Source organism: Leptospira sarikeiensis, assembly GCF_004769615.1.
Classification (GTDB): Bacteria; Spirochaetota; Leptospiria; order Leptospirales; family Leptospiraceae; genus Leptospira_B; species Leptospira_B sarikeiensis.
Genome location: NZ_RQGF01000005.1, coordinates 1 through 57,671 on the forward strand (window position 1 = coordinate 1; position 57,671 = coordinate 57,671).

General features: G+C 40.7%; 53 protein-coding genes (1 of these 53 running past the window's edge). 30 read left to right on the top strand and 23 right to left on the bottom strand.

The genetic code is table 11. The features are described 5' to 3' along the window. Nucleotides 1-180: 180 nt before the first annotated feature. Both EHQ64_RS00590 and EHQ64_RS00595 read right to left on the bottom strand, forming a co-directional pair. Entirely contained in the window at nucleotides 181-951 is a 771-nt protein-coding gene (locus EHQ64_RS00590) for an SDR family NAD(P)-dependent oxidoreductase (protein ID WP_135647546.1), read from the bottom strand. Beyond that, nucleotides 935-1,639, bottom strand: coding sequence for a histidine kinase (locus EHQ64_RS00595; RefSeq protein WP_135647548.1), 705 nt, complete (start codon nucleotides 1,637-1,639; stop codon nucleotides 935-937). The genes EHQ64_RS00590 and EHQ64_RS00595 overlap by 17 nt, the downstream gene beginning before the upstream one ends. A gap of 993 nt (nucleotides 1,640-2,632) precedes the next feature. Between EHQ64_RS00595 and recN the strand changes: the two genes are divergently transcribed. The 8 genes from recN (at nucleotide 2,633) to EHQ64_RS00635 (ending at nucleotide 13,261) form a co-directional block, all read left to right on the top strand. Further along, entirely contained in the window at nucleotides 2,633-4,339 is a 1,707-nt protein-coding gene (gene recN, locus EHQ64_RS00600; RefSeq protein ID WP_135647550.1) for a DNA repair protein RecN, read from the top strand. Between the two features lie 131 nt (nucleotides 4,340-4,470). Beyond that, nucleotides 4,471-5,076, top strand: coding sequence for a MotA/TolQ/ExbB proton channel family protein (locus EHQ64_RS00605; protein WP_135647552.1), 606 nt, complete (start codon nucleotides 4,471-4,473; stop codon nucleotides 5,074-5,076). Further along, nucleotides 5,077-5,541, top strand: a complete 465-nt coding sequence (locus EHQ64_RS00610) for an ExbD/TolR family protein (protein WP_135647554.1) — start codon at nucleotides 5,077-5,079, stop codon at nucleotides 5,539-5,541. A gap of 95 nt (nucleotides 5,542-5,636) precedes the next feature. Further along, complete coding sequence (locus EHQ64_RS00615) at nucleotides 5,637-8,534, top strand: BamA/OMP85 family outer membrane protein (protein ID WP_135647556.1); 2,898 nt, start codon at nucleotides 5,637-5,639, stop codon at nucleotides 8,532-8,534. Between the two features lie 12 nt (nucleotides 8,535-8,546). Further along, entirely contained in the window at nucleotides 8,547-10,748 is a 2,202-nt protein-coding gene (locus tag EHQ64_RS00620) for an ATP-dependent helicase (RefSeq protein WP_135647558.1), read from the top strand. A 60-nt stretch (nucleotides 10,749-10,808) separates the two neighbouring features. Then, nucleotides 10,809-11,246, top strand: a complete 438-nt coding sequence (locus tag EHQ64_RS00625; protein WP_135647560.1) for an LIC11625 family surface-exposed protein — start codon at nucleotides 10,809-10,811, stop codon at nucleotides 11,244-11,246. 10 nt (nucleotides 11,247-11,256) lie between these two features. Further along, entirely contained in the window at nucleotides 11,257-12,108 is an 852-nt protein-coding gene (locus EHQ64_RS00630) for a 3'(2'),5'-bisphosphate nucleotidase CysQ family protein (RefSeq protein ID WP_135647562.1), read from the top strand. Nucleotides 12,109-12,136: 28 nt separating this feature from the next. Then, nucleotides 12,137-13,261 carry a glycosyltransferase family 4 protein gene (locus EHQ64_RS00635; protein WP_135647564.1) on the top strand — a complete coding sequence of 375 codons (1,125 nt, stop codon included), beginning with the start codon at nucleotides 12,137-12,139 and terminating at the stop codon, nucleotides 13,259-13,261. Here the strand turns inward: EHQ64_RS00635 and EHQ64_RS00640 are convergent. Next, on the bottom strand, nucleotides 13,254-13,664 hold the full coding sequence (locus EHQ64_RS00640) for a hypothetical protein (protein ID WP_135647633.1): 411 nt from the start codon (nucleotides 13,662-13,664) through the stop codon (nucleotides 13,254-13,256). The two genes, EHQ64_RS00635 and EHQ64_RS00640, sit on opposite strands and share 8 nt — an antisense overlap. 119 nt (nucleotides 13,665-13,783) lie before the next feature. Here EHQ64_RS00640 and EHQ64_RS00645 point away from each other — a divergent pair, with 119 nt between their 5' ends. The 4 genes from EHQ64_RS00645 (at nucleotide 13,784) to EHQ64_RS00660 (ending at nucleotide 18,075) form a co-directional block, all read left to right on the top strand. Beyond that, entirely contained in the window at nucleotides 13,784-14,293 is a 510-nt protein-coding gene (locus EHQ64_RS00645) for a TlpA family protein disulfide reductase (RefSeq protein ID WP_135647566.1), read from the top strand. 169 nt (nucleotides 14,294-14,462) lie between these two features. Then, entirely contained in the window at nucleotides 14,463-16,505 is a 2,043-nt protein-coding gene (locus tag EHQ64_RS00650) for an AMP-dependent synthetase/ligase (protein ID WP_135647568.1), read from the top strand. 113 nt (nucleotides 16,506-16,618) lie between these two features. Beyond that, on the top strand, nucleotides 16,619-17,299 hold the full coding sequence (locus tag EHQ64_RS00655; protein WP_135647570.1) for an LIC11631 family protein: 681 nt from the start codon (nucleotides 16,619-16,621) through the stop codon (nucleotides 17,297-17,299). Between the two features lie 29 nt (nucleotides 17,300-17,328). Then, nucleotides 17,329-18,075, top strand: a complete 747-nt coding sequence (locus tag EHQ64_RS00660) for a helix-turn-helix domain-containing protein (protein ID WP_135647572.1) — start codon at nucleotides 17,329-17,331, stop codon at nucleotides 18,073-18,075. Here EHQ64_RS00660 and EHQ64_RS00665 read toward each other — a convergent pair. From EHQ64_RS00665 to EHQ64_RS00685, 5 genes are all read right to left on the bottom strand, one after another. Continuing rightward, nucleotides 18,067-18,570 (bottom strand): hypothetical protein, encoded by a 504-nt coding sequence (locus EHQ64_RS00665; RefSeq protein WP_135647573.1) that lies wholly within the window; start codon nucleotides 18,568-18,570, stop codon nucleotides 18,067-18,069. The two genes, EHQ64_RS00660 and EHQ64_RS00665, sit on opposite strands and share 9 nt — an antisense overlap. After that, nucleotides 18,567-19,622: a questin oxidase family protein gene (locus EHQ64_RS00670; protein WP_135647575.1), complete on the bottom strand. Its 1,056-nt coding sequence runs from the start codon at nucleotides 19,620-19,622 to the stop codon at nucleotides 18,567-18,569. Before EHQ64_RS00670 ends, EHQ64_RS00665 begins: the two co-directional genes overlap by 4 nt. A gap of 73 nt (nucleotides 19,623-19,695) precedes the next feature. Continuing rightward, on the bottom strand, nucleotides 19,696-21,435 hold the full coding sequence (ptsP, locus tag EHQ64_RS00675; RefSeq protein WP_135647577.1) for a phosphoenolpyruvate--protein phosphotransferase: 1,740 nt from the start codon (nucleotides 21,433-21,435) through the stop codon (nucleotides 19,696-19,698). A gap of 103 nt (nucleotides 21,436-21,538) precedes the next feature. Continuing rightward, nucleotides 21,539-22,444, bottom strand: coding sequence for a UDP-3-O-acyl-N-acetylglucosamine deacetylase (gene lpxC / locus EHQ64_RS00680; RefSeq protein ID WP_135647634.1), 906 nt, complete (start codon nucleotides 22,442-22,444; stop codon nucleotides 21,539-21,541). A gap of 263 nt (nucleotides 22,445-22,707) precedes the next feature. Then, entirely contained in the window at nucleotides 22,708-23,367 is a 660-nt protein-coding gene (locus EHQ64_RS00685; protein ID WP_135647579.1) for an SDR family oxidoreductase, read from the bottom strand. Between the two features lie 99 nt (nucleotides 23,368-23,466). Here EHQ64_RS00685 and EHQ64_RS00690 point away from each other — a divergent pair, with 99 nt between their 5' ends. From EHQ64_RS00690 to EHQ64_RS00700, 3 genes are read left to right on the top strand one after another with little or no spacing between them, the layout of a single operon-like run. Further along, the gene (locus EHQ64_RS00690; RefSeq protein ID WP_167882328.1) at nucleotides 23,467-24,132 is read left to right on the top strand and encodes a TIGR00266 family protein; all 666 of its coding nucleotides are present in this window, start codon (nucleotides 23,467-23,469) and stop codon (nucleotides 24,130-24,132) included. A gap of 23 nt (nucleotides 24,133-24,155) precedes the next feature. Beyond that, nucleotides 24,156-24,827 (top strand): TIGR00266 family protein, encoded by a 672-nt coding sequence (locus EHQ64_RS00695; RefSeq protein ID WP_135647583.1) that lies wholly within the window; start codon nucleotides 24,156-24,158, stop codon nucleotides 24,825-24,827. Between the two features lie 7 nt (nucleotides 24,828-24,834). Beyond that, the gene (locus tag EHQ64_RS00700) at nucleotides 24,835-25,518 is read left to right on the top strand and encodes a TIGR00266 family protein (RefSeq protein WP_135647585.1); all 684 of its coding nucleotides are present in this window, start codon (nucleotides 24,835-24,837) and stop codon (nucleotides 25,516-25,518) included. On the opposite strand, the gene EHQ64_RS00705 is transcribed toward EHQ64_RS00700, so the two are convergent. Beyond that, entirely contained in the window at nucleotides 25,515-26,846 is a 1,332-nt protein-coding gene (locus EHQ64_RS00705) for a radical SAM protein (protein ID WP_135647586.1), read from the bottom strand. The two genes, EHQ64_RS00700 and EHQ64_RS00705, sit on opposite strands and share 4 nt — an antisense overlap. Before the next feature lie 97 nt (nucleotides 26,847-26,943). Between EHQ64_RS00705 and EHQ64_RS00710 the strand changes: the two genes are divergently transcribed. Both EHQ64_RS00710 and EHQ64_RS00715 read left to right on the top strand, forming a co-directional pair. Next, nucleotides 26,944-28,143, top strand: coding sequence for a PQQ-dependent sugar dehydrogenase (locus tag EHQ64_RS00710; protein ID WP_135647588.1), 1,200 nt, complete (start codon nucleotides 26,944-26,946; stop codon nucleotides 28,141-28,143). A 99-nt stretch (nucleotides 28,144-28,242) separates the two neighbouring features. Next, entirely contained in the window at nucleotides 28,243-29,424 is a 1,182-nt protein-coding gene (locus EHQ64_RS00715) for a lipoprotein LipL45 (protein ID WP_135647590.1), read from the top strand. Between the two features lie 250 nt (nucleotides 29,425-29,674). On the opposite strand, the gene EHQ64_RS00720 is transcribed toward EHQ64_RS00715, so the two are convergent. Beyond that, the gene (locus EHQ64_RS00720) at nucleotides 29,675-30,010 is read right to left on the bottom strand and encodes a hypothetical protein (RefSeq protein ID WP_135647591.1); all 336 of its coding nucleotides are present in this window, start codon (nucleotides 30,008-30,010) and stop codon (nucleotides 29,675-29,677) included. Next, a complete protein-coding gene (lipA, locus tag EHQ64_RS00725) occupies nucleotides 29,995-30,900 on the bottom strand; it encodes a lipoyl synthase (protein ID WP_135647593.1) in 906 nt (301 codons plus the stop codon). Before lipA ends, EHQ64_RS00720 begins: the two co-directional genes overlap by 16 nt. 103 nt (nucleotides 30,901-31,003) lie before the next feature. On the opposite strand from lipA, the gene EHQ64_RS00730 reads away from it, so the two are divergent. The 3 genes from EHQ64_RS00730 to EHQ64_RS00740 are packed head-to-tail and all read left to right on the top strand — an operon-like array spanning nucleotide 31,004 to nucleotide 34,204. Beyond that, the gene (locus EHQ64_RS00730; protein ID WP_135647595.1) at nucleotides 31,004-31,759 is read left to right on the top strand and encodes a pseudouridine synthase; all 756 of its coding nucleotides are present in this window, start codon (nucleotides 31,004-31,006) and stop codon (nucleotides 31,757-31,759) included. After that, nucleotides 31,756-33,165 (top strand): MBOAT family O-acyltransferase, encoded by a 1,410-nt coding sequence (locus EHQ64_RS00735; protein WP_135647596.1) that lies wholly within the window; start codon nucleotides 31,756-31,758, stop codon nucleotides 33,163-33,165. Before EHQ64_RS00730 ends, EHQ64_RS00735 begins: the two co-directional genes overlap by 4 nt. 4 nt (nucleotides 33,166-33,169) lie before the next feature. Next, nucleotides 33,170-34,204, top strand: coding sequence for a DUF1574 family protein (locus EHQ64_RS00740; protein ID WP_135647597.1), 1,035 nt, complete (start codon nucleotides 33,170-33,172; stop codon nucleotides 34,202-34,204). A 94-nt stretch (nucleotides 34,205-34,298) separates the two neighbouring features. Here the strand turns inward: EHQ64_RS00740 and fsa are convergent, their stop codons facing one another. The 5 genes from fsa to purN all read right to left on the bottom strand — a co-directional run bounded on the left by fsa (nucleotide 34,299) and on the right by purN (nucleotide 38,638). Beyond that, nucleotides 34,299-34,943: a fructose-6-phosphate aldolase gene (gene fsa, locus EHQ64_RS00745; RefSeq protein ID WP_135647598.1), complete on the bottom strand. Its 645-nt coding sequence runs from the start codon at nucleotides 34,941-34,943 to the stop codon at nucleotides 34,299-34,301. 147 nt (nucleotides 34,944-35,090) lie between these two features. Further along, a complete protein-coding gene (locus tag EHQ64_RS00750) occupies nucleotides 35,091-35,801 on the bottom strand; it encodes a hypothetical protein (protein WP_135647599.1) in 711 nt (236 codons plus the stop codon). Between the two features lie 33 nt (nucleotides 35,802-35,834). Further along, entirely contained in the window at nucleotides 35,835-36,467 is a 633-nt protein-coding gene (locus tag EHQ64_RS00755; protein WP_135647600.1) for a hypothetical protein, read from the bottom strand. Nucleotide 36,468: 1 nt separating this feature from the next. Then, the gene (gene purH / locus EHQ64_RS00760; protein ID WP_135647601.1) at nucleotides 36,469-38,010 is read right to left on the bottom strand and encodes a bifunctional phosphoribosylaminoimidazolecarboxamide formyltransferase/IMP cyclohydrolase; all 1,542 of its coding nucleotides are present in this window, start codon (nucleotides 38,008-38,010) and stop codon (nucleotides 36,469-36,471) included. 1 nt (nucleotide 38,011) lies between these two features. Then, entirely contained in the window at nucleotides 38,012-38,638 is a 627-nt protein-coding gene (gene purN / locus EHQ64_RS00765; protein WP_135647602.1) for a phosphoribosylglycinamide formyltransferase, read from the bottom strand. An 86-nt stretch (nucleotides 38,639-38,724) separates the two neighbouring features. Here purN and fliS point away from each other — a divergent pair, with 86 nt between their 5' ends. From fliS to EHQ64_RS00780, 3 genes are read left to right on the top strand one after another with little or no spacing between them, the layout of a single operon-like run. Then, a complete protein-coding gene (gene fliS, locus EHQ64_RS00770; protein WP_135647603.1) occupies nucleotides 38,725-39,177 on the top strand; it encodes a flagellar export chaperone FliS in 453 nt (150 codons plus the stop codon). Between the two features lie 15 nt (nucleotides 39,178-39,192). Then, nucleotides 39,193-39,627: a hypothetical protein gene (locus tag EHQ64_RS00775; RefSeq protein ID WP_135647604.1), complete on the top strand. Its 435-nt coding sequence runs from the start codon at nucleotides 39,193-39,195 to the stop codon at nucleotides 39,625-39,627. Further along, nucleotides 39,606-40,088, top strand: a complete 483-nt coding sequence (locus EHQ64_RS00780; RefSeq protein ID WP_135647605.1) for a molecular chaperone DnaJ — start codon at nucleotides 39,606-39,608, stop codon at nucleotides 40,086-40,088. Before EHQ64_RS00775 ends, EHQ64_RS00780 begins: the two co-directional genes overlap by 22 nt. Here EHQ64_RS00780 and EHQ64_RS00785 read toward each other — a convergent pair. From EHQ64_RS00785 to EHQ64_RS00795, 3 genes are read right to left on the bottom strand one after another with little or no spacing between them, the layout of a single operon-like run. After that, a complete protein-coding gene (locus tag EHQ64_RS00785; RefSeq protein WP_135647606.1) occupies nucleotides 40,085-40,600 on the bottom strand; it encodes an LIC11661 family lipoprotein in 516 nt (171 codons plus the stop codon). The two genes, EHQ64_RS00780 and EHQ64_RS00785, sit on opposite strands and share 4 nt — an antisense overlap. Further along, the gene (locus EHQ64_RS00790) at nucleotides 40,601-41,152 is read right to left on the bottom strand and encodes an HNH endonuclease (RefSeq protein ID WP_135647607.1); all 552 of its coding nucleotides are present in this window, start codon (nucleotides 41,150-41,152) and stop codon (nucleotides 40,601-40,603) included. 47 nt (nucleotides 41,153-41,199) lie between these two features. Next, nucleotides 41,200-41,829 carry a DedA family protein gene (locus tag EHQ64_RS00795; RefSeq protein WP_135647608.1) on the bottom strand — a complete coding sequence of 210 codons (630 nt, stop codon included), beginning with the start codon at nucleotides 41,827-41,829 and terminating at the stop codon, nucleotides 41,200-41,202. Between the two features lie 124 nt (nucleotides 41,830-41,953). Between EHQ64_RS00795 and EHQ64_RS00800 the strand changes: the two genes are divergently transcribed. Next, nucleotides 41,954-43,102: a deoxyguanosinetriphosphate triphosphohydrolase gene (locus EHQ64_RS00800; protein ID WP_135647609.1), complete on the top strand. Its 1,149-nt coding sequence runs from the start codon at nucleotides 41,954-41,956 to the stop codon at nucleotides 43,100-43,102. A gap of 2 nt (nucleotides 43,103-43,104) precedes the next feature. Here EHQ64_RS00800 and EHQ64_RS00805 read toward each other — a convergent pair whose 3' ends face one another. Together EHQ64_RS00805 and EHQ64_RS00810 are read right to left on the bottom strand one after the other, a co-directional pair. Beyond that, nucleotides 43,105-44,217 (bottom strand): cysteine desulfurase family protein, encoded by a 1,113-nt coding sequence (locus EHQ64_RS00805; protein ID WP_135647610.1) that lies wholly within the window; start codon nucleotides 44,215-44,217, stop codon nucleotides 43,105-43,107. Continuing rightward, nucleotides 44,204-45,652 carry a hypothetical protein gene (locus EHQ64_RS00810; RefSeq protein WP_135647611.1) on the bottom strand — a complete coding sequence of 483 codons (1,449 nt, stop codon included), beginning with the start codon at nucleotides 45,650-45,652 and terminating at the stop codon, nucleotides 44,204-44,206. The genes EHQ64_RS00805 and EHQ64_RS00810 overlap by 14 nt, the downstream gene beginning before the upstream one ends. A 115-nt stretch (nucleotides 45,653-45,767) precedes the next feature. Here EHQ64_RS00810 and EHQ64_RS00815 point away from each other — a divergent pair, with 115 nt between their 5' ends. The 3 genes from EHQ64_RS00815 to EHQ64_RS00825 are packed head-to-tail and all read left to right on the top strand — an operon-like array spanning nucleotide 45,768 to nucleotide 49,393. Beyond that, complete coding sequence (locus tag EHQ64_RS00815) at nucleotides 45,768-47,783, top strand: tetratricopeptide repeat protein (RefSeq protein WP_135647612.1); 2,016 nt, start codon at nucleotides 45,768-45,770, stop codon at nucleotides 47,781-47,783. Nucleotides 47,784-47,803: 20 nt separating this feature from the next. Beyond that, on the top strand, nucleotides 47,804-48,613 hold the full coding sequence (locus EHQ64_RS00820) for a hypothetical protein (RefSeq protein WP_135647613.1): 810 nt from the start codon (nucleotides 47,804-47,806) through the stop codon (nucleotides 48,611-48,613). A gap of 15 nt (nucleotides 48,614-48,628) precedes the next feature. Then, nucleotides 48,629-49,393, top strand: coding sequence for an enoyl-CoA hydratase/isomerase family protein (locus EHQ64_RS00825; protein ID WP_135647614.1), 765 nt, complete (start codon nucleotides 48,629-48,631; stop codon nucleotides 49,391-49,393). 2 nt (nucleotides 49,394-49,395) lie between these two features. Here EHQ64_RS00825 and EHQ64_RS00830 read toward each other — a convergent pair whose 3' ends face one another. After that, the gene (locus tag EHQ64_RS00830) at nucleotides 49,396-51,090 is read right to left on the bottom strand and encodes an FAD-binding oxidoreductase (RefSeq protein ID WP_135647615.1); all 1,695 of its coding nucleotides are present in this window, start codon (nucleotides 51,088-51,090) and stop codon (nucleotides 49,396-49,398) included. An 84-nt stretch (nucleotides 51,091-51,174) separates the two neighbouring features. Continuing rightward, a complete protein-coding gene (locus tag EHQ64_RS00835; protein WP_135647616.1) occupies nucleotides 51,175-53,184 on the bottom strand; it encodes a SpoIIE family protein phosphatase in 2,010 nt (669 codons plus the stop codon). Between the two features lie 154 nt (nucleotides 53,185-53,338). On the opposite strand from EHQ64_RS00835, the gene EHQ64_RS00840 reads away from it, so the two are divergent. From EHQ64_RS00840 to EHQ64_RS00850, 3 genes are all read left to right on the top strand, one after another. Beyond that, complete coding sequence (locus tag EHQ64_RS00840) at nucleotides 53,339-54,973, top strand: glycerol-3-phosphate dehydrogenase/oxidase (protein ID WP_135647617.1); 1,635 nt, start codon at nucleotides 53,339-53,341, stop codon at nucleotides 54,971-54,973. A gap of 48 nt (nucleotides 54,974-55,021) precedes the next feature. Then, nucleotides 55,022-56,134 (top strand): AraC family transcriptional regulator, encoded by a 1,113-nt coding sequence (locus EHQ64_RS00845; protein ID WP_135647618.1) that lies wholly within the window; start codon nucleotides 55,022-55,024, stop codon nucleotides 56,132-56,134. An 80-nt stretch (nucleotides 56,135-56,214) separates the two neighbouring features. Then, on the top strand, nucleotides 56,215-57,671 hold the 5' portion of the coding sequence (locus EHQ64_RS00850) for an AMP-dependent synthetase/ligase (protein ID WP_135647619.1). The gene runs 457 nt beyond the window's last position; only the first 1,457 of its 1,914 coding nucleotides appear in the window; its start codon is at nucleotides 56,215-56,217; the stop codon falls past the right edge of the window.

Below are 57,671 nucleotides of genomic sequence, written 5' to 3' on the forward strand. Positions count from 1 at the left end.
AACTAATTCCGTACTATTATAAACTTCGAATTTGCCGGAATTCTAATTCAGAAAAATATGTAAGAGCTACTTAAGAGTTTCGTGTTATAGGATTTTGCCAAAATAGAATAATCAAGGCAAAAGTGTGGAAGAATTAGGGAAAACTAATGGAAGTATATTAACAAAGATATAAAAAAGGGGTCAAATCTTGACCCCTCCTGAAATTTCCAAAACGACTCCGTCTACCAGATCGTTTTGAGCGATGAACACCGCAGTGCTTGCGATCTCATCAGGTCTTCCTAATCTTCCGATTGGGATTAACGCCTCCCATTTTTTTAAGGCTTCCGGATTCATGTCTTTCATTACCATTTCCGTAGCGATGAATCCAGGTGCGATACCCGCAACTCGGATGCCATAACGACTGAGTTCCTTGGCCCAAAGCCTGGTCATAGCTGCGACGCCTGCCTTAGCTGCGGAATAATTTGTTTGTCCTGGGTTTCCGTGCATAGAAACGGAAGCGATCGGAATAATGACTCCTTTGGTTCCGTTGTTTACCATTTGAACTGCCGCTTCTCTACCGGTTAAAAAAACTCCAGTTAAGTTTACATCGATCACTGCCTGCCATTCCGCCAGGGAAAGTTTGGAAGCGACCTTGCCGGTTTGTTTATCAGCTTTTACTAAAAGTCCGTCTCTTAGGATCCCAGCGTTTAGAACTGCAATGTCCACGGATCCGAATGCGGAAACCGCTTGTTCCATCAATTGTTCCGCGTCTTTTTCTTTGGACACGTCTGTCGGAACTGCGATAACTTTAGCTCCGATCGCTTCGATCTCTTTCTTCGCTTCCGCAAGTTTTTCTGCGGAGATATCCGACAGAACGATATTAGCGCCCAATTTTGCAAAATGGATCGCCATTTCTTTGCCTAAGCCTCCGGCAGAACCGGTGACTACGGCAGTCTTATTTGTGATTTCCAACTTGGTTGATTTCCTTACTTCTAATGGTTACGTATTTATCAGTGAAGGGGATTTCTACTCTGGCGACTGTTTCGGAAGCATCTGTTTGGATCCTAAACAAATTCGGATCAATATTCTCACTCTTGAGAAGGATCATGATAAGAGCGATCCCGAGTCCCGCTCCTTCCGTATTGTCCATATTATCCATGTAGAATTCGGCGATATCATTGTATTCCATCGCCTTTCTCATCTTTTCCCTCATACGGGATTCTTCGATCTCGATTACCGGTGTATTATTTACTACTTCTACTACTAATCCTTCCGTAGTATAAGTAACCGTAATTTTGACAAAAACGCCTCGGGCAAGACAACGCTTCCCATATTCGTCGGCCATTTTTTCGGAGAAGTTCTGCTTAAACTGGGCTAGCCCCTGGTCATAATGCTCTGGATTTCGAATATCTAGACCTAAATCTTCGAAAAATACCCGCTTTTGGTTGGCCTTCACTCCGTTGATCGCCATTTCTTTGGTAATGGTGTACAACATTTCGATGTATCTAGTCTGTCCTAATTTTTCTAGAACCTCGGTCAAAATACGTAAAACGTATTTTTCCAATTTAGAATTCATTCTGGAAGATTGAACGGAGATGCGGGAGCGATTGAGGATGTAATCGGAGAGCTGGGCGTCTAATTCTTTGAAACTTTTTGCCATGCTCGTTTAGTCCTCTGTAGGGATAAAATCGATACCCAGTCTTTCCCCTTGGATGATTCATGCAATCAAAAATCAGCACTTCTCAGATCTCAAAAAGGATACAAACGAGTGTTGGCCGCGTCCGATCCGGTGTTAGACCGGCTCGGCCCAAGCTCTCACTTCCAGTCAAAAAATCGCAGTACGATTTTTTGACCCCAGTTCGATCTTTCGCGGGGAAAGAAGATACCTTCCTTTCTTTGCGGCTCCGCGTAAAATGAACCGAATAAAATTAAATCACGCGAAGGCGCAAAGATACGAGAAGGATTTGTTTTGTAAATATATTGGGATAAATTTAGAACTGAGTCAAAATACTCCTACTACGCAGGCCAATCAAAGAGTTCACTGAAGATATCTTCTTTTCTTCGCGGCTTCGCGTGGAAACATTATAGTAAAAATTGAATCACGCAAAGGCGCAAAGGTTTGAGAAGGAAGGGTTGCTAATCGTGGAATTACTGCTGCTTAAATACTCGTTAGCGAGATTTTAGCTTTTCTTATATTTATAATCTGAAAAATCACTTCTATATATTTTATGCATAAACGGATCTTAATAGTCATTCTATCTTTATTTTTTGTATTCTCCGTTTGTCAAAGGCCGGTAGACAAAAATGAACAATGTCTTTTGTCCACTTTACTTCTCCAGGAATTAGGATCCGGAGAAAAAGAGGATCTAAGCAAATTTGTATTTTTGTGTTTGGCGGATCCAGGTCCAGAGTGATCCATTTTAAATTTTTCTAATTCATAGATTTTATAAATGGCTGTATCTCAGGAGATAGATGTTCGAATGATTTGTTTGTTCCGATTTTCCGGTTCCGGGGTTCGGAGAAGTACATTTCCCGGCGAGGGGGAGACGTCCCCCTATGGTATGTTCTGAATTTTTTAAAATACTATACAAAAAAATAGTTTACAAAAGTATATAAATATACGAATAGTATGGTGTTACCAAGAGGTAAAATCATGCTTCAAACAATTACAATTCGAGACTTTGCATTAATTGAATCTGCCCAAATCGATCTGAGTAAGGGGCTAACCGCGATCACTGGAGAGACCGGTTCGGGAAAATCATTATTACTAGACGCCTTATCGTCTCTACTTGGAGGCAAGAGTAGTACAATGGATATACGAACCGGCTCGGATAAGTATTGTTTAGAAGCTGTGTTCGATATTTCCGGAAATACTCCAGCGAAACTTTGGATGCAGGAACATGGTTTTCCTCTAGATGGATCTACGATTGTGATCCGAAAGGAATTCACTCGAGACGGAAAAACAAAGATCCAGATCAATCATTCTCTTTCTTCTGCCCAGGTGCTTAGAGGTTTAGGAGAGATCTTATCAGAAGTCCATAATCAAAATGATCAGATCTTACTCTTAGACAAAGCTCAACAACTGGATATCCTGGATACATTTGCAGGATTGAACTCTCTTAGAGGAGAGGTAAAAGAAGGATTTTTGACTTATAAAAGCCTGAAAAAAAGATTAGAGGAATTGGAGTTATCTCATGCGGACAAAACTCGTAAAAAAGAGATCCTACAATACCAGATCGACGAGATCCATTCTGCAAACCTAAAGAATGGAGAAGAAGAGGAACTCAGTAAGGAAGAAAACTTACTGGTTCATGGGGAAAAATTGGCGGAAAATCTGGATATCATCACAGGATATCTGCATGAAAGTGAAACTTCCGTTTTAGGAGTTTTTCCCAAGGTGCTTGCCGCTTCCGATAAGATCAAGTCTTTGAGCCAATCGTTAAACGAAATGGATTCTTCTTTAAAAGAAGTGTATGTAACGATCCGAGAGATCAATACAAATGCACAGGACCAAAAGGAAGAGGTATTTTTTTCTCCTGAAAGATTGTCTCATGTGCAATCAAGGTTAGATCTGATCCAAAAATTGAAAAAGAAATATGGAAATTCTATCCCGGAAATTTTAGAAACAAAGAAGAAGTCGGAAGACGAGCTTGCCGCCTTAGAACAAAACTTGGACTCTAAAGTGTCCTTAGAAAAAGAAAAGAAAAAGGCAGCAGATAAGCTGACCCAAAGTTGTTTGCAATTATCGAAGGCAAGACGAGAAGTTCTGAACCGATTCGAAACAAAACTCAAATCAGAGTTGGAAGTTTTAGGAATGAAGGGTGCCGGATTACAAGTGGTACTTCGTTGGGAAACAAGTCCTGAAGGAGAAGTGGAAGCCCAAGGAAAATCGTATTTGGTAAACGAATTCGGTTTGGACCAGGCAGAATTCTATTTTAGTCCGAATCCGGGAGAGAAACCTAGGCCTTTACGTAAAATCGCTTCTGGAGGTGAAATTTCCAGAGTGATGTTGGCCATCAAGAGCGTACTTGGTTCCAATTTTGATGGAAAAGTTTTAGTTTTTGATGAGATTGACTCTGGTCTGGGTGGAGAAATCGCTTTGGATGTTGCGAAAAAACTCAGGACTCTTTCTAAAACTCATCAAATCATTTTAGTGACCCATTTACAGCAGATCGCCGCAGCAGCAGATCATCATCTACTTGTGAGTAAGAGAGTCATAGAAGGAAGGACCCTGTCGGAGACGGAATTCTTAGGAATGGAAGAGAGGACAATGGAACTTGCGAGAATGATTGCGGGTCAAAATATCTCCAAAGGCGCTCTCCACCACGCGAAGGAATTACTCAAAAAGAAGGCAGTGTAAATTCTCTGCAGTTCTCATCCTCTTTGCCGGATCCAATTTCGGTCCGGTAAAAAGGAGGCATTCCTTTTAAAAATCGTTTGGCAGGGACAGCCGAGTTGGAAACTCTACTCCTTGGAGAACCTCAAGCCGACATGATTCTTGCCAAAACAGATTCTTTGGTTTCCATTATCCCTCCGGAAACCGTACCAATTTTAATTCTTCTAGTATCTATAGTGGGATTTACAATAATCATTGAAAGGCTGATCTTTTTCTCTCGTTGGAAGTCCATTAGTCCAGACGATTGGAGAAGAGTAAAAGATCTGTTAAGAGAAAAGAACTTTGATTCGGCATCCGATCTGATGAAAAGTTTAAGCCAAGGACCGGTCTCTCAAGTTCTTCAAGCTGGGATCTCTCAGTTTAAAAAAAGTGCATCTTCTGTAGATGATGAGATCGTAACCCAAGGATTAAATCAGATCCAGAGAATGGAAAAGTTCCTTTCTCCTTTAGCCACGATCGCAACCATTTCTCCTTTATTAGGAGTTCTTGGAACGGTTCTAGGTATCATTCGTTCATTTGCGGAAGGCTCCGGAACAAGGGGAGCAGAAGTAGGGATCAGTGAGGCATTGATCACTACTGCTATGGGACTCTTCGTAGCGATCCCGGCATATATATTCCATAACTACTTCCAAAAGAAAAAGGAAGACGCGATTTCTGAAATGGAAACCCTTTCCGAGCAGGCTCTTAGGTTTTTAAAGTAAATGAAATTTAGAAAATGGAGTCGGGGAGAAAGCGGAAGTTTTAGGGCGGGCCAGATCGAGCTCGCTCCTATGATCGACGTTATCTGTTTTATCGTAATTTACTTTTTGATGAATGCAACTTTGGAAAAATCCACAGTTGTAAAGATAGAACTTCCCAGATCTTCCAGTACCGCTCAGGAAAAGAAAAAAGACGAACTCGTAATTACGGTTAATAAAGACGGTAAAATTTTTCTAGATAAGGATACGGAACCTGTTCCCTTGGAAAAATTAACCGAAAAGATCAAATTGTTCAATGGCCAAAATCAGGACGATAAGGACAAAAAAGAACAAAGTAAAAATCGTGTGATCATTAGAGGGGACGGCGGCGCGAATTATCAAACCATCGTAAAAGTGATCGATAAAGTGAACGAGGCGGGAGTGACAAGATTTAATCTTGCTATGGTCCGTCAACCGGGAGGTCAGTGATTCATTTAGGTGGATCTGAAGACTTTTATCGAGTGGGAGAAGTCCGTCTCGATTTTAAATTTTGCCCAAAGCCTTAAGGCCTATTTCCGAAACTATTGAAACGAAAAGTATCCATATATAAATCGCTCGCCCTTATTTTCGTAAGCGGATTCTTTTTTTACTCCGGCGAGATCTCTCAACTTTTCTCTAAAAAGAGCGATTACTTCGGCAAAATCGTTCGAGAGATAAAATTCAGCGGGAACAAAAACACCTCTGACTCCGATATCAGCTCCTTATTGGAATTGAGAACAGGAAGGATCCTTACCAAAGCAGGGATCGACAGAGACTTAAAGGCATTATTTGCTTCCGGATTTTTCTATTTTATAGATATTAAAGCGGAAGAAGTAGAAGGTGGAGTTCGGGTTACTTTCGAATTAAAAGAAAGACCAAGAGTAAAAGATATCGAATTTATCGGTGCTGATGAGGTGTTTCCGGCAGACCTTCGGGATAAAATGCCTTTAAAGGATAACGAGGTAATTACACCTCAGAAAGTTTCCAAATCCAGAGATATTATATTACAAAAATATAAAGATGAAGGCTTTTTCCTTGCTTATGTTAAAGTGGAATTAGGAAAACCTGACCCTAAAACCAACTTAGTCAAGGTACGTTTCATCATAGATGAGGGAGAAGAGATCCCTGTCGCAAAGATCAATATTTACGGGAACGAGACGATAGAAACTTCTGAGATCCTAGGATTAATGGAGTTGAAGGAAGAAGGTCTTTTCGAGGGCGGAAACTTCAAAGAGAGTTCATTCGAAAAAGATAAAGAAATGATCCAAGCCTACCTTAGAAGTAAGGGATATTTGGATTCTGAATTGATCCGAGAAGGGACCAACTGGGAGATCCATTGGGAAAACTCTGAGAAAAAAAATCGCAGGGTTATCATCGTAAATATCAAATTATACGAGGGCCAGGTATATTATTTTAACGGTTATACAGTATCCCATGATATGACCACCGACGGGGACGGAAGACCTATTTTTTTGAATAAGGAAAATAACCCTCCGGAGACCCCAAAAGATAAATTAAAACCTCTATTCACTATTTCGGAAATCGAAAAGTCTTTGGACTATAGTTCTAAAGACGCAGGTGAAATATTCGACGAAACTGTTTTCTCTCGGGACAGGGCGACGGTAAACGAACTTTACGGTTCCAAAGGACATATCTTCGCTCAGGTAATTCCTAGAAGAAAGATAGTCTCCTTAGATTCTGAAAGTTTGGAATATTATGAAAACTGCGCCGGCAGAAAGTCCGAAGTAGAAAAGAAAGCTTGTGACGAAGAATATAAACAATTAAATATCCGTAAATTAAGAGAAATTTATAGAGATAGTCCGGATCTAAGAGGGCGTAAATTCGTTCACGTTGATTTTACGATACGGGAAAATAATTTAGCTCAGATAGAGAACGTAATTATTAAGGGTAATAAAAAGACCCAAGACAAGGTAATCCGAAGAGAACTATTATTCAAACCTGGAGATCTATTCGATTCGGGACTCGTGAATCGTTCTAGGGAGAGGATCTTTAACTTAGGTTATTTTAAAGAAGTAAACTTTAATATGCGACCTGGTTCTGATGACACTAAGATGAACCTTGTCATCGAAGTTTTGGAACAACCTACCGGAACGGTTTCTATGGGTGGTGGTTACGGAACGATTACCGGTTTTACCATCTTTACGGAGATCGGAGAGAATAACCTGAACGGTACCGGACAGAAAGTTTCCGGCCGTTTGGAATTCGGACCTTATAGAAGGTCCTTCCAGATCTCTTGGACAGAACCTTGGATGTACGATACTCCTTGGTCTTTGTCTCTTTCCATGTTCTATTTCTCTCGGACCATTTTCTTAGGTTCCACTTCTACAATTGCAATTTCGGATAGTACTACTGCTCCGACTGTTGAAAATGCTACTTATGATAACAACGGTCTGGGAGTCACTATGGGGGTTGCTCATAGACTTGGAACAAACTGGACCCATTTCCATAGATATACTCCGGCGTTTTATTCTTATTCGAATCCGACTGCTCTTGTTTCGGATGCGGTTCTTGCAAACGTAAGAAGAGGTTGGCAGTTCAGATCTCAGGTCACAAACGGGCTCGCATATGATATTCGAGATAACGTCTTTGCTCCTACAAGAGGATATGATCTTCTATTCCAAGTAGATAACGTAGGACAGTATTTAGGTGGAAGTTCACACTTCGACCAATACAGGATCTTAGCGGAATACTATCATACCTGGTTCGACTTCACCTTCGGAGGTTTGATCCGAAACAATGCGCTTCGTAGATGGAGAGTCGTACAGGAATTTCGAACTTCGGATACTTTCATTTTCCAAAGAGCTCCAATGGGAGGTTCTCATAACCAAGATCCTGTGCAAGACCCTTATATCCGTCCTCAGGATTTATTGATCATAGGTGGTTATGAATCCTTAAGAGGTTGGTATTATAACGACTCCAAATATCCAGTGGAATGGAGAGATGGTGCCCAGCATAGGATCCTATTCGATACAGAGATCCGGATCCCGATCGAGCCAAGCTTATTGTGGTTGGTAGTGTTCCTAGACGGAGGAGCTCTTTATGAAGAGGTCAACCGCGCTACGGGTACTAAAAAAGATTATTTCGAATCTTACGATAAGAATAAAGCGGATCAGATCGCTGCAAATCCTCTCAACTGGTATCTTACGAATAATTTCAACTTGCAGAACGGGCGTAAGGCCGACGTAACTTACGACGAATTGAATAACCCTGGCCGTTTGATCCTATCTGCGGATAACGTAGCTATGGATAGAATGAGATATTCTTGGGGTGTGGGCTTAAGGGTACAAATTCCTGTTCTTCCTTTGCGTATCTATTTTGCTCAAAAATTAAGACCTACCGGAAATTTCTGGGCTCCTTTCGAAAAATACGAGTCGGATAACGCATTCCAATTCGTATTCGGTATCGGCGATTACCGATTCTAAGGGATTTTTGTTTTGTCTGTCGATCTTGTAGAAGGACTAAACGAGCCTCAAAAGGCTGCAGTAGAAAAATTAGAAGGCCCTGTGCTGATCCTCGCGGGGGCCGGCTCCGGAAAAACCAGGGTCATCACGCATAGGATCGCTAATCTTATTCTGAACAAGAGAACCGATTCTATCTGTGCATTAACATTTACGAATAAGGCTGCGGCCGAAATGTTAGAGAGGGTAGGGAAACTTGTAACTTCCATTCCTTGGAATGTTCAGATCAAAACATTTCACTCTCTCTGCTTATATATTCTAAGAAGGGAAACTTCTTCCCTTGGAATGCCCTCGGGATTTACTGTTTACGATTCTGTATTACAGGAATCCTTAATTAAACAAGTAATCAAAGATCTTCATGAAGATCCTAAACAATACAAACCTTCTTCCTTAGTAAGCATATTTTCCTCTTGGAAAGACGGACTTTCCGATTCGGATGCTTATATCAGAAAAGAAAATTTTTCCCATCGTTCTCAGATGATCTCTACAATTTACGAGGAATATGAGAAAAGAAAGAAGAAGAACCAGGCTTTCGATTTCGGGGATCTGATCCAAAAGACAGTCCAACTATTCCAACAAAACCCGCTTGTACTACGAAATTACCAAGATCGTTGGAATTATATCATGGTGGACGAGTATCAGGATACGAATAAGGCGCAATATACATTGGTCCGGCTTTTATCCGGTGAAAGAGGGAATCTTTGTGTGGTCGGTGACGACGATCAGTCCATTTATTCTTGGAGAGGAGCAGACATTTCGAATATTCTGAATTTCGAAAGTGATTTTCCGAATGCGTTTGTCGTTAAGTTGGAAGAAAATTACAGATCTACTTCCAGGATCATCCGTGCTGCTTCCAAGGTGATCTCGAATAATACCGGTAGAAAAGAGAAAGAGTTATTCACAAATAACGAGCAAGGAGATCCGATCTCGGCTTCTCAGTTCGAGAATGAAAATGAAGAAGCATACGATATCGTAAAGAAGATCAGAGCCGGTTCCGCCCGAGGAGCCGAATACAAGGATTTTGCAGTCTTCTATAGAACAAATGCTCAATCTAGATATTTCGAAGAAGGTTTAAGATCTTCCGGCATTCCATACAAAATTTTCGGTGGTTTTAGATTCTTTGATCGAGCAGAGATCAAAGACATGATCGCTTACTTGAACGTAGTCGCAAACCCGATGGATTCCAACTCTTTACTCAGGATTGTAAATACTCCGCCCAGAGGGATCGGGGACGCGAGTATAGAAAAGATCAGAACATTCTCTCTGGACCAAGGGATTTCTTTTTTGGAAGCGATCGGTCGTCCGGATCTTCCGCTAAAAAAAGCGAGTTTAGGAAAAGCGAAAGAACTCTATCATTTATTCGACGACTTGATCGATCGAAAAGAAAAAGGAGAACTTCCATCTAAGATTGCCTTAGAGATCGTGGAACGATCGGGCTGGGTGGAATATATGGAAAGAAATTCTCACGACGAGGAAGCGGTCTCTCGTGTTGAGAACGTACGAGAATTCGTAAACTCGATCGAAGAATATGAGTCCAGAGAAGATTCTCCCAACTTAGAAGAATACCTGAACCAGATCAGCCTTCTTACCTCGGAAGAGGATACTGCGCAGTTAACTGATTACGTACATTTAATGACGGTTCACAATGCTAAGGGGTTGGAATTTCCAACAGTTTTCATCACAGGGTTGGAAGAAGGTACCTTTCCTCATTCCATGAGTTTAGAAGAACCGAACGGAGAGGAAGAAGAGAGAAGGCTTTTTTACGTAGCATTGACCAGAGCCAGGGAGAAATTGTACTTAAGTTATTCCAGAACATCTCGGAAATTTGGTAAGGTAGAAGATCGGATCCCGTCTAGATTTTTACCTGAAATTCCGAGCGAATGTTTTGGGGAAGAAGGGGTCCTTGCCCAAAGAGGAGTTCGTCGCCCTCAAGGGCCACCTGTAGCTTCTTCCGGGGCGTATAAAACTCCGGAAATCCCAAGGGAAATCGTTCCAAGCGGAACTCCGCTTGGGGAAGATTCAGATATTCGGGAAGGAGACCGGGTCTCTCATGCCCAGTTTGGCCCCGGAAAAGTGGTTTCCGTCCAAGGAACCGGCAAAAATCGAAAAGTAAAAATTAAATTCGGGGACCTGGAGAAGAACTTTTTCCTTGCCTATACGCCCCTGGAGAAATTATAACTAGGGGGAAAGTTCCACCCCTAAAATACCGATACTATTCTCAGGAACATAGGAGAAACAATGAAACGGATCTTAATACTAGCCTTGGCGTTCTGCCTGGCGAGCCCATTGTTTGCTGGAAAAGTCAGCGGTTTAGTAGAAGAATTTAATAAAGTAGAAGAGTTCAATAAGAACCGAAAAATTTCCGAGTCCACTAAAAAGGCGACCTTGGAAAAAAACCTACTATCCGCGCTAAAATACAGCCTTCATCGTAAATATTTGGATTATAAAGAATATACCAAGGATCTGAAAGCGGATTCTATTTCTTACGAGCCTCAAAAGGGAACTTACGGAGTTTACGTAAAATACAAGACTTATATCGTATTTTACAGTTATTTAATGGACCCTGAAATTTATCTACAAACTCCTATCAACGAAGTTTTCTATGTTCGCCCTGATAATATAGAAGAAGAAGCTCACAAGGACGAAAAACAACCAGCTCAACCGGCCGGAAAATAGTTTTTCTTCGATGCAATTTCCGGAAGAAGCGGAAATAGTTTCTAAGCTCGTTCTGGAAGCAGCAGACAGGATTTTTTCCATCTATGGAACGGATTTCCATGTGATGGAAAAATCCAAAGGTGATCCACTTACCGAAGCAGACATACAAGCAAACGAGATCATTGCTGGCGGTATTCGCCAAATCCTAAAAGACAAAGTTTATTCAGAAGAAGATACGAACTTCTCTCATTCTTCCTACCAAGGAGAGAGAGTTTGGATCCTGGATCCAATTGATGGAACTAGAGAATTTGTCGCTAAAAATCCCGAGTTTGCGATCAGCCTTGGCCTTTATGAAAAAGGAAAATTGAGTTTTGGGATCGTGATGAATCCTGCAAACGGTGAATTTTTTTGGGGAATGGAAGGCAAGGGCGCTTCTTATCAAATTTTAAAACATCCTTATATAGAAAATTCAATCGATTGGGAAAATCCGTTTCATCTTCCTAAAAGAGATCCTTCCGAAATTACCAAAATACTCGTTTCGGTTTCGGAGTCCAAAGCAGGGCTTTATAAAAATTTAAATTACGGAAAAGAATATACTTTCGAATCCAAGGGCTCGATCGCATATAAACTTGCCTTAGTTGCAGTTGGAAAATATCCTATGACGGTTTCTCTTAGACCTAAAAACGATTGGGATGTGGCCGGTGGGCTTGCTATTTTAAGAGCTTCTCTTGGAAAAGACTTGGAGATAAGATCCGGAAAAGATTACGAGTTTCTGACTTCTAAACTCGGGATCGGTCTACTTGCGGGCGAATCTAAAACGGTCCAGGATTTCTGGGAAAAGTTTAAAACTTCTCTTCAAAGTTCAGTAAGAGATCGTTGGTAAGTAGAATTTTAGAATAAGTCGTAATTCCTTGTACCTGAACCAAGAAAAATACAGAATCGCACTGGATGCAAGACCCTTATCAACTCCAGTTTCAGGAGTTGGTAGACTGATCGAATCCGTTTTGAAAGGGTTTGAAGGGGATCCAAATTTCGAATTTTATCTTTTCTCTTCTCGCCCAATCCATGAAGGGTATTCTAGTTTATTCAAAAATCCGAATATAAAAGCAGTCATCGGAAAAGGTCCATTAGCTAAGAAAGGAGGATTGTATTTCGCATTCTATCTTCCGTTTCAGATCAGAAAATATCAGATCGATTTGTTTTGGGGGACCCAGCAAGTGTTTCCTCCCTTTTTACCGAAACGAATCCCCGGTTTTCTGACCTATCATGATTTTGTGGCCTATCGATTCCCTGAAACAATGAGAACGATTGCACGTTTACAGCAACTTTTCTATTTAAAGAGAAGTATTAAAAGGGCCAGTTTTGTTTTCGCAAATTCTAAATTTACCGCTTCCGAACTACAAAAGTATTATTCTTATCCAAAGGATAGGATCCGTGTGATCTATCCAGGTTATGAACCAAAAGAGATTCGAAAAATCAAAACTCCTCCTACATCCAGAGTAAAGGATTTGCCAGCCAAATTTTTCTTAACGGTCTCTACTTTAGAACCTCGGAAAAACTTTCAAACTCTGTTTAGAGCATATGAAAAATTAAAGAAAGAAAAATCGGATTTGGTGTGGGTCCATGCTGGGAAGGCTGGTTGGGAAGATCCTGCTTTCTTGGAAAAATTCAAACAGGCATCCGATTCTAAAGAATTATATTGGCTCGATTTCGTAACCGATGAAGAATTACATTATCTATATTCTAAAGCCAAATTATTCCTTTTTCCTTCTATTTATGAAGGATTCGGTATTCCACTTTTAGAGGCATTAGCATATTCTCTTCCTTGTATCGTTTCGAATTTGGAAGTATTTCATGAGATCGGAAAAAAATCCTGTAAATACGTTCCGCCTTTATCAGAAGATCATTGGGTTAAAGCAATTGTTGATTTTCAAAAGAAAAATGTAAAGTTCCCAAAAGCAGACCTTAAAAAATTCGAAAGAAAAAAATCCGCTTATGAAATGAAAACACTATTTTTAATGTGGGCCATTAGATAAATCCAAATATTTTTTCTAGAATTGATTTAGGTCGAATTCCAATTGTTCCGGAAAAATAAATTTCGGAAGAAGATTTCCAATGAATATGTAATCTATTTCGATCCATTGCTTGAAAATAGATCTCTTCCTTAGAGTTTGGTTTCCAAATAAATAGATCTTCTTTTCGAGTCCAAAAATTGTCTGAAAATTCAGAAGAAACTAATTCTAGATTTTTTTCGGATTTAAGACGAAGCCTTAATCCTTTTTTAGGATCAAATTCGAGGAAAAGTTTTGTCGGTTTTTGGGAATCTCCCAAGGAGCCAGAATCAAAATGGATCCCTTCTCCCTGAAAGATCCGTCCTTCCAAATAATTTTGGAATTCTGAAAATTGGAAAAAGTAATTATAGATCCTAGTCTCTTCCAAACTCGGCACCTATACAAGTTTTGGACCCTTGCATTCTAGATCAAGGAGAGAAAAATGGAATCTTTCTGAATTCGACGTAAATGACTTGTAGCGCGGATTCTTTTTTGTATTCTGGGAGTATGCTTTTTAATAAAGCCAGACACTTCTTCTTAGTTTTCTTATTTACCGTTCTTATTTCTAATAATTGCAAATCGGAAGAAACTCCTCTTCTGTATCAAATCTCTCTTCAGGATTGGGATGGGAACTCCCACAAATTCTCAGAAGACAAGGGAAAGATCGTGGTTTTGGATTTCTGGGCTAGCTGGTGCGAACCTTGTAAAAAAGCTGTCCCAGTCGTAGAAAAGCTGAGAACTAAATTGAAAGATTCTCCCGCAATCGTCCTAGGTATAAATACGGAAGACGATCTGAGTATAGAAGAGATCAAAAAGGCTGCGGCTGATTTCGGGATGGAATATCCAAGTTTATTGGATCCTGAATGGAAATTGGTGAACCCTTTGAAAATTGAAGGACAGCCCGCCTTATTCGTATTTAGCAAGTCCGGTAAAAAACTCCACTCTCAATACGGAATTTCGGAAAGAGATTTACCTGTTTTGAACGGAAGACTAAAAAACTGGCTCGAATCTCCTTAAAATCTCGTTCTATTCATAACGATCGTGTAATAAAAACTCAATCTTAGTCCCGTTCGAAAAAAAAGGATTTATCTTTCAGCATTTAGTTTGAATGTGGAATCAGATTTACCGGTAGGTGCTTACCGGACTTGATCCATCTATCCCTTTTCATTCAGGAGAATATCCATTCATGGCTGAGAATCTCGCCCAATTATTTCGTGAGTCGGCAGACAAATTCAAAGACAAGCCGGCCTTTTTATACAAGGACGCGCAAAAAAATTATTTGCCCATCACTTATTCCGAGTTATACGAATCAGGTGTAAATATTGCGGAAGCATTGATCGAATTAGGCATTCAATCAAGAGACCATGTCGCCCTACTTGCAGATAACCGTGTAGAATGGATCATTGCGGATTACGGGATCATCATGACCGGTGCCGCGGACGTTCCAAGAGGAACCGATATCACCGACTCCGAAATCGTTTATATAGTAAGCCATCCCGAATCAGAAGTAGTCTTTATCGAGAATGATAAGATGCTTGAGAAGTTCAATCGTAACAAGTCTCAGCTCGGAAAAGTAAAAACAATCATTATGATGGACAAAGAGTCCGAGGCTCCCGGAGTTCTTAAAATGTATGAACTCATCGAAAAGGGAAAAAGTTTAAGAGCTTCCGGTTCTCGCAAAGTCGAAGAAAGAGTTTCAGCGATCCATCCAGAAGATCTTTTCACCTTGATCTATACTTCCGGGACCACTGGTCTTCCTAAGGGAGTTCAATTAAAACATTCTAATATGATGCATCAGGTTCTAAACGTAACTCCGATGCTTAAGATCAATGCAGAAGCTAGACTTCTCTCTATTCTTCCTGTATGGCACGTTTTCGAAAGAGTTGTGGAATACGTATGTATCAGTATTGGTGCTGCGACTTATTACACAAACGTAAGAGATCTTCGCCAAGACTTGGCTACTGTAAAACCTACATTTATGGGTTCTGCTCCTCGTCTTTGGGAAAATATCTACAACGGTATTTATACTCGTATCAACGATCCGAGCCAAACTCCTACGATCCGGAGAGGTCTTTTTAAATTGGCGTATTTCTTCTCTGATAAGAAGAATGCTGCTGTCCGTTTTATCACCGGAAAAGAAGTGGATTATACCGGAAGAAATCCGATTTTCTCGTTATTTTACGGGATCTTAATGTTCTTTCAGTTGTTATTGACAGGACCTTTCACTTTGACTGTGATCTCTTCGATCGCCGCATATTTGTTAGCTCCTACTGAGTTCTCTTACTTGAGCCTGCCTTTGTATATTCTTGCAGGACTCGGAGTGATCCTGAATAGCGCAACTTTGGATAAGATCGTTCTTTCTAAGATCAGAACTGCGACCGGTGGAAGATTACAAGCTTCCATCTCAGGAGGAGGAGCTCTTCCTCGCCACGTGGACGAGTTTTTCAATAATATTGGGATCAACGTTTTGGAAGGTTACGGTATGACTGAAACTTCTCCTGTACTTTCCGTAAGAACTTTCCAAAAATTGATCATCGGCTCCGTGGGTTCCATCGTTCCAAAAACTCATCTTCAGATCAGAAGTGAGAATAACGAAGTTCTAACAGAGATCGATGCGAATGGAAAGATCGTAAAAGGAAAACTGGGACGTAAGGGTGTTGTATTCGTCAACGGACCTCAGGTTATGAAGGGATACTTCAAAAATGAAGAGGCTACTTCTAAAGCACTTGTGGACGGTTGGATGAACACAGGCGATATGGGGATGATCAACTTCAAACATACCCTTACCCTGACTGGAAGAGCGAAAGATACTGTTGTATTACTCGGTGGAGAGAACGTAGAGCCGGTCCCAATCGAGAACAAATTACAAGAATCTGTCTATATCAGCCAGTGTATGATCATCGGACAAGACCAGAAAAACCTGGGAGCGATCATCGTTCCGGATTTCGAAAAGTTGGATGAATGGGCGAAAGAGAACGGACTGGATATTTCGAATAAAGAAGCTCTGAACGATAACCCTAAAGTTGTGGATCTATTCAGAAAAGAGATCAAAGCATTGAATAACGCTAAGAACGGATTCAAATCTTTCGAACAAGTAACTCCTTTCTTCATAGTTGCTAAACCATTCGAAGTGGGTGACGAGTTGAACAATATGCTCAAAATGAAACGCCACGTGATTACTGAAAAATACGCTGATAAGATTAAAAAAGTCTACTCAACGGATAAATAATTCGTTTTTACCGGTTTTGTTCGGGAAATTACGAAGAAAAGGGCCTCGGCTGGATTGCCGGGGCTTTTTTTTGCCCTAGTGGGATTGAAAGACCTCGCCGATATTTTAGATATATGGCGAAAACGACCCTTTCTAAACCGAGTCTATTCGAACCGTACGGTCATTCCGACTTGTATGCTCTGGACAATCTTTACTTTTCACCTTTAAAAGGAAAAGAGACTTGGGATTTTTCTAGGGTTCGGGATTTCTCAGTCTTAAACTTGGGATTTGTTTTTGCACGAGCAGAATTAGGTTTTCTAAAATCAGGAACGGAATTAGAAATAAAAAACCTGAGCCCTTTGTTTAAAAAGGGACTTTGCCTAAGTTCTGGTTGGGAAAATGCGATTGGTATAAAAATAGATTCATTTTTACCCAAAGTACTTGGCTCGGAAAATTTATGTACTTATTCTAGACTAGATGAGATCGAGAAAGATCTACCATTCGGGAAGTTTTTCACCTCGGAAGGCTTCGTATTAGAGGGGAAATGGAAAAATAAGAACTATCTTACTCTTTTTTCTCCGGGTAAATCGGAAGATAGAAATCTTCCGTCTATTATCAAAGAAATTTCAAAATTCAATTCGGATAAAAAATTAGAGGGGAATTTTTTTCTAAGAACTGAAAAACAATCCTACTTGAATTTTTTAAAGCCGAAAGAATCTTTCGGGCCTTTATTCCTTCAAGAAAAGAAGATCGAGCAGGATCCTTTCTTGTTTTTAAGTTTAGAATTTTCAGAAATTTCCTCGCAAGAAAAATAATTCGAATCACAATGATCTAGGCTCCTTCGATGAAAATATTCGTGTGGAATTCTAGATCGTTGCTGATAGGAAATATCGAAGAATTATCCTTTCATTCGGATCGTTCCTGCTATCTTCTTTCCAGTTTAAATTCTAAAAACTTCGAAATTCGTAAGGAGAATACTTCTTGGGAATCATTTCATTCTGTTTTGATCCCTAAAGGGTTAAATATTGATCTTCAAGGAAAAGATTCCTTGATAGCAGCTCTAAGTACGGATCCGAAAGATCTGGAAAATTGGTTGGGTTCGCCTTCATCGGGATCGTTTTTAAATATCGGAGAACTTGGTGAAAAATTCCAAAGTATCTCTAATAAACTTTATCAGTGTTCTGAAAATCCGGAAGAACAAAAATCCTACTTATACGAATTAGATTCTTTATTGCCTCCGAAATTTGTACCGAATGCAACGGATCCTAGGATATATTCCGTAACAAAAAAGATCTCCGAAAACTTATTAGAAAATTTGAGTTCTTCCGAACTTGCAGGTTTAGCTGGACTCTCCGTATCTAGACTAGAACATCTTTTTAAAGAGCTAGTTGGTATCTCAATCACAGAGTTTAGAAATTGGCAAAGACTTAAGAACGCTACCCTTGCCATTTCCCAAGGAGAAAATTTGACCGATGCAGCTCATGCTGCAGGCTTTTACGATTCTGCACATTATGCAAATTCGTTTAAAAAAGCTTATGGCTTTTTCCCTTCTGTTTTTTTGAATTCTCAAACTAAGCTGTATCTATTCTAAAATTATTTTTCGGATCCTACTTCTTCCTAAAAATATTGCACCTAGTCCAAACAGGATCCCGGAAATAGAGAATAGAAACGATTGGACCGGTAGAATGGAAGCCAAGATCCCAAAAAGCATAGAACCAAAGAATGAATAAAATGAAATTTTCGTTTCTGGACTGGTAGTTCTGACAATCCAACTAAAAGTTGTTAACCCTAATAATAGAAAACTTGCTCCAATGAAATATGGATTTGTTTTATAGAAAATAAATCCTCTGCTCAGCAGAAGTAAGGAAGAAGCAAGCGAGACTATAAACGTCACAAATTTAAAACTTTTGAAATTTATCTCGAATCTTAAATATAATCCTATAATTCCCAAGAATAGAAAACTATCTATAATAAAGTAAAAGTTTTCCTTGCTTATGATTTGTAGTTCTATAGGAAAAGAAGCTAAGATCCTCAATAAACCTCCAACTATCAAAAATATTCCGAATACATTTCCGACACCGATCATTTTGATTTCTCCAATAGTTTGATCGCTTTTTCCGCAGCTAGATAGTAGATCGAGTCCGGAGAGATATCATTTTCTAATAAACAAGCCTCAGTCAGTTTGATTGCGTGTTCATCCCCATTTTCTACCGCTTTGTCTATCAGCTCTTGTTTGGTTTTAGAATTTAGCTCTATAATTTCAAACTTCTTAGGGTCTCCGAAACTTGCGTATAGGGAAGAGGAGGACTGCCAACCAAATTCCAATAATTTCCTTTTTGTTTTATCGGATACGTAAGGAAGCAAATGCCGTATCGAAACGATACTTGTGACCCCATGAGTGAATACGATTGCACCTAAAGTATCATGCGCGTTCTCTAAGAATACTTTCGCGAATACATGAGTAAGCTCTGAGATTGTAACTTCTACAGATCCGGATAGATCGACGATACCGATCACTTCTGAAAAAAACGGATCTTCGTCTAAATCCTTTAAGGCACCTACGATCGTTCCGCCGTATTTTCTGGATCCCTTGGGGACGACCCTGATCTTAGAAATTGCTGATCCAGGTCTTAGTTTCATAATGTCAGAATATTCTTTTGTAGGAAGAGTTTGGTAGGTGCAGGCCCATCTCCCTAAACCCTCCGCTAATTCTCTCAAACGAAGCTCTGATACTGATCTAGAAAGATTTCGGACCGCGTGCCCGACCCGAATGATTCCGTGGGTTGCGTCAGAGCAAAAACCGGGGGAAAGTCTCCCTACCCAAAGATCTAAAATAGTTTTCCAATCTTTCTCTTCTAATTCTTTTTGAAAGAAGTTCACCCAATCTGTGTTTCTATTCGTATTTCCTAAAGCGGTTTCCCAATTCTCTTCCTTGATCTCTTTTATTGCTGGAGCTTTGGTTTTGAATTCGGATCTATATGAATCTAACCAAACCGGGATTTTTTCAGGCCTTCCTAAAGAGTATAAGGCTTCCACAACCATTGTTGCATGGCTTGTCAGTCCATTCTTAAGGTCTGCGGAGTAATCTAGGATCTCTTCTAATGCGATATCTAATTTGTCGTTGGTATATTGGATCATACTAGAAAGGTAGCAGCATTTCTAAGATCCCGCTTGTAAGAATCTGCTAGAACTTTCTATTTTGAAGAGATCTTCACTCCAAATGTTTGCTAAATAAAAAGGCTTCGATTGCCTCGTAATCTTCGTTCTCAGATAGTTCCATGATCTTCTTCAAAAGAAAATTGGCCTGTTTGAGTCCTACAGATGCGATAATTTTGCGGATCGGGGCGACAAATGGAAGTGCTATAGAAAGTTCTCTAAACCCGAGACCAATTAGTAAGATCGTAAAATTCGTATCCGAAGCCAATTCTCCGCAGATACTCAAAGGTCTTTCGTATTTCCATGCGGTTTCCACTATCTGGGAAAGAGCTCTTAAGAAAGAAATATGGAATGGATTATAGAGAGAAGAAACGTTTACATTGTTTCTATCCACTGCCATCAAGTATTGTAGAAGATCATTTGTTCCTACGGAGAAAAAATCCACTTCTCTTGCAAGAACATCCATAGAAGAAACTGCGGAAGGAGTTTCGACCATCACTCCTAGTTTGATCTTTTTATTGTACTTTTCCTTTTTGGCAGAGAGTTCTTTTTTACATTCTTCTAATATTTCTTTCGTTTTTCGGATCTCAGCAAGGCTTGTGACCATGGGAAGCATGATACTCAAATTCCCATACGCAGATGCTCTTAGGATCGCGAGTAATTGTTCCTTGAACCATTCCGGATTTTGAAGACTATATCTGATCCCTCGATTTCCTAAGAACGGATTCTCTTCGAATTCTCCTGTGGAAAATTTATCCGCACCTATATCGAAAGTTCGCACATAGACGGGATTCGGATCCATTCCTTCCGCAATCCTTTTGTAAGCCAGAAATTGTTCTTCTCCCGAAACGTTTTTATCCTGGTATTTTAAGAATAAGGACTCGGATCTAAAAAGTCCAACGCCGTCCACATCCGCTTTTTTGGCGAGTTCGTAGTCAGTATCCGATTCTAAATTACATTTTAGTCGGATCTTGATCCCATCAGTAGTGACCGCTTTTTTAGGTTTTGCAACTTTCTTCTCGAAACTTAAAGGAGAAGATGCTCCGTAATACTTTACTTCCTCGATGGTAGGATTTCTTACGATTTGGCCGGTGTCCGCGTCCAAAAAAACATATTCGAAATCATTAATATTTCTATAGAATTCCTTTAAACCCACAATGGTAGGGATCCCGTAGTTCCTAGCGAGGATCGCCATATGTCCGGTTTTTCCGCCTAGGTCCGTTGCGATCCCCCTAATACGGCTCTTATCCATTAGGATCATCTGAGAAGGAGTTAATTGTCTTGCGACCAAGATCACATCTTCGGATTGGTCCGCTAAGAAAGAGACTTCTTCCTTTTTATCTAAAAGATTTTCTAAAATCCGATTGGAGATATCTTGAAAATGATCCGACCTTTCTCGGAAGAATGGATTGTCCATCCGAGTAAATTTGTCGGTGAGTTCATTGATCGTATTTTGTACTGCTAAAAATGCGTTCTCGTTAAATTCTTTGATACGATTCCGGAATGAATCTTGTAGACCCGGATCTTCCGTGATCGTGACTTGAGTTTCTAAAATTTCTTTTAGCTCCCGATCTTCCGGTCTGGCTTTGAGTTGTGTGATGATTGATTTTAATTCCATCTTGGAAGACTCGAGAGCTTTTACGAGTTTATTCAATTCTTCCGATTTTTGGGACTCGTGAATATATGCACCGTGGGCAAGATGTCTTCTTTTCGTTCCGACTTTTACGCAGCGACCGTAAAATCTGCCGGGAAAAGCGACGATTCCCATGTACGTAGTTCTTTTCCCGCCATTCATTCAGAGAATATCCGCAGGTAGAAATACAGCAGTTTAGTGAATCGACAAGTCTTTTATAAGATCCGAGGTTTCTCTCGGAAATCGGAGATCCGACAGAAGAAAATTAGACTGCAGCCGCTTTTCTTCCGAAAAGAGGGATCCGACGGCTCTTGTATTTTCCAAGTTCGTTTCCAGTCACTGAACTCATGACTAATTTCGCCATGGATACGTCCAGCGCGTGACCAGCTTTAGAAGCCAGATAATGTCCTATGATCGGTCTTCCTGCGATGGAAAGATCTCCGACTAAGTCCAAAATTTTATGTCGGACACATTCGTTTTCGTATCGAAGGGATTCGTTTAAGTATCCGTCCTGGGTAAGAACGATCGCATTATCCAGGGAACCTCCCATTGCAAGACCTCTTGCCTGGAGAGCCTCCACGTCTTTTAAGAATCCGAAGGTTCTGGCAGGTAAAATATCATTTTTGAGAACGTTTCTGTCCAGATCGATGGTGATGTTCTGGCCTTTGAGAAGAGGATGGGGGAAGTCAATCGTATAAGTCACTTTCCATTGTTCGCTTGGAAGAATGACCAGGTATTTATCCCCGTCTACCACCCACATTGGGTTTTTGATATAGATCGGTTCGATCCTTTCTTCGAATTCAGTATATCCTGTGCTTTCGAACGCTTCCAAGAAAGGAAGAGAAGAACCATCCATGATCGGAACTTCAACAGAGTCTATTTCCAGGATCATATCCGTAATTCCTACGGAGAATACCGCTGCCATCAAATGCTCTACGGTTTGAACTCGGTGCAAACCATCTCCGAGGGTGGTCGCATTACTTGTATCTACTACGTTACTTAGTTCTACAGGGATAGATGCCTTATCTTCTCCCTTTCTATATTCGAAGACGATCCCTGTTCCGGCTGGAGCTGGATGTCCGATCAGATTCACTTCCTTGCCGGAATGTAATCCAATCCCCTTAATTCTAACTGTTTCTTTAAGAGTTTTTCTATGTTCTGTGAAATTCATCATTTCCTACCCCAGATCGTTTCCGATCCGGAATCCATTCTCGCTTTGCACCGGGCTTCTATATCTCTTGGACGGTTTTAAATTCCGAGAAAATTAACCCTTTAGGACTATAAAAGCAATAACCATGCCAGGTGCAGTGCAAAAAAGTGATTTTAGACGGGGAGTATGAGCCGGTACAGAAGAGTCTAGACATAATTTGAAAGAAATTTCTGTACTTCTGTCTCTTTTTTACAACAGTGTTGTTTTAGGGAGACAGAATCCATTTACCATGGTAACTCTTCCCCGTTTTGATGAAAGAATCTTCCGGACCGTTCCGGACCCAGTTTTTCTATCTGATGGAACAATCCTTGGGCCGCTTCTTTTGGAGGAATTCCCTGGCGACCGGTCATTTCAGTGGCTACCATTCCGGGATGATAGATCCCAACAGAGATTTTTTCTGGGGAAAGATCCCGGGCTAGACTGACTGCTCCTGCATTTAAAGCTGCCTTAGACATTCTGTATCCATAATAGGCCCCGGATCCATTGTCTCCAATGGAGCCCATTCTGCTAGTCAGGAATGCGATTTTTGAGCCCGATTTCAGTTTAGGGAGAAGAATTCTGGTGAGTCGGATCGGAGAGATTGCATTTACTAAGATCTGAGTTTCTAATTCTTTGAAGTCTAAACTTTCTAGATTATCCGGGATAAGGATCCCTGCATTATTGATCAAAAGGTCCAATTTGACTCCGGTCAAGAAGCCGGCTAGAGTTTCGAAACTTTGACTCCCTGTAAGATCTAATCCTTCAAAAGTTTTCAGTCCTAGTCTAGCAAGAGGTTCCGAAATTTTTCTACATGCAGCATAAACTGAGTATCCTTTTTCGGAATAGAGACTTGCGAGTTCCAAACCGATCCCGCGATTTGCACCTGTAATCAAAACTTGTTTCATTTAAAAGTTCTTCTTTATGGATAGAATATATTAGAAAGACATATGGAATTACGGGAATCGATTGACGCATTGGAAAATATTTTCCAAACTTCCTCTCGTATGCAATACCAGATTTCGCATAAACCTTCGTTCTCCTTATTGAAGCTCCGTTTAGATTCGGGTCAATCGATTAAATCAGAAGCAGGTGCCATGGTCTACATGAGTTCCGGAATGGGAGTGGAAACTAAAATGGGAAGCGGATTTCTTTCCGCTCTCGCTCGTAAATTTTTCGGTGGAGAATCTTTTTTCTTCAACACGTACACCGCTCCTTCTTCCGGAGGAGAGATCGGCCTCGCACCGGATCTACCTGGAGACATCATCGATTTGGATTTGGGAGGCAAAAGTATTTTTGTTCAATCCGGATCTTATCTTGCTTCAGACTCCGGGATCCAAGTGGTCTCTAAATTCGGAGGACTCCGTTCCTTATTGGGCGGAGAAGGTTTGTTCTTACTCGAAATTTCCGGAATAGGCAAACTATTCTTAAGTTCTTATGGTGCGATCGTTCCAATCCATGTCCAAGGGAATTACACAGTAGATACAGGACATATAGTTGCCTTCGAAAATTCTTTGCAGTTCAAAGTAGGAAAGGCAGGTGGAAATTGGAAATCCACTCTTCTAGGCGGAGAAGGACTTGTAGCAAATTTTTCAGGTCACGGGACTCTTTGGATCCAGTCCAGGGTGCCTTCCGGTTTTATCGGTTGGCTGACCAAATTACTTCCGGTATAAGTTTTTTAATTTAGGAATTTATAATGAATATCCAACTATTATATAAGCCCTCGTATTCAGTTGCAAAAGTAAATTTGAATTCGGGAGAATCCATCAAGGCGGAAGCGGGAGCTCTTATGAGTATGAGCTCTCATATCCAAATGCAGACTAGTAAGGCTCAGCAAGGAGGACTTTTTAAATCCTTAAAGGCAGCTTTTTTGGGTGGAGAATCCTTCTGGATGAACACATTTAGCGCTTCTCAATCGGGAGAAGTTTTACTCGCTCCTACATTGCCTGGCGATATAGAAAAACTAGATCTGAACGGGACCATCTTTATTCAATCTAGTTCCTTTCTTGCGTCACAGCCGAACATAGAAATAGATACCAAGTTCCAAGGACTCAAAGGTTTTTTCAGCGGAGAGTCCTTATTCTTCCTAAAACTCACAGGAACTGGACCGGTCTTAATCTCCAGTTACGGCGGAATAGAATTACTGGATGTAGAAGGTGAGTTTATAGTAGACACAGGCCATATCGTAGCATTCGAAGAAGGCCTACAATACGAGATCACTAAATTCGGAGGTTGGAAGTCCTTCTTCTTAGGTGGAGAAGGGTTTGTAGCTAAGTTTAAGGGAAAGGGAAGGCTTTGGGTCCAATCCAGAAATGTTCCTAGTTTAGGCGCCTGGTTCCGAGACGAATTACCTCCAAAAAAGGAATAATACAAACATGAAATTTGAAATATTAGCAAAACCTGATTTTCCTCTTATCAAATTGCAAATGAACTCCGGAGAATCGATCCGTGCGGAATCCGGAGCAATGGTTGCAATGTCTCCTGAAATTAAAATGGAGACAAAGGCACAAGGTGGGATCTTCGCCTCTGCAAAACGTGCATTATTCAGTGGAGAATCTTTCTTTCAGAATACGTTTACTTCGGAAGGTTCCGGAGAATTATTTTTGACTTCCGCCACGCAAGGAGATTTGGAACATCGCACTCTACAAAATGAAGAGCTGATCTTAAGTAGAGGCGCCTATGTTGCAGGAAGTACGGGACTCGTCATCGACAGTAAATGGGGAGGCTTTAAAGGATTTTTTGCCGGAGAAGGTTTATTCTTCCTGAAAGTTTCCGGATCAGGAGACTTATTCTTCTCTAGTTTTGGAGCAATCCATGCTGTAGATGTTGATGGAATGTACATCGTGGATACAGGCCATATCGTAGGATTTGAACCGAGTCTAGAATATCATTTGGATAAGGTAGGAGGATTAAAATCCCTCTTCTTATCAGGAGAAGGACTCGTCGCAAAATTTTCCGGTAAGGGAAAACTCTATCTACAGACTCGGAACCAAAACTCCTTTGCGTCCTGGGCAAACGCTTGGAGAAGAGTGCAACGTTCTACGAGCGGAGGGGACTAAGCCCTCCCTGCGTAACCGATTACATCCATGAATGCGGAGACAGAGAACACCGCTTTGCCGGGACCTGGTTCTCCGTAACCTGGGGGTACTGGAAGATTATATTTTTCGAATGTAGCCTTCCAGACAGTCAATAACTCGCAGAAATATTCCAATGGAGGACCTGCTTGGGTCCCAAGAGTAGTATAAGGCTCCGGACACCAAGCGGTGAATCTAGGCATGATCCCCTTAGACATGAAAAAGTCTAAACCTTCTCCGGTAGACTTGATCGCTTCCGCAACGGTAGCAAATCCCCAAGGCTGAGAAAGTTCCACTCCTCCTACGAAATTCGGGATCACATAAGAAGGCCCGAAAATTTCCGCGGAGTCTACGATCCTACGGATCCAAGTATCTCTTCCAATATAAGCTTCTTTACCAGGGCAAATTTTACGGAATAATTCAGGTTCCCAAACTTCATAGTTAGGATGATAGACTTGGATCCCAGCATCTTTGAATTTTTTGCAGTCTTCGTTTTCCCAGGCTTGAGAAACGATCTTACCCATCCATCTTCCCGGAAATTTTTGTTCGATTGCCTGAGCATATTCCAAATAGAAATCAATTTCATTCTTCTTCTTTAAAGAAGTGATGACCGAGCCGCCTGTAATCGTGTAAACTTTCGCGATATCGTCTTCCGCATCGATCCATGATAGAACTTCTAAAATATCTTCTATATCTTTAACGCCTGTGTATGGTCTACCAGCGTTCTTTTGTTGTCTGTAATTATGATTGATATCGCAATATGCGCATTCTTCGTCCTTACCGAAGTATTGGCAGTTACGAAATACTGTCAGATAGATCAGATATCCCCATTCGATCACTGGTGCGATCTCTCCCGGGATTTTTCCGGATTTGGTTTTATGCCTGTACCATGCAGGCTTAGGCGGGTATTCCAGCTTCCCTAAGAATGTTTCGTTTAAATAAAGACCTGGTCTTCCTTCGTCTTTCTCTCCCGCAGGGATCCTTTTTACTTTATATGGAGAGTTTGGATTGTTCCTAGTAGAAACAATTGTAGGCAATAAATTGAAATATCCTCCGGTGATCTTGATCTCTTCCGGAGCCTTGGAATCAGTACCTTCTTTCATTTCCGAAAGTGGAATATGGTCGAAGGAGAAAATGAAATAGTCCTTTGTTTTATAATCTCCCTCTACTTGAAAAGATTCGGGAAGAAAATGGATCCCTTGTCTTAGAATGTCCTGTTTTACGATCGCTTCGAAAGGGATCTGTTTATATTTTCTTTCCATCTCCTCTAGTAAGGCTATGGAAGATTCCGGACGGAGGGTGCTAGTGCTCATCTTAACTCCAGACTGGTTTGTGGGTGAGTTTTGGCATCTAGTTTTTGGCTTTTTCATCCTTGACTGAGAGTTTTGGATCTGTATTTTTTCTGCCAGAATGAGACGATTTTGCAATAGGATCTTAACTTTTCTTCTATTTCTGGGACTTGCTTTTTTAGTGGGAGAAGGCCTTCTTCTTGCTAAAACGAAAAAGGAAACTCCAAAGAAAGAAGAGAAAAAGTCCGAATATACTTTCGGTTGGACCCAAGTGGCGTCCGGCTTTAGAGAAATTACGGATATTCAATTTCATCCTAGTCTTTCCAATTCCATGGTTGTTTTGGAGAAGAAGGGAAAAATCCTAGTTTGGGATTTTACTAAAAAAGAATCCAAGCTGATCGCGGACTTTACGGGAAGTATAGAGACTAGATCTGAGGAAGGTTTGCTCGGTCTCGCATTCCATCCTAAATTCTCGGAGAATAAACTCTTTTATATCAATGCTGTTTCCAAAGAAGCAGGAAAAGACCAAACATTCATATTAGAATTTCGTTGGGAAGAAGATAGGGTCATTACTTGGAAGGATAGAAAAAGGATCCTACTTAGAGTAGATCAGCCTTATTCCAATCATAATGCAGGACAGCTTAGCTTCGGTCCGGATGGAAAATTATATATCGGATTTGGAGATGGAGGAGCAGGGGGAGATCCATATAAACACGGGCAAAACACTTCTACCTTTCTTGGAACCTTGATCCGGATCACACCCAATCTAGAAACCAGTGCTCCTCCTTATAAAATTCCGGAAGATAATCCTTTCAGAAACAGTCCTGGGTTCTTGCCAGAGATTTGGGCCTATGGATTTAGAAATCCATGGAAATTTTCTTTCGATTCTTTGAATGGAGATTTATATTTAGCGGATGTCGGACAAGATGATTGGGAAGAAATAGATCTAGTTCTAAAGGGGAAAAATTACGGATGGAATATAAAGGAAGGATTTCACTGCTTTATCCCTAAAACAGGGTGCGAAAAACCAGGATTAGTCGATCCGATCTTGGAATATGATCATGAAACTGGACGTTCCATCACCGGAGGTTACGTTTATCGCGGGAAAAATCTTTCCAAACTATATGGATGGTATATTTTCGCGGACTTTATCACCGGAAAGATCATGGGTTTTCCGGTTTCAGGAGAGAATCAGAAGAAATTAACGCTGCTCGGTGAAACAAGGCTCCAAATTAGCACATTTGGGCAGGATTCGGCAGGAGAACTGTATTTTGGTGATTTTAGTTCAGGAAATATCTTCCAAATTGGAAAAAAAAATTGAAATAAATTGAAAATCCCAAATCCATAGATGTTAACCCAATATAGATCGGACTGCCTCCACCGCGGTTTCGAATCAATCTCGATCAAGAAGGATAGGGGTATGAATAAGATCATTTCCGTTGCATCAGCCGTCCTAATGGTCGGTCTGTTGACATCCGGAGCTTGTAAAAAGCCTGCGGAGAACGCGAATTCCGCGAACGCAAAACAGAGCCAACCATCGGCAATCGTAGTCTTTAGCGTAGGGGAAGCAAGAATCCAACACGCTGATTTAACTGAAGACAAAGCAAGTCTTGGAACCGCCTTGAAAGAAGGAGACAAGATTGAAACTAAAGCGAAAGCTAAAGTTGATATCCAGTTCTCTGATGGATCAGCAGTTCGTTTGGCAGAAAAATCCGTTATGGAATTCTCCGCTCTTGCTTTGAATACCCAAGGAAATACTGATACTAAACTTTCATTAGTTTCCGGAAAAGTTTTCGCCAAAGTCAATAAAGCAAGCAAAGACGATCAGTTCTCTGTCGTTACACCAACCGCAATCGCTGGTGTGCGCGGAACTTCATTCGTTGTAGATCGTACCAAAAATGACAGATCTGTTATAAAAGTTTTGGAAGGATCCGTTGCAGTTTCTCCAAGAATTAGAGCTTTAGAAGGCGCAAGCGCTGAAGAACTTTCTTCAAACGCTGAACTCAAGAAGATCAAAGATTCTTTGGATAAATCTGAAGTTATCTTAGAGAAAGACGAATCTTCTATAGTAAAAGCTCCTGAGAAAAAATTCGGTGAGAAAGAAATTACTAAGCTAGATGCTTCTCTTGAAAAAGATATTCCGAAAGCGGTTACTAAATTTTCCGGTTCCGGAGTTTCTAAAACAGAAGAGGAAGAGATCAGAACTATCGTAACTTTAGATAAAGATACGACTGATAAATTAGCAAAACTAAATGTTGATCCTAAATCAGGAAAAATTGACGAAGCTACAAATGCTGCTAACGAAGCCGAGAGAAAGAAAATCGAAGAAGAATTAGCTAAACGTCAAGCTGACGAGTTGAAAAGATTCAAGAACGTTCTTGTTTCTGCTCCTAAGAACCTGAAAACGAATAAGGATCTTGTAAACTACTACGAAAAACTGGAAAAAATCGTATTGGCTGACGGTAAAACTACCATCATCGGTGCAATTGTTGACCAGCAAGGTAGTACAATGATCGTCCATACCGAAGACGGTATCAAGAAGATCAACCAGGATGACGTAAGAGAAGTTATTTACGACTTCCAAACTAAATCCGAAAACTAATCCCCAGGCTTAAAATGGTGGAAAAATCCCGGGTTACCGAAAGGTAGCTCGGGTTTTTCTATTTAGAGGCACACCTTCTTTCAAAACTATTTCGCACGGAGATCACGGAGAGCACAGAGTTTAATAAGCTGCAGAGATGAGAAGGGTTGTAAGAGGATCGGTTCGCGTGCGATACACGCTTCGGGCACTAAAGGGACCACCCTTCTTGCTAGCCTACTCAGTGATCTCTGTGTCTTCAGTGCGAAAATTGTTACCTAGGTTTATGATGAGGGTGTGTGTCTAAGTAGCGATCCCAGAGTTTTAGGATCATGTTGGAAACTTCTTCTATATCTAAAACAAGTACTTTGTCTTTATAATTGACTAACAGTTTTCCTCTGCCGAATTTTTGTATCTCTCCCCATTCTACTCTAAAACCCGGGATCAAACTGATCGAATCGAATAGCATGTCTTTGATCTCTGTTTTGGAAACATGACCGTCTTGTTTGGAAAGATACGCAAGAATAGAATGGAAGATGATCTTCTTCATCTCCGTTGCATCCGGGGATTCCGGAAATTTATCTTTGGATCTTTTTAATTTGCGAACCACGGCACTTGCTCGTCCGCGTGATAAGAACTTCTGACCAGTGGCCCGGAGAATACTGTTCTAAAACCTAGGGACTTGCCGTATTCTTTTAGATCTTTAAACACTTCCGGGCGAATATATTCTGAAACAGGAAGATGTGTAGGAGTAGGTTGTAGATATTGTCCTAAGGTTACCATTTGTACTCCCACAGCTCTTAAGTCTTTTAGAGTCGCATGAACTTCTTCCAAAGTTTCTCCAAGCCCTAAGATAAGTCCACTTTTTGTGAGAAAACCTTTTTCGGATGCATGTTGTAAAACGTTTAAGGACCTTTCATATTTTTTAGCGGGGGCGACTGTGGGAAATAATCTCTCCACTGTTTCTAAGTTATGATTAAAAATATCCGGCTTGGAAGAATAGATGATCTCTAAACTTTCTTCCTTCATTTTAAAATCCGGAACTAAAATCTCAATTTTGCATTCAGGCAGTCTTTCACGGATAAGTTCGACAGTTTTTTTATAATGATTTGCTGCTCCGTCGCTTAGATCATCCCTGTTTACGGAAGTGATCACTACATGTTTGAGGTCCAAGGCTTTTGCAGATTCAGCAACTCTCAAAGGTTCTTCAGGATCTAAAGCAAACGGTTTCCCAAACGCGACATCGCAGTAGGAACAACGTCTTGTGCAGATATCTCCCGCAAGCATATAGGTCGCTGTCCTTCTGGACCAACAATGGTTTAGGTTCGGACAGGAAGCACTTTCGCAAACCGTGTTTAATTTTCCGCCTTCCACTGAACTACGGACCAGATCGACTGGGTTTTCTTTTTCACGGAATGGGAGCCTGACCTTAAGCCAATCCGGTTTTTCAGGTGGAGGTTGGTATCCGGTAGATCTTGGCTTCTTTTTGAGAGGATTCACCCTTTAAGCCTCCGTCCGAGTCGGAAAAGAGTCAAGTGTTTTGGGTAGCCGGAAACAGGTGGGTCCTTGATTCTGGAGGGATCGGCTAATGCCGGGGGATAGTTTGAGCGAAAACATCACGAAAGTGAAAAAAGGGGAAGATCCCCCAAAAGAGATCCGGATCAACCGGTTTCTCTCCGACTGCGGTCTCGGTTCTCGTAGAAAGGTAGAAGAATTGATCCTTTCCGGTAAAGTAAGGGTGAATGGATCGGTCGAAAAGAACCTGAGCACCAAAATCAAAGTTGGTGTCGATTCTGTGCAGGTAGGAAATAAAAAATTAGAACCTCCTACAGAGAGCGTATTTTTAGCCTTAAATAAACCGAAAGGGTTTCTCTGTTCTCATAGTGACAGATTTCATTCTAATACAATATTCGAGCTCCTTCCTAAAAAATACGGAAAACTATTCATCGCAGGAAGACTGGATCTAGATTCAAGAGGGCTTCTTCTTCTTTCCGATTTAGGAAATCTTGTACAAGAGATCACTCATCCTTCGGAAGGTTCTGAAAAAGAATACGAAGTTGTCTTGGAAGAAGAGTTGGAATTCCGACTAGTGAAGGAAAAGTTCCTACGCGGATTTATAGACGAGGGAGAATTTTTAAAAGCGGAGAAAGTAGTTTCCCTCGGAAAAGGACAAGAGTCCTCTAAATTCAGAGTTATACTAAAACAAGGAAGAAAACGCCAGATCCGTAGGATGTTTTCTGTTCTGGGAGGTAAAGTGATCGATCTACAAAGAATACGGATCGGAAAACTTTCCCTGGAAAAATTAAAAATAGGAGAGGGCAAGTTCGTATTGCTTGATCCAAAAGTTTGGAGACCATGAATTTTACCAGTTTAGAATTTTTATTTTTTTTCTGCGTCGTCTTTCTGGTGTATTGGAATCTTTCGGATCCTTGGAAGAAATACTTTCTGATCTTAAGTTCCGCTCTCTTCTACGCATTTGCATCCTGGAAATTTTTATTTCATCTGATTGCGGTCGTTACGATCAACTGGGCTCTTATCCGCTTATTTTTGTCTAAAAAATGGTTTTTGCCCGTTTCGATCGGATTCAATGTTCTTAATTTAGCTTTTTTTAAATATTTTTACTTTTTCGCGGATTTGGTTGGGATGTTCTTCGGGATCCCTGAATTCCAAAATAAAATAAATCTGGACGGGATCTTATCTAAATCTTTGGAATGGGCCGGATTCGAAGTAGTTCTTCCTTTGACGATCAGCTATTATACATTCCAATTCATCTCACTTTTAGTTGATAAGAAAAAGGGTGTCATCCAAGAAGAATTGGGGTTTTTTAAAATTGCTTCTTTCATTTTCCTTTTTCCGGTCATGATCGCTGGGCCAATCTTAAGATTCGGAGATGTTTCTTCCCAATTCGATTCTCCTAAGATGGAAAAAGAAGATATGGTAGATGGGCTTTGGCTCGTCGTCATTGGATTATTCAAAAAATCCATTGTCTCCGTTCTTATGTCAGCATCCATCTTCCAAGTGTTTGCGGAGACTTCCGCGTTCTCCGGTGGAGCCCTTCTTAGCACAGTTTACTTTTTTGCGATCTATCTCTATTTGGATTTTTCAGGCTTAACTGATCTAGCCAGGGGGATGGGGAAACTATTAGGATTTACTCTTCCTCAAAACTTCAAGGCTCCATTCTTCTTTAATGGATTCGGGGACTTTTGGAGAAGATGGCATTTGACCTTCTCTTTTTGGATCCGGGATTATTTGTATATTCCTCTTGGTGGTTCTAGAAGTGGGACATTCAGGACTTGTTTTAATTACCTAGTTGCATTTGGACTTGGTGGGCTTTGGCATGGAGCCAATTTGAATTATCTTCTTTGGGGAGGGCTTACTGGATTTTATCTTTCTATCGAGCGAGCTTTCAAGGATTGGAATATTAAATTAATGCCAGAGATCCCATATGTTAAAAGGACTCTGACTTATCTATTTGTTCTGAATATTTATAGTATCTCTTGGATCTTATTTTTCACACCGGATTTCGGATCCGCAGTAGCAGCAGTACAGAGGATATTCGTTTGGGCTCCCGGGGTAAATTTCCCGAATATGGAACCTTGTATTTTCGCACTACTTGTAGCTATCTTATTCCATTCTGCTGAAGAATGGCCTGAGAAATTCAAATTTAGTTTAAAGTGGAAGACTGTTTTACTTCCGATCGTCTGGATTATCGTACTATTGGCATTACCTAGCGGAAATGCGGACTTCTTTTACGGGCAGTTTTGATCTAATGAAAAAGAAATATATCTATATCCCTTTCGTTTTCCTAATTTTCCTGCTTTTGTTGGATAAAATTTTTCTTTTGGATTTTTTCCAAACATCCTTTTATCAAGAAGGAAATCCGGTCTATTATTCACAAAGAAAACATCTATTCGAAAAGTTGAAAGCCGATCCTTCGGTAAAAGATAAAAATTTACTCTTAGCGTTCGGGGATTCTAGGGCTTATCCGTATTCTATTAAAACTCTTCCGGCTTCTTTCTCCAAAGATTGGACAGTTTATAATTTCTCAGGTCCTCAAGCAGTTCCTGCGTATGGGTTTTATTGGTTTCGAAAAATTTTGAACTCCGGGATCAAACCAAAAGCGGTCTTTTATGTGATCAGTCCTGAAGGGTTCGACGATTCTAAAGGCCTATTCTACGAACCGTTTCTACGTTTAGGTGCGGATGAAGAATTTAAGAAAGCTTATTGGGAAAAATTTCCTTTCTCCGACCAATGGGAGATCTTAAAAGAGAATTTTTTTACGATCAGAAGGATCAAGCCCGGTTTCAAATTATTCTGGTCTAGGCTTATATCTAAAAAATTGGAATTGTACAGACCGGATCAAAATCATGAGAATCTGATATTAGAATTAGGAAATGGAGAGCAGCTTGCATATGCGAGTGCGAGTAATAATCCTAAAAAATTAGAAAAGGATGCGCTTCGCCTAAAAAGTATTTACCTTTCCGGATTCACCTTAGGAGAGACTGAATTTTTCTTTGTGGAAGAATTCTTAAAACTTGCTGAGAAGGAAGGAATAAAGGCCTATTTGATCTGGCCTAAAGTATATCCAGGTTATAGAGCCGGATACTATGAGTTAGGCTTGGAGAAGACTTGGTGGCCTAGAGTTCAGGAACTTGCTTCCAAATACGGAGCTTCTGCTGCAGATATGAATACTCTTAGTTCTTGTGATCTATATTACGACGGTTCTCACCAAAGTGTATTTTGTATTTCTGAACAATCTGAAATTCTGATGAACGATTATACGGGAAAGAAGAAGCTTCCTTAAGTTAAGCTTTGGTTAAATCAGAACTCTGTGCGCTCCGTGAACTCTGTGCGAAATATTCCGCACGGAGAACACTGAGATCACGGAGGATTTTAGATCACCATTTTAGTTTTTTAGCGTCTTCTAAGAATTTTTCCAAACCGATGTCGGTGAGAGGATGTTTGAATAACTGTAGGTAAGCGGAAATTGGCATAGTAGCACAATCCGCTCCTCTAAGTGCAGATTCTTTTAGGTGGATCGGCCCACGGATAGAAGCAGCCAAAATTTTAGTTTCGTAACCGTAGTTATCATAGATCTCTCTAATCTCTGAAATAAGTTCCATTCCGTCCCAAGAAGTATCGTCTACACGACCGATAAACGGAGAAATATAAGTAGCACCCGCTTTCGCTGCTAATAGAGCTTGAGGAGCGGAGAAACAAAGAGTAACGTTAGTCGGAATTCCTTTCTCTGTAAGTTTTACTACAGTTTTTAGACCTTCTGGAATTAAAGGGACTTTGATCACTACGTTCGGAGCGATTTGTACTAGCTCGTCCGCTTCTTTTAGCATGTCCTCATGCTTGGTTGCGATCACTTCTGCGCTCACTGGACCTGGAACGATCGCACAGATTTCCTTGATCACTTCTTTAAAATTGCGACCGGACTTAGCGATCAAAGAAGGGTTTGTAGTAACTCCGTCCAAAAGACCGTAAGACGCGATTTCCTTAATCTCGTCTACATTGGCTGTATCCAAATATAATTCCACGATATGGCTCCGAATCAAATTAGAATTTATAACTCTTCGTTTCGATCGAAAAAGAGTTAGAGGAAACTAGAACCGCCATTTGATTTTGGCGGTTTTTTAGAATCTATTGGATAATGGCCCTTGATCGGACCATGGGTCAAGGATTTCTTATGGGATCAGATCTCTTAAAGTTTTGATTTCTTCCGCGTTGAAGAACTCTTTATATTCTTTTTCGATCTGGGCTTTTACTTTAGAACTGAAATAATCCACTCGTCTAGTAAACGGTTGTTTTTTGTAGGATTCTTTCCATTGAATAATGAAACCACCGGCAGGAGGGGCTTGCCTTTCGTCTGTTAATTCCCAGACTACTGCGCCGCCGATCTTTTTTTCATCCAGGGTCTCTTTCTTAGGTTTGCCGTATTTGTTTTCCAGTTTATTCTGCACGTCTTTGCCAGGAAGATATCTGAAAGAAATTCCCACGGAGAATAATTTTCCAGGTTCCAAATGTTCGTCTTCATCCGCGGCTGGATCTTTTTCTGCGCGAGGCTGGTTTTTATCTTTAGGACGAGAATCTAAAACCAATTTGGGTGTGGAATAAAAACGATATAAATAGAAGATCCCGTTGCGACGCACAAGTAAGGACTTTTCCTTATCTTCATGAACTACTTCGATTTTCTCGTCGCTTTGAGGATTCGCAGCTAAGGATAAAAATTTATCACGGACTTGGGCATAAGATGCTTCCCATGCGACTTCTGCAAATCCGTCCAAAGTAGGTCTGGAGCCGCTTGCTCGAGTATTATCTCCCGGAAATTGGGAAAATACGGAACTCCAAGGAAGAAGGATGGAGAATAATAATACGCAAATGGATTGCCCTTTCATACTTGTAACTATCGGCAGAAAACCGAATAAGAATTAGGGATCTTCCTCTAAATCCTCAGGCACTTCTTCCTCTCTATCCAAGCGAATTCCGCCGAATTTGACTTTTCCGTTCCATCTTAGGATGAGTAAGACCATCAAGATCAGAATATTCGGAAGAACAAATAAAAAGGAAATTTCGTGGTAAAGACCGTAGACAGCAAGGTTCGAGGCAATTACCGAGACAAAGGTCCCGGAAAGAAGTGGGATCTCTTGGTTGAGCAATCGAGCTAAAAATGATCCGCTATTACGGGAAATCCTTGCCGCTCTTAAGATCTCGGAAGAGAGAAAAGAGTAGAAGGCCAAGAGAAGAACAGGCATTATGAAGGATAGAAAGAAATAATTTCCAAATGAATCCGTATAATGAGGAGAGCCGATAAGCCCTCCAGTCAAAGTCCATACATAAGAAAAGAATGCAGCTAATCCGAATGCGAGAAGTCCGTATTGAAGACTTCCCGCAGATTCGAATAGATTCATGATCTTAAAAGGGATAATTCTCGCCCAATCTGTAAGTTCCTGTTTTTCGAAAGTATCCTTTCCACTCAGATACAAGAGTTGGAAATAATAATCTCCTAAGGAAATGATCACGAGTGTGATCACTAAATAGATTAGGTAGAGAAAAAATTCCATCTTAGTGTCTGAAATGCCTCATGCCGGTGAACACCATGATGAGCCCGTGCTCGTCGGCTGCTTTGATCACTTCTTCGTCTCGGATGGATCCGCCAGGTTGGATGATTGCCTTTGCTCCAACTTTTGCGATCGCATCTATCCCATCTCTGAAAGGAAAGAATGCATCACTTGCTACGTAAGATCCTACCACGGAAAGTCCCACGTTCAATGCTTTGGTCGCACCTAGTTGGACCGAGTCCACTCTGGACATTTGGCCGGCGCCGATACCAAGAGTAGCATTCTCTTCGGTATAAACGATCGCGTTGGACTTGATAAATTTTACGGTAGACCAAGCAAACATCAGACCACGGATATCTTCTTCCGTAGGTTGTTTTTTAGAAACCACCTTCAGATCTTTTTCAGTGATCGTTGCGTAGTCTCTGTCTTGTAAAAGAATTCCATGGTGGATCGGTCTTAGATCCATTTCATCCAATGCTTCTTGGAAATTTTGGATCTCTATCAGACGAACATTCGGTTTTTTTGCAAAATATTCCAAAGCAGCAGGATCGAATTTTTGAGCGATGACTCCCTCTACGAAAGTTTCTCCGATAAGGACTGCGAGCTCTCCGGTAACTGTTCCCTTGATCCCTATGATCCCACCGAACGCAGAAATAGGATCCGTTCTTTTTGCTAGACGGAATGCTTCTAAGGTATCATCCGCATAAGCGATCCCGCAAGGATTCAAATGTTTTATGATACATACAGTATTGTCGGGAAGAAGAGCCGAGATATGGAATGCTGCATCAAAATCGAGCATATTATTAAAAGATAATTCTTTTCCTTGTAAAGGAGAGAACTCACTTTTAGTGAATAAAGGCTCGTAAAATGCGGCTCCCTGGTGAGGGTTTTCTCCGTATCTAAGCTTTTGTTTTTTAGTGAAGGATAAGTTTAGAATGTCCGGAAACTTTTCCCCAGCTAGTTTATTGAACCAAGAAGAGATCGCGGTATCATACATTGCAGTATGAGAAAAAGCTTTTCTCATTAGAAGGAAAGAAGTGTCCGCGTCCACGGAACCGTCGTTAACCTTCATAGACTCTTCTACAGTTTTATAATCGTTCGGATCAGTCACTACAACAGTATGTCTATAGTTTTTACTTGCAGAGCGGATCATGGAAGGTCCGCCTATATCGATATTCTCGATTGCTTCGTCCAGATGAACCCCAGGTTTGGAAACTGTTTGCACGAAAGGGTATAAGTTCACAACAACCAGATCGATTTTTGGAATGCCAAGCTCTTCCATCTTTTTCTTATGCTCCGGCTTTGAGGTAACGCCTAAAAGTCCTCCATGGACTTTAGGGTGAAGGGTTTTTACTCTTCCGTCCAAAATTTCCGGAAATCCGGTATAGTCATCGATAGCGATCGCTTTAATTCCGTTCTCTGTGAGAGTTTTGAGAGTTCCGCCTGTGGAAATAATTTCCACTCCTTTGGACTCTAGATATTTAGCGAATCCGATGAGCCCGGTTTTGTCGCTAACTGAAATGAGGGCACGAGTGATTTTGATCATGCTAGAGGATTGAGACCTTCCTGTCTTTGATGGAGAGCCGATCTTCGCAGAAATACTGTACTGCGAGTGGCAGGATTTTATGTTCCTCTTTGAGAATGGCAAGAGTCAATTCTCTTTCGCTCATTCCTTCCTCGATTTTAACAACTCCTTGTAGGATGATTGGTCCCGAATCCACACCCTCATCCACAAAATGAGAGGTGCAGCCGGCGATCTTCACCCCGTAATCGAAGGCCTGTTTTTGAGCATGTAGCCCTGTAAATGCAGGTAAAAGAGAAGGATGTATATTGATAATCCGATTCGGAAAGGCTCGGATGATCTCCGGCTTCAAAATTCTCATGTACCCGCAGGCTACGATCAGGTCCGGAGAGATCTCCTGTAGGAGTTCCAACAGGTTCTTATGGTATTCTTCCTTTTTGGAGAAAGATCTGAAGTCTAGGATTTTTGAAGGGACCTTGTATTTGGCCGCTATTTGAATGGAGAGAGCTTCCGGATTGTCAGTGACTAAAAAGGCAGGATTTCCCGGGATTTTGCCCTTTTGGATTCCCTGAAGGACAGCTTCGAGGTTGCTCCCCCGGCCAGACGCCAAAAAGACAAGCTTTTTTCTGGGTTTGGGAATCAGGCTTGCCAAGAATTTTCGCATCCGATACGCTAAGAATTACCAGTCCACGTTAAGGCGGTCCGGAATTTTGTCGAAAAGTATTTCAGGAGAGACACATGTCACTTGCTAGAAAATCGACGGCGTCCGTCGAACAGTATAAATCCAATGAAATTTCTACTGTGAGTCAGGGACGACTTATCGTGATGTTATATGAAGGGGCGATCCGCTTCCTAAACGTAGCCATCGAAAATAATACACCCCGCAAGTACGACGTGGTGAACAACCATATCCTAAAAGCCCAAGAGATCGTGACCGAACTGATGCTTGCTCTGAATTTGGAGAGCGGGGGAGAGGTTGCAAATAACCTACTCGGGATCTATGTTTATATTAAAAAGCGCTTATTAGAAGCCAATATGAAGAAGGACAGCGAGATCCTACAAGAGATCATCAAATATATGGAAGATTTGAAAATCGCTTGGGAAGAGATCGAGAAGAAGGAAAAAACTGCTTCCGTAGTTCCTATGCCTGCTCCCGGTGCAAGAGGAACAGGGCTTTCCCTCCAAGGATAAAATTTTAAAAACGAAATGACTGCTAAAACTTCTAAAAGTCTAAACCGTATGGAAGAAAAACTTTCCTCCTACTATTTGGAGAAAATCTCCTTTTTGGACAAACTCATCTCTCTTCAAAAACGCCAACTAGAAATACTTGGTTTTGGGGATGGAGAAGGTGCAGCCAAGTTAGAACTCCAAAATTCCGGACTTGTGGAAAAGATGAAAGTTCTAGATCGTAAGATAGAACAATCAGAAGAATCCGCACCTCAAACTCTGGAAATCATTCGACTCTCCGACGAGATCTTCCAAAAATTGGAAGAGTCCAGGGAGCTAAATTCGTTAGTCGGAGAAAAAATGGAGATCATTCTGCAGGAATACCAAAAGGAACTGAATCAGGTGCAAACCAAGATCCAGCTCAAAAAATTCCTAGCTCATAGGAAACTAGGTTGGAAGACGGGGACCTGCTGAGCCGAGCCCTGGACTTTTACGGACTTCCCAAAAAATTCGACGAAAATCTAGTCCGGACCAGGTTCCGGGAACTTTCCAGAAAGTATCATCCGGATTCGGGTGAATACGAAACAGACGTATTATTCAAAGAACTTGTACAATTAAGGGATGTGTTACTTTCTTCCTTAGAGTCACATTCTTTCTCTTCTCCCGAGAATGGAAAACCGGATCCGGAAGGATTTCAATTTTATAAAGAAGCGAAACAGAAAGCCGCCTCTGCTCTTGAGAAGTATTTTCAGTTTACGGATGGGAATCCTGTTTTCTTAAAAGGAGAAGAGAATCCTGCTCTAATCGTTTTAAGAGAAGAATTAAGATTTGCTAAAATAGAATTAGAAAACTTTCTCCAAAAATTTCCCAAAAGTATCTGGAGAGAAGATACTGAAAAAACACTAAAAAAAATGGAAGTTTGGTTTAAGGATTAAGGGACCTGTAGAGTATTCGAAGGCATGGAGAATACGTAAATATCCTTTGTCCCGCTATTTAGATCCAAAGAGATCACAGAAGATCTTAAGGTAACAAAGTCTCCCGAATTCAAAGTAGCTACAATTTTACAGACCCTATTTGTGTTTTCCCCAGGACCTGGAACTGCTAAGGGACCCGCAGTCGGATTCACTTCGATAGAATATTCTTTTGGTTGGTTCGGAAGTAAATTTAGAGGAAGTTGGCATCCTTTTCCCGAAGAAAAATCGGAAGGATTTCTGGAAGCGTCTGCAGAACTTCCAGTATATAAAGTATACCCGTTAAAAAATGCTTCCGGGTTTCCTGCACGGAGCCTCAACTCATACACTCCTGTCCCGATAGAAGTGATCCCTACGAGTGTAGGAGGAGTTGTAAAGATCCGGTTGGAGGAATAATTATAACAGGAAAGAAGGGACAATACTGAAAGTAGAATTGGGAAGAAACAAAGAGTTCTCCCGGATAAAAAAAGATTCATTTAGCTGTGTATATAATCCGCCCAGCCGAATTTTTCGACCAATTGGGTGGATACTGAAAATTGTGAAAAACGTCTCTTGTTTGTCGATCGATTTTCAGGGATCTCCCACTTGAGTTCTTGTAATAGTTTGTTTCCCTTTTTAGTATTACAGTCCCTGCAGGCAGTGACTAAATTTTCCCAGGTATGATAATCCTTAGGCTTTTTTTCTCTAGGAATTTCTTCCCAACGGCTTTTAGGAATTACATGATCTAGAGTGAGTTTAGAAGAAGGGAGTTTTCTCCTACAATATACACATTCATGATCATCTCTTAGGAAAATATTCTCTCTGGAAAGTTTATGCTTTCGTTTGGGAACTTTATAGTAATCTGTAAGTAGAATGATCCTGGGAGTAGTGAAGCGAAGTTTCTCAGAACGGATGAAAAGATTTTTTTCATCTTTAATGAGTTCTGCTTTATTCAGGACGAGAAGAATAACGGCGTCTTTGACCGTTCGGATCGCAACCGGGACATAGGTTGCGTTCAGAACCAACACATGTTGGGTAAGAACATCCATATCTAACCAAACAGTATAGGTTCATAAAATTATGTCGAGTAAAAGTATTATTTCCCGGAACGTTTCTTCTTAATTGTAAAATATAGAACTAGGGCTAATACAAGAATTCCTAATAATGCAAAGACTGTAATTTGGCCTTGGTGGACTAAAGAGCTTAATTGATCTAAATTTTTCGCTCCATAATGACCTAAATAGACCCAAATCGGAACTGAGATTGCCGCAGCAAAAGCATCTAAGAATAAGAATCGAAAGAAGGAGATCCGATCAGAAGTGCCTGCAGTGAGATAGATCGGCATTCGGAGGCCCGGCATAAATCTAGCCACAAACACTACCCAGTTCCCATACTTGGAAAATTTTTCCTGGACCTTCGCAAATCGTTCCGGAGTCAGAAATTTTGCGATAAATGGAATTCGTAGAACCTTCTCCCCGAAAATCCTTCCGAGTAAAAATACGGAACCGTCTCCTACTAGTACCCCTGCCATTCCTACACCGAACATAACGTGCTCGTTTGCGTATCCAAGGCCTGCAAGAACTCCTCCGGATACTAAGGATATATCTTCCGGGACTGGAAGACCGAAACCGCAAAGGATCAAGGTGAGAAAAATAACTAAGTAAGCGAATTCATTCCCAAAACGGGAAAAAAAATTTACTAATTCCGGGATATTAACTAGATCCATGAATCCTTCAATCTGCGTCTTAAGTAGAATTCCACCAGTGAATCTTTTCCCGGACAAATGGGAATCGAAAAACTAGATTTGTTTGGCTTGCTTCCATGGTTTTTGGGTTCTAATTTGGTTTTAGGTGCAAAAAGACCGAAATCAAATCATCCAATCCGAAAATTCCATTTTGTCCGCCTACGCAGTTTTGCAAGACGAAACTGGTGGAAGAGAATATAAGGAAGAAGAACACCCGTACCGTATTCCTTTCCAAAGAGATAGGGATCGAGTGGTTCACTCTAGCGCGTTCAAAAGATTACAATATAAGACCCAAGTGTTCGTTTACTCAGTGGGAGAAAATTATCGCAATCGGCTTACTCATACTTTAGAAGTGGCCGGGATCTCTAGAACGATCGCGTCTTCCTTGGGACTGAATTCGTTACTCGCAGAAACGATCGCACTTGCTCATGATCTAGGACATACTCCTTTCGGGCATGCAGGTCAGGATATGCTTTCCGATCTTATGGGAGAATTCGGAGGCTTCGAACATAATAAACAATCTCTCCGGATCGTAACTATATTAGAAACACGTTATCCTGAATTTCCCGGTTTGAACTTATCCAAAGAAACCCTAAAGGGAATGATGAAACATGGTGCAGAATACGGCGGTTCTAATATCGGAAAAGAAAGAAAGGACGAGGGGCCGAGTCTCGAAGCACAATGTGCGGATGTTGCGGATGAGATCGCATATACGAGCCATGATATTGATGACGGATTGGAGATGGGATATCTCAAACCTGAAGATTTGGATCCTCTTTCTTTATGGTCGGAGGCGTCTTTCAAGGTAAAAGAGAAATATCCGAATCTTTCCGGAAAAGTATATCTTAGAACGGTAATCCGAGAACTCACGAATGGAATGGTCTCGAATATGATCCAGACGATAGAGTCCAGGATCGGTGAATGGAAAATAAAAGATCGTTCCGATCTGAATCTTGCCTACCAGGACGGAAAAAGAATCGCGACTTACGAACCTGTATATGGAGAGAAGGTGAGAGAACTGAAATCTTTCTTATACAAAACCTTATACAGACATCCTTCCGTCGTGGTCACAAGTGATCGGGGAAGAGATATTATAGAAACATTATTTTTCCATTTTAGAAAACATCCGGACCGGATCCCAGAAACTTACAAGCAAAGGATAGAAAAAGAAGGCTTGGAAAGATGTGTATGCGATTACGTGGCCGGTATGACGGATCGTTACGCAGAAGAAACCGCCTCCGGGATCGGAAAATGATCTTAAGCGATCGACCGGATCGTTTCTTCTAAGGCATTCAAAAGAGAATCCACTTCTTCCTCACTCGTATATAAACCAGTAGAAATCCGAATCGCTCGTAAAGCTTCTTCGTTCGTATAACCCATTGCCAAAAGGGAAGGGGCAGCTTCTCTGGATCTGGATTTACAAGAAGAACCTGTGGAGAGTGCGAATCCTTTTTCTTCCATTCCCATCATAAAAAAGTCCAGATCATCAAAAGGAAGAAGCGCAAACGTAGTAGAAAAGAGCCTCGGAGAATTTTCCGCTACAATCTCCGAACCTAAACTTTTTAATTTAGATTCTATTCGATTTCTATAATGTTCTAAACGTTTGTTCTTAGTCTCCATTTCGAAGAATTGTAATCTGGCCGCTTCTGCCAACGCTTGGATTGAAGGAGAATTTTCGGTACCGGCCCTATGACCGTTTTCTTGGTTCCCTCCTAGAAAGACTCCACCTTCTTTCAATTTACTTGGATCCAACCATAACACGGAAGAACCGAGTCCTCCGCCGATCTTATGGCCTGAAAAAGTAAAACCGTCTAAAATAGAGAATGGAACAGGGATTTTTCCAAAGGATTGGATTAGATCGGAGTATACAGAGACCTGATACTTGGAGCAGATCTCGGATATTTTTTCCAAGGGTTGAATGACCCCGGTTTCGTTTCCTGCATGTAGAATAAATACGGGCCCAGGTTCTTCTTTCAGGTAGGAATTTAATTGGGTCAAAGAAACGAGCCCTGATTTATCCGTATCTAAAATCGTATAAGGAATCCCTAAACTTTGAAATGCACCGTACATTGCCGCATGTTCAAAAGGAGAAAGATAGGCTCTCGTTTTGATACTTTGTTTTACGAAATATACGAGTGAATGATCCGCTTCCGTTCCTGAGGAAACGAATACAAAACCTTTCGGGTCTTTTCCTGTTAATTTTCCTAAAAGTTTTCTGGCCTCTTCTATCTTTCCTTGTCTAGCTAAGGAAAAACGAGTAGGCCCGGAAGGATTGAAAAAATCCTCCTCGTATTCTTCTAAAATTTTAGATAATAAACCTGGGATCGGAGGATGGGTCGCATTATAATCGAAGTATTTAATTTTTTTCATCGAAAATATCGTCCGCATCTTCGTATCTACCTTTTCGACGAAGTACGTACTGCAATAGTTTCTTTTTATCTTCGATCAGATCTTCGTAACCCGATTTATCGTTTCTATAGTTCGGATCTATTGTATAGACTTCGGTATCAAGACCGTCTAGTTCTTTTAAGGCTTGGTCAAAATTGGATTCGTACAATAAACAACGAACTCTCATGAGTTTTGCTTCGAACCGAACTCCAAGATCAGTCGCTGCAGATTGATAGACAGCTTCGAACATTTCACCCGCTTTTTTGCGATAATTGGAATCTCTTTCTCCCAAACGGTAATAAAGTTGAGCTGTTCTATATAAGTTGGAGTAGAAAACCTTACTTCCTTCTGTGTCCGTGGTTTCGCAAGGAATTGCAGCGATCGCACTTGCACCCCAATATTTTGCTTCTGCAGGTATATTTCTTTTGGAGCAAGAAAAATAGAGCACACGAGTGAATAAGGATACTGATTCTTCCGGAGAAAGAGAAGGATGAGATTCGTCCGTTCTTAATCTAAGAAGTTCTAGGGTTTTTAGTAAAAGTGTTTTGTACTTATTTGCTGTAAGAGTTGTCGTATCAGGATAATCCGGAGAGAATACGACAGGTTCGGATTGAGATTCGGCAATTTTTTTCCAAATACGAATATCCTTAGGAAGATCTTCTACTACCGTTTCTTCATCATCTGCTTTGCAACTAAAACTAAAAAAGTTCAGGATCCGTTTCCACCAAGGGATAGAAACAGGTTTTGCCTCTTTCAATTTCTCAAAAACTAATTCTTCGATCCTTTGGATGGATTGGAAATGAGCAAGGATCGCTTCTTCCGGTCTACAAGAAGCGAAGGAACTGATCCGGATCTTCTCCAGTAAACTTTTTCCTGCAATTTCAGGTTTATCTTTTCCAAGAGAAGCGATCGGTGCAGGAGAATTATAACCGTCGAAGGGATTATAGTTTAAGGCTCTTTTATAATAATCTAAAGCTTCGAGAGGTGTTTGATAAAATTCCTTCCAATACTCGAAAGGATCTACAGGTTTTTCTCCCGTGGAAAATTTGGTCTCGCTTGGATTTGCGAGCCTTTCCATAGTCCATCCCTGGTGTTTCGCTTCCATCCAACTAGGGACACGAAAAATATCGTCTGTTCCTTCTTTCCCTAAACGAAAGGCTCGAGTACAGGCCCTGGACATCTGGTCTGTTCTGAGATAATGTTCTATCTGTCTATATTCTACTTTTTCGGATAATAGATCGTCTCCCTTGGATTGCAATTTTGCTGAAAGGGAAGGATTTAAAACGGGAGGTTCCAACCAAAGCGCGAAGGACCTTAAAATTTGAAATCTCCTGGGATAGATATAGATCGCTGCCAGGGTCCAAATGAATAGAAGCGTTAAAAATAGTTTTTTCTTTTCTCTTAGGATGCTGAACAATTTCTTTCCTTAGGTTCCGGAAAATTCGTTAGACGAATTGAGTCCCCCGCTTGAGAGTTGAGAGAGTGAAGATTTCGCTTTTTTCGATTCCAAACCCTATACAAGTCCGGGGATTATGAAACACGCAAGCATTATTCCGATCCTCCTAATTTCCATCTTCCCAGTCGGTTCCTTATTCTCTTCTCCCCGAAACGTAGATTCTCCCTTTGTTTGTAGGGATATCGATCCTTCCGGAAGGGCAAGAAACGTTTGGCCAGCTTTTTATTATTCTCTCGGTCTGGAGAGTATGAATAAGGCCAGAAATTCCGAAGGAAAAGAAAGAACGGAAGAGATCATTGAAGCTCTCAGAAATTACCAGGATTATATCAAATGTTCCGAATCTGTGGGAGTTCCTGTTTCCGCAGTTTTTCGTTGGAATAAGGCCCTGGCTCATTATTATTTAGGGCAATGGAAAGACGCAGTCTCCGATCTGGACCTGGCCGAAAAATCGGAACCGAATTTTAGAGAAACCTATATTTTGAAGGGGACCATTCTTTTAAATAGCGGAGAATACGAAAAGGCCGCGATTTATTTAGAATCTCATCTAAGTAAATTTTCCGAAGACCCTGATTTTTATTACCTTTTAAGCTCCGCAGAACTTGCCTTAAAGAACGACGCTAAATCAGTGCTTTACTTAAGTTCACTTCGAGATCTGATCAAACAAAAGGATTCCAATCCGAAATATCCCGAATTCGTATATTTATCTTTGGGCAAAACCTATTTTGGCTTGGGGCAAAATACAAAGGCATTGTTTTATATTTCCGGATATCTGGAGATGAGGCCGGAAAACTGGGAAATCCGCTTTTTACTCGCAAAGATCCTGGACCAATTGGGGAAATTCTCCCAGGCAAAAAAACAACTCCAAAGGATCTTACAGGAGATCCAAGGGAATTCTTCCGTGGAATTGATGCTTGGAGAGATGTACTTTATAGAAAGTAGATCCATGGCGGCCGGTTATTTCGAGGATCTAAGAAAAAAAGGCAAGCTGAATAAAGACGGAGTTCTATTCGGTCTGTATTCCGTTTTAAATTCTAAATATGTAGACGCTAAAAGAATATTATTTCCATTAAAAGAAAGATTTCCTAAAAGATTATCCATTCGATTGGGAGTTTTGGAAATCCAGAAAAGAGACCAGAATATTAACAAAAAAGAATATGTTCGGGAACTTGTAGAAGTCGCATCCATTGCTTTACAGTCTCAATTGAATAATTTGGCAGAAACATTACTTCTAGAATCGATCCGTATCTCAGAAGAGGAAAAATTCGAAAAACAATTGGTCGCGGAACAATACGATTTTTTAGCGAGTATCTATGAACAGTCAGGTTCAGTGTTTCGTTCCATTATTTCCGTCAGAAAAGCGATCCAGATCGCCGCTTCGACTGAAGATTCAAAAAAATATGAATTACATTTGGCATTTTTGCTTAGAGGAAATCCTCCCGGAAAAGTACAAGAATCGGAAGAGATCATCCAAAATATTCTGAAGAATGATCCGAACAATCACTACGCATACTATCTCTTGGGAATTGTTCTGTTGCAATCCGAGAAATTGGATGAAAGTAGAAAAGCCTTCGAGCAAGCGATCTCGATCGAGCCGAAATCATCCGTGTATCATTTTTATAGGGCATCCACTTTAGAAAAATTGGGAAGGATCCCTGAAATGGAATCGGACTTGCGAAAATCCATGGAGTTGGATCCTGAAAATCCGATCGCGTATAATTATTTAGGATATCATTATTCTGAAAAAGGAGTCCGATTGGATGAGGCTCTTGATCTGATCCGAAAGGCCGTAGAACTTGCTCCTGATAACGAAGCTTACCAAGACAGTTTGGGTTGGATCTATTATAAAAAGGGTAGGGTCAACGAGGCTCTTCTTCATTTAAATTTAGCATTTCAAATTCTCCAAGATAAGAACGAATACGATCCTACTATCTGTGAACATCTAGGAGATGTTCATCATGAAAGAAGGGAATTTTCCGACGCCAGAAGATTCTGGGAAAAATCGGAATCTCTTTTTCAAAAGAAAGAAGACAAACTTCGAATTCGGGAAAAATTGGAGAGGTTAAGAACGAATCCGGTCTCTAATAAATCTTAAACGACCGGAAGGATTATGTTTTGAAAACAAACCATTTAAAGTCCGTATTTCAATCGGGGCTATTTTTCTGTATTCTTCTTGTATTCCAATCATGTGTGACAACGGATATAGAGGAGATCAACTTTCGCCAAAAAGGAAAGATCAAGTTTTGGAATGCGAAATCAAAGGACGGAGCCAAGTTTTTAGAAGGTCTTCGTAAATTAGAAGAATCGAATACTTCCTATACGGGAGAATTCGATATCCGTATCCAGAATTATTTTCCAAAGAAAGACATCTTCTCCTTAAGTGGAAAGATCTCGTATGATAAACCAAGCGGTAAGATGCAGATCGAATTAATGGACAAACTGTTCGGGATCAGCGTTTCGAAGGTTTTTACAGATGGTCAAACAATCCGTATCAAATCCGCGACTGTGGATAAGATCCATGAACAAAAAATGGACGATATCATTCTTTCAGATCCGAACACAGGAAAACAGACTGTTGTGCCTTTTCCTGTGATCTATTATCTTCTTTCCAATCGAAATGCGGAACTTTTTAAACCAGAATGGACGCTTGTTCAGCCGAATGATGGGATTGTTCTAGTTCGTAAACCTGGGGAAGAATGGACGTATTATACCGCAGAGAACGGAATTCGATCCGTAGAATGGGATTCGAGTGGGAAAAATGTTCGCGCTGTTACCAGTGTTCAGGGAGAAATGGAATTCCCTCCTAGGACTACGATTACAAGGATCGTTTCTAGGAAAGATGGATCTGATCAAAACCGTATCGAGATCAAAATGAAAAAAGTGACTCGTACGGATAAATTGAACCAAGTGGTGTTCGGATTTTAGAAAAGGAAATCAATCATGTTAGACGTAGAAAAGAACGGACATATATTAGAACTTTATATTAAAACGAATGAAACGAATTCTTTAGGAAGAGAGTTCTTTCGTAAATTAAGAGAAGTGCTGGACGAGGCTGAGAAAGACAGATCCGTAAAATCAATTCTCCTTTCCGGAAGAAACGATAAGTTTTTTTCCAACGGTTTTAATCCCGAAATTTTTGTAGGAAAAAATTTAGAAGAGATCAAGGAAGCTTTACACGAAGCATTAGGTGCTTGCGGGAGAATTTTATTTTCTCCTAAGCCTGTTGTTTGCGCGATGAACGGACACTCTATGGGTGTTGGAGCAGTGATCGCTATCTTCTCCGATTATAGGATCCTTGTGGAGAAAAAAGGAAGGCTTGGATTTCCGGAATCTCTTATCGGACTTAATTTTCCTTCTACAGCTGGAACTGTTTTGAAAGATCTAGTCGGAATGAAAACCGCAAGGGATCTTTTGTACAGCGGAAAAGGTTTAAAAGCGGACGAAGCAGTCGAAGTCGGACTTGTAGAAGAATCTGCGACTCCGGAAGAACTTATTCCTAAAGCTAGGAAATGGTGCTCTCAATTCCAAGATATGGCGATCGAATCTGTAGTAGGTGTGAAGGTAGCATTAAGAGATTCTCAACGTTTACTCGCGGAAACTTTGGAATCTAGGGACGTAGAACTTTTGGCGCAAGCAATTGTGGCGCCAAACGGTCAGGAAGGAATGAAATCCATCCTAGAAAGAAGGCGCCCGGTATTTACCTGATCTTAAGAGTGAAATAGTTTTCCTGGATTCAAAATCTCTTTTTGGTCCAGGCTCTTCTTCAATCCATTCAATGCGTCGATCCCAGGTTTCCCTAATCCGGATTGATACCATTTTTTATGATCGAATCCAACTCCATGATGATGGCTGATCGGAGCCTTATGTGCATGGAAAGTATCAGAAACCATTCGTTTCATTTTGAACCATTGGTCTTCCGGTTTCTTTTCGTCCATCGGGAACAGGATCGTGTAGTACAAACAAGCTCCATCATGATAACTATGGGAAAGATGGCACATTGCTATCGAACTAGGAATAGAATTTTGTAAACTTTCGATCCCTGCCTTATGCAAATCTTCTAATCTATCATAGGTTGTGGAAGTTTCCATCGTATCCACCCCCATTCCGAATTGCATGATATGATTTCTTAAGAATGGCATATTGTATCTGCTATGGATCCAATTTTGTCCTAATTTTTCTCCAGCGTAGATCGCTCCGCCCTTTTTCCAAAGATTTTTAAGAGAATTAAAAGAACGGTCCACTTCGGTTCTAGATCCGTCCAAACCGACTAAGACCACACATTTATTTCCGCCGATGCCGACCCATTTCAGATAAGAGTTTTGTAGGAACTTTTTGAATTTTCTACCTGCAGTATTCTTCTTTCCTAATTCACCTAAGTATTCATACAGCCTGGTTTCATTCGCGTCTGAAAGACGAAGCATAGAAGTTTTAATTTCTTCGTGGTTTGCTTTTCTAATAAAATTGATAGAGGATAGAATATCAGGAAATACCAATCCAAAATATTTTCTAGTCTCAGGGATCCTATGGATCTTGATCGTTACTTCAGAGATCACTCCTAAAAGACCTTCACTTCCTGCGATGATCTGATTCCAGTCCGGTCCAATAGATGCAGCAGGAGCTCTTAAAGTTTCCACAACTCCATTCGGGCTGATCAATTTTACGGAACTGATGATCTCTTCTATCTTACCGTAACGATTGGATTGTTGGCCTGCACTTCTTGCTGCGACCCAACCACCTAAAGTGGAATATTCGAATGATTGAGGAAAATGACCTAGGGTATATCCTTTCAAGTTCAGTCCGTATTCCAATTTCGGTCCGTAAATCCCTGCTTGAAAAGTTGCTGTCATACTGATCGGGTCGAATGAGATGAGTTCTGTCATTTCGGTCATGTCCAAGGAAAGGACCGCTTTTTGACCTTTTCCTTTGATCACTTCTAAACCGCCTACAACGGAGGAACCACCTCCAAAAGGAATGACAGTGATCTTGTTTTTAGAACAATATTCTAAAACTTTAATGATCTCCGAATCTTTTTTAGGGTAGATCACTCCGTCTACGAATGACTTTAATGTGTTTGTATGAAGCCTAAGTACGTCGTAGTAACTTTTTCCGGCAGAGTGAAATACTCTTTCTAATCGATCCGTTTTGAGATTATTCTTACCTACGATCCCGCTTAGATTTTTGATATCGGATGCGCTTAATTTCCCGTTTGGAAGTTTAATATCTTCCAAGGCGACTGCTGGAGTCTCACGAATAGAGTTTAAATTGAATTCTCTCTGGAGAAGTTTTAAGATCTCGGGCATTTGTGATTTTCTTCCGAAATCTTGGTCGTTTGCACCCCAAGCATTCCATCTTAGATTCGATCTGGAATAGTCAATTTTAGGGTTCAGCTCATGATAGAACATAGGTTATAAATCTCCGGCTTGATGAAAACGTTTCCAATAAATCCCAATCTTTCCTGAGGGCAAGGGAAAAAGGAACTAAGTCGTTTATAAGCGCTTTTTCAATTCTGCGATTTTAGGATCGTCCGGAGAAATGACGGATGCTTCTTCCAATAATTTTTTGGCTCGAATGGAATTCCCAAGTAACCTATAAATATCCGACAGATTGATCAGATTTTTTAGATGGTTTGGAGAACGGACCCTCATCTTTTCCCCAAGTTCCGCGGCGGATTCTAGGAATTCAGACTTCTTCTTTTGAGTATAAGCTTTTTTCCAGAGAATAGACGCGTAGAACAAAACTTCTGTTTCAGAAGGATCCCAGTTCAGGCTCTTTTCAGCCCAGGCTGCCGCTTCTTGGAATTTTGAAATTTTATCATACCATCTTGATAGAAATTTTGCTGCCTGAGGAGCGTAACGGTCCGCTCCGATTTGGATTTTTTTGAGTCCGTCTTCTAATATCTGGATTGCCTTTGAAACATCTCCTCTTTGGAAGAATGAGTCTGCCTCCGAAATGGATCTTTTGTCTTCCATATACGGATTTCTGGAAGGGTTATAGGAGATGGATAATAAGCTCAAATCGTCTGAAAGTTTTCCCCTGCTGATCAAGGATCTTCGGATCATTTTCAGATCTCCACCGCTTTCTTCTACGGAACTTAAGAAGACTGTTTCGTCTTCATTCATGATCCTTTTGCCTGAAAAATCCTCTTCTAATACTAGATCGTCCCTTCCGTCTGATCCGGAAAAAATCGTATCTCCAGGTAACATTCTGAATGTTTGGACCTGGATCTTAGAGCCGAACATTTCCGAAATTCCTAGTTTGCGAAGATTGGATTCGGCTCCCAAAAACGCAGCCTTGCCGTCCCGATATAATACCGGCCAAGGATGTTCTGCATTAATAAAAAATAATGTTCCTGTAGAATGATCCACGATCCCTAAGATCGCCGAGATCAGCATAAATCCGTCGAATGTTTCAAAGACATTCTGTAAGTCCGCAAACGCTTCTTTTAACCAACGTTCAGGTGATTTGGATTGGATCTCAGGAGAAAGTCTAGTTCTACTTATGATAGAATTGAAAACTGAACCGAGTACTAGGGCTCCTCCCGCACCTTGGATGGATTTTCCCATCGCGTCCCCGTTGATGAATGCAGTATATTCTTTGTCCTGGATCTTAACTAGATAAGCGCTTAAGAAGTCTCCGCCTAATTCGTAGTCTTTTTCCTTGAAGGAGAACTTTTTATACTGATCTAGTAGGAATTCCACCTTAACCGCGGAATTTTCCAGATTATCCAATTTGATCAAAGGGGAGAGTAGAAGTGCAGTTAAGAAATAATCACCGTCCTGCTTTTCCTTTAAGGTTTGGATCTGGAGCATTTTTTCTGAAATCTCCCGATTACTTTCCAAAATCTTAAATCTACTTACGAAACTTACGAATCTATATCTTTCTAAGATGATCGCAAAAACGAGAGTTAAAAGATACGCGATCCCAAGATTCTGCATGGAATACGCTGCCTGAGGAGTAGCTAAATTGGGTGAATAAAGTAGAACCGCTCCTACAAAAAACACTAAAGAAAGTGTTAGAAAAAAATAATATGATTTCTTTGGAAGAGGAAGGAATACCATTAAGATCAGCACGATCTGCAAACCCGATACGTAATTCGGGTCGTCCGCGATCCTTCCGGTAAAAAAAGACGTGGATAAAAGCAGATAAGAGAAATACATGTAGGTCATCTCTAAACTGTATTTACGGGTGGGGATCCGAAATAATGTATCAAAGAGTAAGGTTACAAGAAGAATTAAACTAACTGCTGAAAGCCCGATCCGGAAATAAAAAAGTTCAGGAAATTCAGGATGTAATTTTTGATCCGTGCCTAGGGCGAAACCCAACCATACGAAAATTCCTAGGATCGCACCTGGGTATTGAAGTGCCCTTAACTGCCTTCTAAGATCCTGGATGTATTCTTTTTCAAACGCATCTCTATCTTGGTCTTTTTTAAAAAAACCTAAAATCGAATTCCATTTATTTCGAAAGCGCCCGGTTCGGGAGGAAGAATATGACATTTATGAATCGAACTCCGTTCGGTAAAATCCTAAAATAAGGGAAAAATAAGAACCCGAGCCTAAACAAAAATTATCAGACTCAGATTTGGAGTAAAGAACTTGTGTGATTCTAATGTCTTGACCGACCAAGTTCTCCGATCCAGGCTGTGGAATCATGCCTAAAACTCCGAGCTCAAAAACATCAGGATTTCCAATCTCTTCTCAGATTTTCGATACCTTAGTGATAGGGGGAGGGATCACTGGTGCCACTACTTTATGGGATTCCACCTTACGCGGGTTAAAAGCTGTTCTAATAGAAAAAAACGATTTTGCATCCGGAACAACCCAAGCGACTTCCAAATTGATCCACGGAGGATTACGTTATCTTAAAAATGCAGAATTCGGTTTAGTCAGAGAATCCTTAAGAGAAAGAAGGATCCTTGCAAAAATAGGACCCCACGCACTTAAAACTTTGGGCTTTCTAATTCCAATCTATTCCACTCCGGAAAAATGGATCACTGGGATCGGTCTTGGAATGTATGATAGATTTTCTTATGACCGGAATCGTGAGATCAGTTCGGATTCTTGGATCCCTAAATACAGATTTTTAACTCCGGAAGAAGTAGTCATGGAAGCACCTAGTCTTCCTAGAACCGGCCTAAAAGGCGGATTCTTATATTACGATTATCAGAATATGAATCCGGAAAGACATACCTGCGAGTTCATTTTTTCTGCGGAGAAGAAGGGTGGAACTGCTTTAAATTACACAGAGCTAGTTGCGATTTCCAGGCAGGGAGAATTATACCAAGCGATCGTAAAAGATAAAAGAAGCGGTAAAACATATCCTATCTTTACAAAGACTGTAGTGAACGCGGCAGGCCCTTGGGCGGATTTTGTGGAATCTCTTGCGGGAGTTGGAATGGATAAGGTGCTTGTTCGCTCCAAAGGTATTCATATAGTCACAAGAGCTCTTACTGTTTCCAAGGCAGTAGTTCTAAAGAAAAGAGATAAGACCCATATGTTCGTATTACCTTGGAGAGGAAAAACGATCATAGGAACTACTGACACAGTATTCTCCGATTCTCCTGATAAATTTAAAGTCACCAAATCGGATATACATGGCCTATTAGAAGAAATTAATTTCGCATTCGGATATTCCGATCTTACTGAATCGGATGTGGATTTCTATTACGGTGGGATGAGACCATTGGTAGAAGATCCGGGTGAAAAATCCGACACTTACAATGCCTCTAGAAAAACGGAAATATTAGATCATAAAGAAAAAGGTCTCCCTGGATTTTTTACGGCTCTTGGTGGAAAATATACGACTAGTAGACATTTAGCGGAGAAGATCGCAGATAAACTTTGTGAATACCTACCAGGAAAATTTTTACCTTGTGAGACCGATCAGATCCCTCTATCTTCCGGAGAATTTTCGGACCATTCTTCTTTAGTAAAAGGGCTTTCCAAAAAATACTCCAAACTTTCCGGAGAATATCTCGAAACACTGGCTTTCCGTTACGGAAGTCTTGCGTATGAGGTGCTGAAGTATCAAAAGTCCGGAGACAGATCCGTAACTTTAAATAATGGGGAACATTTTAGCTCCACAGAGATCAGATATATCGCTTCGGAAGAAAAAGTAGAAAAGGCGACGGACTTCTTCTTTAGAAGATCTGGAGCAGGTGTTCCTGGAATTCCTTCCGACGAATCTCTTCATACGATCCTAGATGAGTTAGGAAAAACATTGGGCTGGAATTCCGCTCGTAAAAAGACAGAAACTTCGGAGATCGTTTCTCGTTACCATTTTTAGCTTTTCGAAAAATTTACGCCGTAGTATTTTTCAAAGAGAAGAATTAAGATGGGATTAGGTTCTATATATTTACTTTTTGGGGCAGCATTTGGATTCATTTGGGCCCTAGGGATCTTACTCTCGCCAGCTTCCTTTGGAGAAAGGGTAAGGATATTTTTTCTATTATCCTTTTCTTCAATATGGTTACTAGGAGGAGTTTCTTTTTTTGCGGGTTGGACTTCCCACTATACAATTTTATACGGATTCCATCTTCCGTTCGCTTTGGGAATTGCACCTGTTCTCTATCTACATTTCCAAATTACCTTACTAGGTTTACCTGTTTCTAAAACGGAGGCCTTCTTTCATTTTTCTACAAGCATGTTCTGTATCTTACTGTTTTTGCCTTTTTGGACTTTAGGAGAAGAGTTCCGCCAAGAAATATTAAAGCAGATGGGGCAACCCAGAGGATATTCTTCCGTTTTAGCATTTATGCAAATTTCGCCTAAGATAGCGATCTTATCCTATTTTCTTCCGGTTTTATGGAGTTATAGATCTTATATTTTTCGAGCGGAAAAGAACGAGAACGAGGAAAGAGCTAGAAGGATGTTCCTACTCTATCTGATACTCATCACTTTTGTAATCTCTTGGGGTCTAGTAGGAACACTTTTAAAAAGGATCGATTTTGTTCGAGAGAGTATTTTTAGTCTTCCTGCATTACTCGTAATCGGATTTTTACTTTCGCATAGAGAACAGAATTGGTTAGGGTTTGTGGGGAAGAGCTTAAGAGAGGTTCGTTATAAAAAATCCAGACTGAAAGGAATGGATGAGAATCAAATAAAGACAAAGTTAGAAGCATTAATGAAGAAGGAGAAGATGTATGCAGACGAAGATCTTACTCTTTCTCAATTGGCCGATGAGCTAAAAATTACCAACCATCAATTATCCGAATTTTTAAACCACCGTCTGTCTATGAAGTTCTCCGATTATATCAATTTTTGGAGGGTAGAAGAAGCGAAGATACTTCTTTTAGAAGATCCGGACAGATCCATTCTTGCGATCTCTGAATCTGTCGGATTCAATTCTAAATCCGCATTCAATGAAGCTTTCAAAAAATTTTCAGATACAACTCCTAGCGAATTTAGAAAGACCGCGATAAAATACAAACTTTCGATAAAATTTTAAAATTCGAACGTCCTGAGTTATACGACAGGACGACAAAGTTCCCAGAGACGACTATACTCCCTCCGAAACATGGAGGTGGCATGAAAACTCTTGCCGATTTATTTCAATCGTCCAAAAATAAATATGGGAATCTACCAGCATTTCTGACTAAAAATCAATCCGGTGAATTTGATCCGGTCAGTTATTCGGAAATATACGAGTTCGGTTTACAACTTGGTACTGCACTCATTGAGTTGGAATTCCCACAAAAAGGCCACGCTGCAGTTCTTGCAGACAATCGTCTAGAATGGATCATCACGGATTATGCGGTGATTATGGCCGGTGGTGCGGATGTGCCTAGGGGAACCGATGTCACCGATTCAGATCTGAATCATATACTTCCTCATAGTGGTGCTACGATCGTTTTTGCAGAGAATGATACAGTTTTAAAAAAACTATATCAAAACCCAAACTCCATCCAAAACATACATACGATTATATTGATGGATAAGAACGCGAAGGGAACCGGAAAAGAACTGAAGTTTTGGGACCTGGTTCAAAGAGGAAAAGAATTAAGAGATAATGGAAATAGAAGTATAGAAGATCGAATTTCCAAGATCAAAGAAGAAGATCTATTTACCCTGATCTATACTGCCGGAACTACGGGGCGTCCTAAAGGAGTTCCTTTAACCCATAAGAATATCATGTCTCAGATCAATCGGATACCGATCCGATTGCAGGCGGGGGAGAGAATATTATCCATTCTTCCTGTATGGCATAGTTTCGAAAGAATGTTCGAGATGGTATGTATCTATTTCGGAGCAGGGACTTATTACTCATCGGTCCGTACTCTCAAAGAAGACTTAAAAAGAGTGAAGCCCACATTTATGGCTTCCGCGCCTAGGCTTTGGGAAAGTGTATATCAGGGGATCTATGCGACAGTGTCCAAGTCTTCGATCGTAAAACAGAAACTTTTCCATGCTGCATTGTTTTTCTCATCGAATATACAATCTGCAAAACGTTGGCTCAGTTTTAGGGAACTGGATATGACCGGTAGGAATTTTATCTATTCCTTTCTAGTCGGAATATTCAAAAGTATTCAATATATTTTGAATATAATCCCGGCGGCTTTATTGGATCTAATCGTTCTGAATAAGATCCGTCAAGCAACCGGAGGAAAATTAAAAGGGACTGTTTCCGGAGGAGGAGCTCTTCCTTCTCATGTGGACAAATTTTTTAACGCGATTGGTATCCAGGTTTTGGAAGGATATGGTCTTACTGAAACTTCTCCTGTGATCTCCGTTCGTATTTTAGATCAGGCAGTCATCGGAACAGTCGGTCCATTGTATAAAGAAACTTCCTTGCGTATCGTGGACCCGAATACTTCCAAAATACTTTGGACTACTGAAGAAGGTGGGCCTAAGGCCTATTCAGTTAAAGGTGAGATCCATGTAAAAGGGGACCAGGTCATGTCAGGATATTATCATGATGATGAAAATACCCGTAAAGTGATGCAGGGAGATTGGTTCAATACTGGCGATCTGGGAATGATGACATT

Bases quoted from the DNA above. Each gene is read 5' to 3' on its own strand.
- EHQ64_RS00790 (WP_135647607.1), bottom strand. From the start codon at position 41,152: ATGGATGTTCTTACCCAACATGTGTTGGTTCTGAACGCAACCTATGTC.
- EHQ64_RS00755 (WP_135647600.1), bottom strand. From the start codon at position 36,467: ATGGAATTTTTTCTCTACCTAATCTATTTAGTGATCACACTCGTGATC.
- EHQ64_RS00740 (WP_135647597.1), top strand. From the start codon at position 33,170: ATGAAAAAGAAATATATCTATATCCCTTTCGTTTTCCTAATTTTCCTG.
- EHQ64_RS00630 (WP_135647562.1), top strand. From the start codon at position 11,257: ATGCAATTTCCGGAAGAAGCGGAAATAGTTTCTAAGCTCGTTCTGGAA.
- EHQ64_RS00660 (WP_135647572.1), top strand. From the start codon at position 17,329: ATGAAAATATTCGTGTGGAATTCTAGATCGTTGCTGATAGGAAATATC.
- EHQ64_RS00735 (WP_135647596.1), top strand. From the start codon at position 31,756: ATGAATTTTACCAGTTTAGAATTTTTATTTTTTTTCTGCGTCGTCTTT.
- fliS (WP_135647603.1), top strand. From the start codon at position 38,725: ATGTCACTTGCTAGAAAATCGACGGCGTCCGTCGAACAGTATAAATCC.
- EHQ64_RS00710 (WP_135647588.1), top strand. From the start codon at position 26,944: ATGAGACGATTTTGCAATAGGATCTTAACTTTTCTTCTATTTCTGGGA.
- EHQ64_RS00845 (WP_135647618.1), top strand. From the start codon at position 55,022: ATGGGATTAGGTTCTATATATTTACTTTTTGGGGCAGCATTTGGATTC.
- EHQ64_RS00605 (WP_135647552.1), top strand. From the start codon at position 4,471: ATGATTCTTGCCAAAACAGATTCTTTGGTTTCCATTATCCCTCCGGAA.
- EHQ64_RS00785 (WP_135647606.1), bottom strand. From the start codon at position 40,600: ATGAATCTTTTTTTATCCGGGAGAACTCTTTGTTTCTTCCCAATTCTA.
- recN (WP_135647550.1), top strand. From the start codon at position 2,633: ATGCTTCAAACAATTACAATTCGAGACTTTGCATTAATTGAATCTGCC.
- EHQ64_RS00835 (WP_135647616.1), bottom strand. From the start codon at position 53,184: ATGTCATATTCTTCCTCCCGAACCGGGCGCTTTCGAAATAAATGGAAT.
- EHQ64_RS00775 (WP_135647604.1), top strand. From the start codon at position 39,193: ATGACTGCTAAAACTTCTAAAAGTCTAAACCGTATGGAAGAAAAACTT.
- EHQ64_RS00685 (WP_135647579.1), bottom strand. From the start codon at position 23,367: ATGAAACAAGTTTTGATTACAGGTGCAAATCGCGGGATCGGTTTGGAA.
- EHQ64_RS00650 (WP_135647568.1), top strand. From the start codon at position 14,463: ATGGCTGAGAATCTCGCCCAATTATTTCGTGAGTCGGCAGACAAATTC.
- EHQ64_RS00655 (WP_135647570.1), top strand. From the start codon at position 16,619: ATGGCGAAAACGACCCTTTCTAAACCGAGTCTATTCGAACCGTACGGT.
- EHQ64_RS00610 (WP_135647554.1), top strand. From the start codon at position 5,077: ATGAAATTTAGAAAATGGAGTCGGGGAGAAAGCGGAAGTTTTAGGGCG.
- EHQ64_RS00705 (WP_135647586.1), bottom strand. From the start codon at position 26,846: ATGAGCACTAGCACCCTCCGTCCGGAATCTTCCATAGCCTTACTAGAG.
- EHQ64_RS00715 (WP_135647590.1), top strand. From the start codon at position 28,243: ATGAATAAGATCATTTCCGTTGCATCAGCCGTCCTAATGGTCGGTCTG.
- EHQ64_RS00595 (WP_135647548.1), bottom strand. From the start codon at position 1,639: ATGGCAAAAAGTTTCAAAGAATTAGACGCCCAGCTCTCCGATTACATC.
- EHQ64_RS00840 (WP_135647617.1), top strand. From the start codon at position 53,339: ATGCCTAAAACTCCGAGCTCAAAAACATCAGGATTTCCAATCTCTTCT.
- EHQ64_RS00830 (WP_135647615.1), bottom strand. From the start codon at position 51,090: ATGTTCTATCATGAGCTGAACCCTAAAATTGACTATTCCAGATCGAAT.
- EHQ64_RS00750 (WP_135647599.1), bottom strand. From the start codon at position 35,801: ATGAAAGGGCAATCCATTTGCGTATTATTATTCTCCATCCTTCTTCCT.
- EHQ64_RS00690 (WP_167882328.1), top strand. From the start codon at position 23,467: ATGCAATACCAGATTTCGCATAAACCTTCGTTCTCCTTATTGAAGCTC.
- purH (WP_135647601.1), bottom strand. From the start codon at position 38,010: ATGATCAAAATCACTCGTGCCCTCATTTCAGTTAGCGACAAAACCGGG.
- EHQ64_RS00795 (WP_135647608.1), bottom strand. From the start codon at position 41,829: ATGGATCTAGTTAATATCCCGGAATTAGTAAATTTTTTTTCCCGTTTT.
- EHQ64_RS00825 (WP_135647614.1), top strand. From the start codon at position 48,629: ATGTTAGACGTAGAAAAGAACGGACATATATTAGAACTTTATATTAAA.
- ptsP (WP_135647577.1), bottom strand. From the start codon at position 21,435: ATGAATGGCGGGAAAAGAACTACGTACATGGGAATCGTCGCTTTTCCC.
- EHQ64_RS00625 (WP_135647560.1), top strand. From the start codon at position 10,809: ATGAAACGGATCTTAATACTAGCCTTGGCGTTCTGCCTGGCGAGCCCA.
- EHQ64_RS00645 (WP_135647566.1), top strand. From the start codon at position 13,784: ATGCTTTTTAATAAAGCCAGACACTTCTTCTTAGTTTTCTTATTTACC.
- EHQ64_RS00805 (WP_135647610.1), bottom strand. From the start codon at position 44,217: ATGAAAAAAATTAAATACTTCGATTATAATGCGACCCATCCTCCGATC.
- EHQ64_RS00815 (WP_135647612.1), top strand. From the start codon at position 45,768: ATGAAACACGCAAGCATTATTCCGATCCTCCTAATTTCCATCTTCCCA.
- lpxC (WP_135647634.1), bottom strand. From the start codon at position 22,444: ATGAATTTCACAGAACATAGAAAAACTCTTAAAGAAACAGTTAGAATT.
- EHQ64_RS00670 (WP_135647575.1), bottom strand. From the start codon at position 19,622: ATGATCCAATATACCAACGACAAATTAGATATCGCATTAGAAGAGATC.
- EHQ64_RS00700 (WP_135647585.1), top strand. From the start codon at position 24,835: ATGAAATTTGAAATATTAGCAAAACCTGATTTTCCTCTTATCAAATTG.
- EHQ64_RS00665 (WP_135647573.1), bottom strand. From the start codon at position 18,570: ATGATCGGTGTCGGAAATGTATTCGGAATATTTTTGATAGTTGGAGGT.
- EHQ64_RS00695 (WP_135647583.1), top strand. From the start codon at position 24,156: ATGAATATCCAACTATTATATAAGCCCTCGTATTCAGTTGCAAAAGTA.